50 protein-coding genes (1 of these 50 cut by a window edge) are annotated in these 56,973 nt (G+C 72.0%); 27 read left to right on the forward strand and 23 right to left on the reverse strand.

Translation table 11 applies throughout. The annotated features are described in order from the left end of the window. The first annotated feature begins 129 nt into the window (after positions 1-129). Positions 130-1,230 (forward strand): dual-specificity RNA methyltransferase RlmN, encoded by a 1,101-nt coding sequence (gene rlmN / locus ACZ6YG_RS23375; protein WP_466019169.1) that lies wholly within the window; start codon positions 130-132, stop codon positions 1,228-1,230. A gap of 1 nt (position 1,231) precedes the next feature. On the opposite strand, the gene ACZ6YG_RS23380 is transcribed toward rlmN, so the two are convergent. Beyond that, positions 1,232-1,831, reverse strand: a complete 600-nt coding sequence (locus tag ACZ6YG_RS23380; RefSeq protein ID WP_466019170.1) for a hypothetical protein — start codon at positions 1,829-1,831, stop codon at positions 1,232-1,234. A gap of 64 nt (positions 1,832-1,895) precedes the next feature. Beyond that, complete coding sequence (locus ACZ6YG_RS23385; protein ID WP_466019171.1) at positions 1,896-2,798, reverse strand: ABC transporter ATP-binding protein; 903 nt, start codon at positions 2,796-2,798, stop codon at positions 1,896-1,898. Between the two features lie 83 nt (positions 2,799-2,881). On the opposite strand from ACZ6YG_RS23385, the gene ACZ6YG_RS23390 reads away from it, so the two are divergent. Further along, entirely contained in the window at positions 2,882-3,436 is a 555-nt protein-coding gene (locus ACZ6YG_RS23390; protein ID WP_261808790.1) for a DivIVA domain-containing protein, read from the forward strand. Between the two features lie 17 nt (positions 3,437-3,453). Here the strand turns inward: ACZ6YG_RS23390 and ACZ6YG_RS23395 are convergent, their stop codons facing one another. Further along, positions 3,454-4,032: a TetR family transcriptional regulator gene (locus ACZ6YG_RS23395; RefSeq protein ID WP_219549323.1), complete on the reverse strand. Its 579-nt coding sequence runs from the start codon at positions 4,030-4,032 to the stop codon at positions 3,454-3,456. 79 nt (positions 4,033-4,111) lie between these two features. On the opposite strand from ACZ6YG_RS23395, the gene ACZ6YG_RS23400 reads away from it, so the two are divergent. Beyond that, positions 4,112-5,167: a VOC family protein gene (locus tag ACZ6YG_RS23400; protein WP_466019172.1), complete on the forward strand. Its 1,056-nt coding sequence runs from the start codon at positions 4,112-4,114 to the stop codon at positions 5,165-5,167. A 6-nt stretch (positions 5,168-5,173) separates the two neighbouring features. Here ACZ6YG_RS23400 and ACZ6YG_RS23405 read toward each other — a convergent pair whose 3' ends face one another. The 5 genes from ACZ6YG_RS23405 to iolC form a co-directional block, all read right to left on the reverse strand. After that, complete coding sequence (locus ACZ6YG_RS23405) at positions 5,174-6,175, reverse strand: AI-2E family transporter (RefSeq protein WP_219549319.1); 1,002 nt, start codon at positions 6,173-6,175, stop codon at positions 5,174-5,176. Positions 6,176-6,243: 68 nt separating this feature from the next. Next, positions 6,244-8,127, reverse strand: coding sequence for a 3D-(3,5/4)-trihydroxycyclohexane-1,2-dione acylhydrolase (decyclizing) (iolD, locus tag ACZ6YG_RS23410; protein WP_466019173.1), 1,884 nt, complete (start codon positions 8,125-8,127; stop codon positions 6,244-6,246). After that, complete coding sequence (gene iolB / locus ACZ6YG_RS23415) at positions 8,124-8,972, reverse strand: 5-deoxy-glucuronate isomerase (protein ID WP_148033751.1); 849 nt, start codon at positions 8,970-8,972, stop codon at positions 8,124-8,126. The genes iolD and iolB overlap by 4 nt, the downstream gene beginning before the upstream one ends. Continuing rightward, complete coding sequence (locus ACZ6YG_RS23420) at positions 8,969-9,874, reverse strand: Cgl0159 family (beta/alpha)8-fold protein (RefSeq protein ID WP_372452508.1); 906 nt, start codon at positions 9,872-9,874, stop codon at positions 8,969-8,971. Before ACZ6YG_RS23420 ends, iolB begins: the two co-directional genes overlap by 4 nt. Then, entirely contained in the window at positions 9,871-10,863 is a 993-nt protein-coding gene (gene iolC, locus ACZ6YG_RS23425) for a 5-dehydro-2-deoxygluconokinase (RefSeq protein ID WP_466019174.1), read from the reverse strand. Before iolC ends, ACZ6YG_RS23420 begins: the two co-directional genes overlap by 4 nt. A 213-nt stretch (positions 10,864-11,076) precedes the next feature. Between iolC and ACZ6YG_RS23430 the strand changes: the two genes are divergently transcribed. The 8 genes from ACZ6YG_RS23430 to ACZ6YG_RS23465 are packed head-to-tail and all read left to right on the forward strand — an operon-like array spanning position 11,077 to position 21,125. Then, the gene (locus ACZ6YG_RS23430) at positions 11,077-12,471 is read left to right on the forward strand and encodes an extracellular solute-binding protein (protein WP_261808787.1); all 1,395 of its coding nucleotides are present in this window, start codon (positions 11,077-11,079) and stop codon (positions 12,469-12,471) included. After that, entirely contained in the window at positions 12,446-13,378 is a 933-nt protein-coding gene (locus tag ACZ6YG_RS23435; protein ID WP_148033750.1) for a carbohydrate ABC transporter permease, read from the forward strand. Before ACZ6YG_RS23430 ends, ACZ6YG_RS23435 begins: the two co-directional genes overlap by 26 nt. Further along, positions 13,375-14,193, forward strand: a complete 819-nt coding sequence (locus ACZ6YG_RS23440) for a carbohydrate ABC transporter permease (protein WP_148033749.1) — start codon at positions 13,375-13,377, stop codon at positions 14,191-14,193. Before ACZ6YG_RS23435 ends, ACZ6YG_RS23440 begins: the two co-directional genes overlap by 4 nt. A 1-nt stretch (position 14,194) precedes the next feature. Further along, positions 14,195-15,265, forward strand: coding sequence for an ABC transporter ATP-binding protein (locus ACZ6YG_RS23445; protein ID WP_466019175.1), 1,071 nt, complete (start codon positions 14,195-14,197; stop codon positions 15,263-15,265). Next, positions 15,262-16,449 carry a CehA/McbA family metallohydrolase gene (locus tag ACZ6YG_RS23450; protein WP_466019176.1) on the forward strand — a complete coding sequence of 396 codons (1,188 nt, stop codon included), beginning with the start codon at positions 15,262-15,264 and terminating at the stop codon, positions 16,447-16,449. Before ACZ6YG_RS23445 ends, ACZ6YG_RS23450 begins: the two co-directional genes overlap by 4 nt. Further along, positions 16,440-17,333, forward strand: coding sequence for a TIM barrel protein (locus tag ACZ6YG_RS23455; RefSeq protein ID WP_466019177.1), 894 nt, complete (start codon positions 16,440-16,442; stop codon positions 17,331-17,333). Before ACZ6YG_RS23450 ends, ACZ6YG_RS23455 begins: the two co-directional genes overlap by 10 nt. A gap of 22 nt (positions 17,334-17,355) precedes the next feature. Further along, entirely contained in the window at positions 17,356-18,435 is a 1,080-nt protein-coding gene (locus tag ACZ6YG_RS23460; RefSeq protein WP_466019178.1) for a Gfo/Idh/MocA family protein, read from the forward strand. Next, complete coding sequence (locus tag ACZ6YG_RS23465) at positions 18,432-21,125, forward strand: glycoside hydrolase family 38 N-terminal domain-containing protein (RefSeq protein WP_466019179.1); 2,694 nt, start codon at positions 18,432-18,434, stop codon at positions 21,123-21,125. Before ACZ6YG_RS23460 ends, ACZ6YG_RS23465 begins: the two co-directional genes overlap by 4 nt. On the opposite strand, the gene ACZ6YG_RS23470 is transcribed toward ACZ6YG_RS23465, so the two are convergent. Together ACZ6YG_RS23470 and ACZ6YG_RS23475 are read right to left on the reverse strand one after the other, a co-directional pair. Beyond that, entirely contained in the window at positions 21,122-21,277 is a 156-nt protein-coding gene (locus ACZ6YG_RS23470; protein ID WP_466019203.1) for a helix-turn-helix domain-containing protein, read from the reverse strand. The two genes, ACZ6YG_RS23465 and ACZ6YG_RS23470, sit on opposite strands and share 4 nt — an antisense overlap. Further along, the gene (locus tag ACZ6YG_RS23475) at positions 21,223-22,548 is read right to left on the reverse strand and encodes a PucR family transcriptional regulator ligand-binding domain-containing protein (protein WP_466019180.1); all 1,326 of its coding nucleotides are present in this window, start codon (positions 22,546-22,548) and stop codon (positions 21,223-21,225) included. The genes ACZ6YG_RS23470 and ACZ6YG_RS23475 overlap by 55 nt, the downstream gene beginning before the upstream one ends. A 69-nt stretch (positions 22,549-22,617) precedes the next feature. Here ACZ6YG_RS23475 and speB point away from each other — a divergent pair, with 69 nt between their 5' ends. The 3 genes from speB to ACZ6YG_RS23490 are packed head-to-tail and all read left to right on the forward strand — an operon-like array spanning position 22,618 to position 25,741. Continuing rightward, the gene (gene speB / locus ACZ6YG_RS23480; RefSeq protein WP_466019181.1) at positions 22,618-23,550 is read left to right on the forward strand and encodes an agmatinase; all 933 of its coding nucleotides are present in this window, start codon (positions 22,618-22,620) and stop codon (positions 23,548-23,550) included. After that, positions 23,547-25,082: a purine-cytosine permease family protein gene (locus ACZ6YG_RS23485; RefSeq protein ID WP_466019182.1), complete on the forward strand. Its 1,536-nt coding sequence runs from the start codon at positions 23,547-23,549 to the stop codon at positions 25,080-25,082. The genes speB and ACZ6YG_RS23485 overlap by 4 nt, the downstream gene beginning before the upstream one ends. Positions 25,083-25,093: 11 nt before the next feature. Continuing rightward, positions 25,094-25,741 carry a cyclase family protein gene (locus ACZ6YG_RS23490; RefSeq protein ID WP_466019183.1) on the forward strand — a complete coding sequence of 216 codons (648 nt, stop codon included), beginning with the start codon at positions 25,094-25,096 and terminating at the stop codon, positions 25,739-25,741. Here ACZ6YG_RS23490 and ACZ6YG_RS23495 read toward each other — a convergent pair. After that, positions 25,724-26,218, reverse strand: coding sequence for an Lrp/AsnC family transcriptional regulator (locus ACZ6YG_RS23495; protein ID WP_148033742.1), 495 nt, complete (start codon positions 26,216-26,218; stop codon positions 25,724-25,726). The genes ACZ6YG_RS23490 and ACZ6YG_RS23495 overlap by 18 nt on opposite strands. Positions 26,219-26,441: 223 nt before the next feature. On the opposite strand from ACZ6YG_RS23495, the gene ACZ6YG_RS23500 reads away from it, so the two are divergent. The 7 genes from ACZ6YG_RS23500 to ACZ6YG_RS23530 all read left to right on the forward strand — a co-directional run bounded on the left by ACZ6YG_RS23500 (position 26,442) and on the right by ACZ6YG_RS23530 (position 34,373). Continuing rightward, the gene (locus ACZ6YG_RS23500) at positions 26,442-27,875 is read left to right on the forward strand and encodes a gamma-aminobutyraldehyde dehydrogenase (protein ID WP_148033741.1); all 1,434 of its coding nucleotides are present in this window, start codon (positions 26,442-26,444) and stop codon (positions 27,873-27,875) included. Between the two features lie 45 nt (positions 27,876-27,920). Continuing rightward, the gene (locus tag ACZ6YG_RS23505; RefSeq protein WP_148033740.1) at positions 27,921-29,012 is read left to right on the forward strand and encodes an ABC transporter ATP-binding protein; all 1,092 of its coding nucleotides are present in this window, start codon (positions 27,921-27,923) and stop codon (positions 29,010-29,012) included. Between the two features lie 9 nt (positions 29,013-29,021). Next, the gene (locus ACZ6YG_RS23510; protein WP_148033739.1) at positions 29,022-30,251 is read left to right on the forward strand and encodes an ABC transporter substrate-binding protein; all 1,230 of its coding nucleotides are present in this window, start codon (positions 29,022-29,024) and stop codon (positions 30,249-30,251) included. A 3-nt stretch (positions 30,252-30,254) separates the two neighbouring features. After that, a complete protein-coding gene (locus ACZ6YG_RS23515; protein ID WP_219549296.1) occupies positions 30,255-31,106 on the forward strand; it encodes an ABC transporter permease in 852 nt (283 codons plus the stop codon). Next, positions 31,103-31,894, forward strand: coding sequence for an ABC transporter permease (locus ACZ6YG_RS23520; protein WP_466019184.1), 792 nt, complete (start codon positions 31,103-31,105; stop codon positions 31,892-31,894). Before ACZ6YG_RS23515 ends, ACZ6YG_RS23520 begins: the two co-directional genes overlap by 4 nt. A gap of 158 nt (positions 31,895-32,052) precedes the next feature. Next, a complete protein-coding gene (locus tag ACZ6YG_RS23525; RefSeq protein WP_466019204.1) occupies positions 32,053-33,447 on the forward strand; it encodes an NAD(P)/FAD-dependent oxidoreductase in 1,395 nt (464 codons plus the stop codon). Between the two features lie 53 nt (positions 33,448-33,500). Then, positions 33,501-34,373, forward strand: a complete 873-nt coding sequence (locus ACZ6YG_RS23530) for an alpha/beta hydrolase (protein ID WP_466019185.1) — start codon at positions 33,501-33,503, stop codon at positions 34,371-34,373. Between the two features lie 20 nt (positions 34,374-34,393). On the opposite strand, the gene ACZ6YG_RS23535 is transcribed toward ACZ6YG_RS23530, so the two are convergent. The 8 genes from ACZ6YG_RS23535 to ACZ6YG_RS23570 are packed head-to-tail and all read right to left on the reverse strand — an operon-like array spanning position 34,394 to position 44,286. Beyond that, complete coding sequence (locus tag ACZ6YG_RS23535; protein ID WP_466019186.1) at positions 34,394-35,902, reverse strand: MFS transporter; 1,509 nt, start codon at positions 35,900-35,902, stop codon at positions 34,394-34,396. Between the two features lie 35 nt (positions 35,903-35,937). Further along, positions 35,938-39,336 (reverse strand): AfsR/SARP family transcriptional regulator, encoded by a 3,399-nt coding sequence (locus ACZ6YG_RS23540; RefSeq protein ID WP_466019187.1) that lies wholly within the window; start codon positions 39,334-39,336, stop codon positions 35,938-35,940. A gap of 8 nt (positions 39,337-39,344) precedes the next feature. Further along, positions 39,345-40,106 carry an isocitrate lyase/PEP mutase family protein gene (locus tag ACZ6YG_RS23545; RefSeq protein WP_466019188.1) on the reverse strand — a complete coding sequence of 254 codons (762 nt, stop codon included), beginning with the start codon at positions 40,104-40,106 and terminating at the stop codon, positions 39,345-39,347. Continuing rightward, complete coding sequence (locus tag ACZ6YG_RS23550; protein ID WP_466019189.1) at positions 40,103-40,840, reverse strand: cytochrome P450 family protein; 738 nt, start codon at positions 40,838-40,840, stop codon at positions 40,103-40,105. The genes ACZ6YG_RS23545 and ACZ6YG_RS23550 overlap by 4 nt, the downstream gene beginning before the upstream one ends. Positions 40,841-40,886: 46 nt before the next feature. After that, on the reverse strand, positions 40,887-41,540 hold the full coding sequence (locus tag ACZ6YG_RS23555) for a DUF998 domain-containing protein (protein WP_219549286.1): 654 nt from the start codon (positions 41,538-41,540) through the stop codon (positions 40,887-40,889). Beyond that, entirely contained in the window at positions 41,537-42,751 is a 1,215-nt protein-coding gene (locus ACZ6YG_RS23560; RefSeq protein WP_465263314.1) for a glycosyltransferase, read from the reverse strand. The genes ACZ6YG_RS23555 and ACZ6YG_RS23560 overlap by 4 nt, the downstream gene beginning before the upstream one ends. Positions 42,752-42,776: 25 nt before the next feature. Beyond that, on the reverse strand, positions 42,777-43,601 hold the full coding sequence (locus ACZ6YG_RS23565; protein ID WP_187281338.1) for a DMT family transporter: 825 nt from the start codon (positions 43,599-43,601) through the stop codon (positions 42,777-42,779). A 37-nt stretch (positions 43,602-43,638) separates the two neighbouring features. After that, the gene (locus ACZ6YG_RS23570; protein ID WP_261808784.1) at positions 43,639-44,286 is read right to left on the reverse strand and encodes a DedA family protein; all 648 of its coding nucleotides are present in this window, start codon (positions 44,284-44,286) and stop codon (positions 43,639-43,641) included. Positions 44,287-44,650: 364 nt separating this feature from the next. Between ACZ6YG_RS23570 and ACZ6YG_RS23575 the strand changes: the two genes are divergently transcribed. Next, positions 44,651-45,964: a sensor histidine kinase gene (locus ACZ6YG_RS23575; RefSeq protein WP_466019190.1), complete on the forward strand. Its 1,314-nt coding sequence runs from the start codon at positions 44,651-44,653 to the stop codon at positions 45,962-45,964. Positions 45,965-46,074: 110 nt separating this feature from the next. Continuing rightward, entirely contained in the window at positions 46,075-47,088 is a 1,014-nt protein-coding gene (locus ACZ6YG_RS23580; RefSeq protein WP_466019191.1) for a hypothetical protein, read from the forward strand. Here the strand turns inward: ACZ6YG_RS23580 and ACZ6YG_RS23585 are convergent. After that, positions 46,996-47,637, reverse strand: a complete 642-nt coding sequence (locus ACZ6YG_RS23585) for a VC0807 family protein (RefSeq protein WP_148033729.1) — start codon at positions 47,635-47,637, stop codon at positions 46,996-46,998. The genes ACZ6YG_RS23580 and ACZ6YG_RS23585 overlap by 93 nt on opposite strands. 218 nt (positions 47,638-47,855) lie before the next feature. Beyond that, complete coding sequence (leuE, locus tag ACZ6YG_RS23590; protein WP_148033728.1) at positions 47,856-48,515, reverse strand: leucine efflux protein LeuE; 660 nt, start codon at positions 48,513-48,515, stop codon at positions 47,856-47,858. A gap of 151 nt (positions 48,516-48,666) precedes the next feature. Here leuE and ACZ6YG_RS23595 point away from each other — a divergent pair, with 151 nt between their 5' ends. The 3 genes from ACZ6YG_RS23595 to ACZ6YG_RS23605 all read left to right on the forward strand — a co-directional run bounded on the left by ACZ6YG_RS23595 (position 48,667) and on the right by ACZ6YG_RS23605 (position 53,736). Continuing rightward, positions 48,667-50,496: a M14 family zinc carboxypeptidase gene (locus tag ACZ6YG_RS23595; protein WP_466019192.1), complete on the forward strand. Its 1,830-nt coding sequence runs from the start codon at positions 48,667-48,669 to the stop codon at positions 50,494-50,496. A 229-nt stretch (positions 50,497-50,725) separates the two neighbouring features. Continuing rightward, positions 50,726-52,300: a chitinase gene (locus ACZ6YG_RS23600; protein ID WP_466019193.1), complete on the forward strand. Its 1,575-nt coding sequence runs from the start codon at positions 50,726-50,728 to the stop codon at positions 52,298-52,300. Next, complete coding sequence (locus tag ACZ6YG_RS23605) at positions 52,297-53,736, forward strand: carbohydrate-binding protein (protein ID WP_466019194.1); 1,440 nt, start codon at positions 52,297-52,299, stop codon at positions 53,734-53,736. The genes ACZ6YG_RS23600 and ACZ6YG_RS23605 overlap by 4 nt, the downstream gene beginning before the upstream one ends. Before the next feature lie 37 nt (positions 53,737-53,773). On the opposite strand, the gene ACZ6YG_RS23610 is transcribed toward ACZ6YG_RS23605, so the two are convergent. After that, positions 53,774-55,366 (reverse strand): molybdopterin-dependent oxidoreductase, encoded by a 1,593-nt coding sequence (locus ACZ6YG_RS23610; RefSeq protein WP_466019195.1) that lies wholly within the window; start codon positions 55,364-55,366, stop codon positions 53,774-53,776. A 116-nt stretch (positions 55,367-55,482) separates the two neighbouring features. On the opposite strand from ACZ6YG_RS23610, the gene ACZ6YG_RS23615 reads away from it, so the two are divergent. Continuing rightward, positions 55,483-56,856 carry a hypothetical protein gene (locus tag ACZ6YG_RS23615; RefSeq protein WP_397198275.1) on the forward strand — a complete coding sequence of 458 codons (1,374 nt, stop codon included), beginning with the start codon at positions 55,483-55,485 and terminating at the stop codon, positions 56,854-56,856. Here ACZ6YG_RS23615 and erm read toward each other — a convergent pair. Continuing rightward, positions 56,845-56,973: the 3' portion of an ErmE/ErmH/ErmO/ErmR family 23S rRNA (adenine(2058)-N(6))-methyltransferase gene (gene erm / locus ACZ6YG_RS23620; protein ID WP_148033723.1), read on the reverse strand. 693 nt of this gene lie beyond the right edge of the window; 129 of the gene's 822 nt are visible here — the last part of the coding sequence; its start codon lies off the right edge, out of view — the gene reads right to left on this strand; the stop codon is at positions 56,845-56,847. The genes ACZ6YG_RS23615 and erm overlap by 12 nt on opposite strands.

Below are 56,973 nucleotides of genomic sequence, written 5' to 3' on the forward strand. Positions count from 1 at the left end.
ATCCGCGAGTCGCTCTCGTGCGAGCCTTACCCCGATCGGGAGCGCCGGGTGACGGCCATGGAATTCGCCCCGCCGGGCAAGCGTTCACTACCCTGGTCGGCAATCCCCGTGACAAGCAGAGGCAGGATCGTGTCCCAGCAGCCAGGCCAGCTCACCTTCGTCGCCCCGCGCAGGGCCAAGCCGGCTCGCCACCTCGCGGACCTGTCCATGGCCGACCGCCGCGCGGCCGTCACCGAGCTGGGGGAGAAGGCGTTCCGCGCCGACCAGCTCTCCCGCCACTACTTCGAGCGGCTGACCACCGACGTGCAAGCGATGACCGACCTGCCCGCGGCCTCCCGCGACAAGCTGTCGGCGCTGCTGCCGCCGCTGCTCACCTCGGTGCGCGAGCAGACCACCGACCGCGGCACGACCCGCAAGACGCTGTGGCGGCTGTTCGACGGCGCGCTGGTCGAGTCGGTGCTGATGCGCTACCCCGACCGCGTGACGATGTGCGTGTCGTCGCAGGCCGGCTGCGGCATGAACTGCCCGTTCTGCGCCACCGGCCAGGCCGGGCTGACCCGCAACATGTCCACCGCCGAGATCGTCGAGCAGGTGGTCGCGGGCGCCCGCGCGCTAGCGGCGGGCGAGGTGCCGGGCGGCCCCGGCCGGGTGAACAACGTGGTGTTCATGGGCATGGGCGAGCCGCTGGCCAACTACAAGCAGGTGATCCAGGCGGTCCGCCGCCTGGTCGAGCCCGCCCCCCACGGGCTGGGCATCTCCGCCCGCGGCGTCACCGTCTCCACGGTCGGGCTGGTGCCCGCGATCGGCAAGCTCGCCGACGAGGGCCTGCCGGTCACGCTCGCGCTGTCGCTGCACGCCCCCGACGACGAGCTGCGCGACACGCTGGTGCCGATCAACACCCGGTGGAAGGTGGCCGAGGTGCTCGACGCCGCCTGGGCGTACACGGCGAAGACGAAGCGGCGGGTGTCCATCGAGTACGCGCTGATCAAGGACATCAACGACCAGGAGTGGCGGGCCGACCTGCTCGGCAGGCTGGTCAAGAACAAACTCGTGCACGTCAACCTGATCCCGCTCAACCCGACCCCCGGCTCGAAGTGGACGGCGTCCCGGCCGGAGGACGAGCGCGCGTTCGTCAGGCGGCTGGAGCTCCACGGCGTCCCGGTGACGGTCCGCGACACCCGCGGGCGCGAGATCGACGGCGCCTGCGGCCAGCTCGCCGCCGCCGAGTGATCTACGGCCTGGTACGGCGGAGCCACGCGTACGCCGCCAGGCCGAGCAGACACCAGACCAGCGAGACGGCGGCCAGCTCGGGGAGCTGGGCGACCAGCCGTTCGGCGCTCGCGGCGCGCATCCACACCGTGAGCGGGACCGTGAGCCAGTGCAGCGGCGACGCGCTGATGAGCAGCATCGCGACGAACCCGGACACCAGCGCCATGATCGACAACGCCGGTGACGGCAGCAGGGCGCGGCTGGTGAGCGCCCCGAGCGTGAGGCCCGCCAGCGCGCTCAGCGCGTGCAGCACGATCCCGGCGGCCAGCACCGGCCCCGGGGGCGTGGCGCTCATCCCGAGCAGCACTCCCCAGACCAGGGCCAGGGCGGCGAACGCGGCGCACGCGGTCAGCGCGGCCAGCAGCCCGGCCGCCAGCTCCCTGCCGCGGCCGCCCGCCAGGGCCGCGGACATCTCCCGCTGCCGGTCCGGCTCGGTGTCGAGCAGGCTCCGGGCGGCCCAGGCCAGGAGCGGGAGGATCAGCACGGCCGAGTCCGCCAGGACGGCCGCCTCGTGGCCCGCCGGCGCCCGGGTGGCGTAGACGACGGCCAGCGCGGCCAGCAACGCCAGCAGCGCCTGATGGAATGCGACCGGACGTAGGCGGCCAGCCGGAACGCGCTCAGAGCGATCACCGGGACTCCTCCCCGCTCACCGGGCGGGCAGGGTATCCCTCACCGCGCATCCGCTCCAGAAAGGCCCCCAGATCCCCGACCGGCACGGTCACCTCCACAGCGACCCCACCTCCGTCCACGCCCACTCCGACATCAGCAGAACCTTCTACGGCCCTTCCGCCGGCCTCACCGGCGGGACTACCGACAGTCGTCGCGGTCGTGTCGGGCGTGACCGCGGGTTCTCCGGCGATGCCCCCGACGGCGTCTTCGGCGGGTCGTTGAGGGGTGGTTCCGGCGAGATTTCCCGCGAGTACGGGGGTGCGTGCCGGGGTCGTCTCCACGAGGCGTCCGTCCGTGATCGTCCAGTGGCGCAGGGACGGGAGGTCGCGCAGGCCGCCCTGGTGGTCGGCGGTCACCACGATGGCGCCGCGCGCCGACAGTTCGGCCACGATGGGCGGGAGTTCGTCGCGGGTGCCGGAGTCCAGCCCGGCGAACGGTTCGTCGAGGAGCAGCAGCCCCGGCTCCGCCATCAGCGCCTGTGCCAGACCGACCTTGTGCGCGCTGCCCTTGGACAGCTCGCGCAGCCGCACGCCCAGCAACTGCTCCATGTTCAGCCGCTCCGCCCACGGACGCCACCGCCCGCCGCACACGCGCGCCATGTGGTCGAGGTAGCCGGACACGGTGAACGGCTGCTCGCCGGGGAACCGGTCGGGGGCCAGCCCGACGGCGGCCGGGCGGCCGGTGATGGCGCCGCCGGTGGGCCTGAGCAGCCCGGCGAGCAGGCGCAGCAGCGTGGACTTGCCCGCGCCGTTGGCCCCGGTGAGCTCGACCACGTCGCCGGGGGACAGCTCGGCGGCGGCCTCACGGATGACGGATGGATCACGTCTTCGATAGCGGAAAGACACGTCGGTCAGGCGCATGGTGGTCTTTACCATAGACACCGGCCCGCAGGGCCGGGATAAAAGGACCCCAGAGGGCGACCCCCCGTCAGGACCCAGAAGGAGTGGGCTTGAACCGCTTTCCGCGCGTCATGGGTATGCGTTCAGGCTATGACCCCGCCGAGGTCGACGCTCTGATCGAGCGGATCGAGGCCACGCTGGGCAGAGGCTCACTCGACGCCGAGCCCGTGACCGCCGACGAGGTGCGCGCGGCCACCTTCCGCTCCCGGCGCCGCGGCTACCAGGAGACGGCGGTCGACTTCGCGCTGGAGGCGTTCGTGGTGGCGCTGGAGACCATGACCCAGCGGCCGGTGCGGCTGGCCCTGGCCGAACCCACGGGCGAGCTGCTGCGCGAGGAGTGGTTCGAGAGCCAGGCGGCCCGCGTGGAGAAGGTGATGTTCCGGTCGGCCCGCATGGCCACCGGCTATCACGAGGACGAGGTCGACGCCTTCCTCGACCGGATCGTGGCCACGCTGCGCGGCACCACCCAGTATCCGGTGACGGCGAAGGAGGTGCGCGAGGTGAAGTTCGGCACCGTCGTGCTGCGGCCCGGCTACCTGATCGCCGACGTCGACGCGTTCCTGGCGGGCATCGCCGACGTGCTGGAGCAGCGCGCCTGACCGTACGCGTCAGGCGTTCACAGACGCAGCCCCGACTCCAGGTGGGCCAGCGCCCTGTCGATCTCTTCGGGACCGTCCATGGCGGGGGTGTGCGCCCACTGCGTCCACACCATCGCCACCACCCCGAAGACGGCGCCGACGGCGTTGCGGACCCCGGGGTCGTCGGCGGCGCGGCCGGCCCGGTCGGCCACAGCCGCGCAGACCTCGCGGATCAGCCCCGGGCTCCTGCGCAGGTTGGCCACCACCAGTTCGGGCACGGTGGCCGCGAACACCTCCCGGGCGTGACCGGCGGCGATCTCCTCTTCGGACAGGGCGGCGAACGCCGCGCGGAACGCGCCGCGCAGCACGGGGACCGGCTGGCCGGGCGGCTGGACCGCCAGCGCCTCGACGAGCGGCGGGAACCGGTCGAGCGTGACCAGGTCCTCCTTCGACGGGAAGTAGCGGAAGAAGGTGGCGGGGGAGATCTCGGCCGCCTCGGCGATCTGCTCGACGGTGGTGGCGTGGTAGCCGCGCTCGCGGAAGAGCCGGAACGCCTCCCGCAGGATCGCCTCCCGGGTCTTCGCCTTCTTGCGCTCGCGCAGCCCGCCGTCAGCCATGCGAAAAATCTTACCGTACGTGCAAATGATGGTTTACTTTCAACTGAGAGGCTACCTTCATATTCGTCCGGGAGACGCCATGGGTGATGACATCAACGGCCTGCACCACGTCGGCCACATCGTGCGGGACCTGGGTGAGGCGACGGAGAGATACCGGCAGCTCGGTTTCGCCGTGGGGACGCCTGCCTACCCCGTCCTCCAGGGTCTGTCCGGCGGTGCGGCAGAGCCGGTCGGCGTGGCCAACGCGCACGTGTACTTCCCCGGTGACTTCGTCGAGCTCGTGGCCCTCGTCGACGCCGGCCGGATGCCGGGAGCGGCCCGGCCGATCCCGCTGCGGGTGCCCGACGACAAGCTGGCGGGACTGGCGGCCGCCGTCCGCGCCACCGCCGCGAACATCGTGACCTTCCTCGACCGGTTCCAGGGCGTCCACATCGTGATCGCGGACACCTCCGACATCGACGGCCTCGCGGCGCGGTTGACCGCCGCCGGCGTCGGTCACGGCGGAGTCCACGCCGTCCAGCGTCCCGTCGAGACCCCCGCGGGGATCACGATGGAGCCCGCGCGCTACGTCGAGATCTCCGCCCCCGGCCTGCCGGGCCGCGTGCCGGAGGGGCGCATCGGCTTCGCCCAGAACGCGCCGGTCGCCGTCCCCGACCGGCATCCCGCCCACCCCAACGGCGCGACCGGGCTGATCGGATGCGTCCTGTGCGTCGACGACCAGGCACTCCCCGACCTGACACACCGCTACAGCACCTACTTCGGCCGGCCCTGGGATGACTTCAGGCAAACGGCGGGTGCCCACGGCGGGACGCGCGGCGACCTCGGGCCAGTGGTGGGTGACCTCGGCGGGGCGTGTGATGACCTCGGCCGAGCGGTGGGTGGCCTGGTGGTGCGGTTCCGTCGGGCGGGTGTGACGGTTGTGGGGGCGTCGGCGCTGGATGGGCTGCTGCCGGGCGAGCGGCCGGCCGGGCTGCCTGGGTTCGTCGCCTACGCGGTGTCCGTGCGCGACCTCGACGCCACCGAAAGGCTTCTGCGTGGCAACGGCGTTCCCGTGGTCAGGAGCGGGCCCGGGGAGGTGTTCGTGCCCGCCGACGCCGCGCTGGGCGTCGCGGTCGTCTTCCGTCAGGACGGCTGACGACGGTCAGACCCGGGCGCGGCCCTCGCTGAAATCCTCACGGTTCAGGAGGGCCACGATCACCGAGGCCACTGGTGAGGCCAGGAAGGCGCCGGCGATGCCGAAGAGCAGGCTGCCGACCGCGATCGCGATGAGGATCACCGCCCCCGGCAGGTCCAGCGCCTTGCCGTAGATCTGGGGCGCCAGCACGTGCCCCTCGATCTGCTGCACCAGCACGGTGACCCCGACCACGATGAGCGCGATCAGCCAGCCCTTGGCCACGAACGCCACCACCGCCGCCAGCAGACCGGCCGTGAACGCCCCGACGATCGGCAGGAACGCGCCCACCCAGGTCAGCACCGCCAGCGGCACCGCGATCGGCACCCCGAGTATCCACAGCGCGGTCCCGATGAAGAGCGCGTCCACCGCCCCCACGATGGCGACCCCGCGGATGTAGCGGCCGATGACGCCGAACGCCACCGGCCCGGCCTCGCGCAGCCGCTGCCTGGCCCGGGCCGGGAACAGGCCGGTCAGCCAGTGGAACAGCCGGTCGCCGCCGTGCACGAAGTAGATGCCCAGGATGACCGCCAGCACGGCCCCCACGATGATCTCGGTCGCGGTGCGCACCCCGGCCACCGCGCCGGTGGTGATCTGCTGCTGGCGCTGCTCCACCCACCGCCTGCCCTGGGCGACGAGGTCCCCGAAGTCCAGGCCGAAGTTGGCGGCCAGCGCGTGCAACTGCTCCAGGACCGTGCCCACGCTGGCGCGCAGCTCGGCCAGGCCGCTGACGGTGGTCGGCACCAGCAGCGCGAACAGCCCTCCCGCCAGCAGCAGGCCGCCCACGAACGTGATCACGGTGGCGAGCGACCTGCCCAGGCCGCGCCGCATCAGCCAGCGCGCGGGCGGCGCCAGCAGCGCGGCGACGAACAGTCCCACGATGATCGACAGGACCACCGTGCCCACATGGGTCAGGCAGTAGAGCACCACGGCGGCGATGCCCACCCAGCCCAGCGCGCGCCAAGGGTCCATCGTCGCCTCCCCCGAGATCAGGCCCGGACAGTGGCCTTCCCTCGGGGCGGCTGCGGCAACCCTGCTGGTCAGCCCGCTGGCGGGGTCAGCCGGCGGTGCTGGTCGCGCTTCGCGGTCTCGTACGCGGTCCTGGCCTCGCGGCCCGTGCCGGTGCTGGAGACCTCCGCGACCGGGACGTCCCACCAGGCCTCGGACGACGGGCTGTCGATCGCCGGGTCGGCGCGCACGTACACGACGGTCACGCCGCGGGACGCGCGGGCCGTGTCGAGCGCCTTGCGCAGCTCGGCCAGGGAGCTTGGGCGCAGCACGGTCGCGCCCAGGCTGGCCGCGTTCGCCGCGAGGTCGACCGGGAGCGGCCCGCCGTCGTAGCGGCCCTCGCCCCGGTAGCGGTACGCGGTGCCGAGCCGTTCGGCGCCGACGCTCTCCGAGAGGCGGCCGATGGAGGCGAAGCCGGAGTTGTCGACCAGCACCACGGTCAGCTTGACGCCCTCCGCGACGGCCGTGACCAGCTCCTGGGCCATCATCAGGTACGAGCCGTCGCCGACCATGACGAAGACCTCGCGCTCCGGGGCGGCCAGCTTGACCCCGAGCCCGCCGGCGATCTCGTAGCCCATGCACGAGTAGCCGTACTCGACGTGGTAGCTTCCCGGCCCGCTGGGCCGCCAGAGCTTGTGCAGGTCGCCGGGCATGGACCCGGCAGCGCAGATGACCACGCCGTCGTCGCCCGCCGCCGCGTTCACCGCGCCGATGATGGCGGGCTGCGGCAGCGGGTCGCCGTCGAGCGCGTACGCCGCGTCGACGGCGGAGTCCCAGGCCCGCGACAGGCCGGCGGCGCGGGACCGGTAGTCCTCGCCGGTGGCCCAGCCCGAGCACGCCGCCGCCAGGTCCGCGAGTCCTTCGCGGGCGTCGGCGACGAGCTGCAGCCCGGACATCTTGGCGGCGTCGAAGCCGGTGATGTTCAGGTTGACGAACCGGGCCTCCGGCGCGAACAGCGAGTGGGAGGCCGTGGTGAAGTCGCTGTAGCGGGTGCCGACGCCGATGATCAGGTCGGCCTCGCGGGCCAGCGCGTTGGCGGCCGTGGTGCCGGTCGCGCCGATCGCGCCCATCGCCATCGGGTGGCCGTGCGGCAGCGCGCCCTTGCCCGCCTGGGTCTCGGCGACCGGGACGCCGAACGTCTCGGCGAAGGCCCGCAGCTCGCCGGTGGCCTCGCTGTAGATCACGCCGCCGCCGGCCACGATCAGCGGCCGGGACGCGGCCTTGACCAGCTCGGCGGCCCTGGCCAGCGCGGACCGTTCGGGGCGCGGCCTGGGGATGTGCCAGACGCGCCGGGCGAACAGCTCCTCCGGCCAGTCGGCGGCCTCGGCCTGCACGTCCTGCGGCAGCGACAGCGTCACCGCGCCCGTCTCGGCCGGGTCGGCGAGCACCCGCATGGCCGCCAGCAGCGCCGCCGGGAGCTGCTCGGGCCGGTTGACCCGGTCCCAGAAGCGGGAGACCGGCTTGAAGCAGTCGTTGACGGAGACGTCGTAGGAGCGCGGGTCCTCCAGCTCCTGCAGCACCGGGCTCGCCACCCGGGTGGCGAAGATGTCGCCGGGCAGCAGCAGCACGGGCAGCCGGTTGATGGTCGCGGCGGCCGCGCCGGTGACCATGTTGGTCGCGCCGGGGCCGATCGAGGTGGTGCAGGCCAGCGTCGACAGCCGGTTGGTGGCCCGCGCGTACGCGGCGGCGGTGTGCACCATGGCCTGCTCGTTGCGGCTCAGATAGTAGGGCAGGCCGGGGCCGGAGGTGGCCAGCGCCTGGCCGATGCCGGCCACGTTGCCGTGACCGAAGATGCCGAAGACGCCGCCGAACATCCGGTGCTCGACGCCGTCGCGCTCGGTGTGCTGGGCGGCGAGGAAGCGCACCACCGCCTGGGCCACCGTCAATCTCACCGTCAATGTCACCGGCAGCTTCACGAGGTCCTCCCGAAGGGCAGCCGGGGGTCGATGTCCTGGCCGTCCCAGGTGGCGCGGATCCAGGCGTGGCGGGGGTCGTCGCAGAACGCCATGGACCGCTCACCGGCGGGACCGGCCAGCACGTTCAGGTAGTAGAGGTCGTAGCCGGGCGCGGCCATGGACGGGCCGTGGTAGCCGTACGGCACCAGCACCACGTCGCCGGAGCCCACCTCGGCCAGGGTGTCGATCTGACCCCGCTCGGAGGAGTAGACGCGCTGGTAGCCGAGCCCCTGATCGGCCACCTCGAAGTAGTAGATCTCCTCCAGCACGGCCTCGCCGGGGTTCGCCGTGTCGTGCTTGTGCGGCGGGTAGGACGACCAGTTGCCGCCAGGGGTGAGCACCTCGACGGCGACGAGCTTGTCGCAGGCGAGGACGCCGGGCGCGGCGAAGTTGTTCACCTGGCGGCTGGCCTGGCCGGCGCCGCGCAGCTCCACCGGCACCGCGGAGGCGGGCACGTGGCGCGGCTCCAGGCGGCGGGTGGCACGCGCGGACGGCAATGCGATCCGGCCCGTACCGGTCAGCGTCACATGCTCAGAAATCGGGATATAGGCGAAATCGGAGGGCCCGGCGAACACCGAAGGCCGCCCGGCCAGCTCGAAGACCCGCGAGCCGTCCGCCCCGACCGTCACCGTGCAGGAGCCCGACAGCGGCAGGACGATCATCTCCTCCTCGCCGGTGTCGAACGACACGGGAGCCCCGGCCAGGTCCACCACCCGCAGGCCCGAATAGTCCCAACCGGCCAGCGACGGCGTGATCTCCACGGCCCACGGCCCGTTCGCGGCCTTGCCGTACGGAAGAAATGTCATGATCCAGCCTCTCGAACCAGTGCGGCGGCGCCGTCCACGGCGGTGGCGACGTCATCGTCCGGAGGGTAGAGCAGGGCGCGGCCGACGACGAGCCCCCGCACGCCCGGCAGGCGCAGCGCGCGCCCCCAGTCCGCGAAGGCGGCCGCCGCGTCCGGCGGGTCGCCGCCGAGCAGCAGCGCCGGCAGCGTGGTGGCGGCCATGACCCGCTCCATCTCGGCCACCGCCGGGATCTTCAGCCAGGTGTAGGCCGAGGTGACGCCGAGCGCCTGGGCCACGCTGATGGCGCGGATCACCGCGTCGGGGGACAGGTCGTTGCGGACCGCCCCGGTCTCGGTGCGCGTCGTCCAGAACGGCTCCACCATCGCCACGAGCCGCCTCCTGGCCAGATCGGTGACGGCGCGGGCGCACGACTCCAGGGTGGTGACGCTGGCGGGGTCGGACGGGTCGATGCGGCACAGCATCTTGCCGCCGTCGAGCCGCATCTCGTCGATGGCGGCGGCGTCGTAGCCGGTGAACCGGTCGTCCAGCTCGAACACCGAGCCCTGCAGGCCGCCCCTGTTCATCGAGCCGAAGGCCAGCTTGCCCTCCAGCGCGCCGAGCAGCAGCAGGTCCTCCAGCACGTCGGGGGAGGCCAGGATGCCGTCGACGCCGGGCCGGGCCAGCGCCACCCGCAGCCGGTCGAGCAGGTCGGTCCGGCTGGCCATGGCCAGCGGCCGGTCGCGCACGGCCAGCGCGCCGCGCGCCGGGTGGTCGGCCGCGACGATCAGCAGCCGCCCGCCCTCGCCCGGCAGCTCACGCCGCTGACGGCGGGCCGCGGCCTGCGCGATCGCCCCGGGCCTGGTGGCGCGGATGTGGGTGAGCTCCTCGTACCGCGTCGTTCTGGGCAGCGTGACGTCGCTCAAGGACGCACCTCGCTCCGCGGGCCGGGAGCGGCCTCTCCGGCGGTGGTCGCGGGCCGGCCCTCCAGCAGGGCCAGCACCTCGCCGGTGGTCGGCATGGCCTCCGCGCAGGCCAGCCGCGCCGCCACGTGGGCGCCCGCCGCGTTGGCGAAGCGCACCGTACGCTCCAGCGACCAGCCGCGCACCAGCCCGAGGCAGACCGCGCCGCCGAAGGCGTCGCCCGCGCCCAGTCCGTTGACCACCTCGACCTGGACCGGCTCGGCCACCACGTGCTCTTTCCCGCTGCGGGCCAGCACCCCGTCGGGGCCCATCTTCACGATCGCCACCTCCATCCCGGCGTCGAGCAGCGCCTGCGCCGCCGCCTCCGGGTCGCGGGTGCCGACGGCGATCTCGACCTCGTCGAGGTTGCCCACGGCCACGTTCGCGTGCGGCAGCGCGCGCCGGTATTCGCGCTCGGCCGCCTCGCGCGACTCCCACAGCATCGGGCGGTAGTCCAGGTCGAACACGGTCCACCCGGACGGCGCCGTCCGGGCCGCCAGCGCGGCGGCGTGCGCCGAGCGGCTGGGTTCCTGGCTCAGCCCGGTCCCGGTGAACCAGAAGACCGGCGTCCGGCGGATCGCGTCCAGGTCGAGCGACTCGGGGGTGATCCGCAGGTCAGGCGGATGCTCGCCCCGGTAGAAGTAGATCGGGAAGTGGTCGGGCGGGAAGATCTCGCAGAACGTGACCGGCGTGGGCGGCCCCTCGACCGTCCCCACGAAGACGTCGTCGACACCGAATCCGCGGATCGCCTGCCGTACCCACACCCCGAAGGGGTCGGCGCCCACGGCGGTCACCACGGCGGGGCGCAGGCCGTGACGCGCCGCGGCGACCGCGACGTTCGTCGGGCTGCCGCCGAGGAACTTGCCGAAGGACTCGACGTGAACCAAGCTCACGCCGGTCTGCAGCGGATAGATGTCGACGCCGCAGCGTCCCATCGTGATCAGGTCGAACAACGCACCTCCAGAGCTGGAGCTTCCGGCAGACACTATGGCATATTGTCATGACATACGGATGTCCGCTATGTTTCTCAACTGTGCCCCGTGCCGTATTCCGAAGGGCCCCGTGGGCACGCTCCCCGGAATCAGCCAGGACTTTTACGTCATATACATGTCATGACATATTGGCCCTGACTTCCTCCCTTATGGACGTGTCGGAGGGTTTGCAGAATGGTGCGGAACAGGTCGATGGGTGTGGTCGCGGTGCTCGCCGCGTCCGCGCTGGGACTGGCCGCGTGCGGCCAGTCGTCCGGTGATGGCGGCGAAGGCGGCGCCATCGAGTTGACGATCGCCCAGAACGCCATCGCCGGAGGCAAGAACGCGGCGGCGGCCGACCACATGGCCAACTGGGTGATCCCCAAGTTCGAGGAGGCCCAGAAGGCCAAGGGCAAGGACGTCACGGTCAAGTTCGTTCCCAGCGGCGTCGACGACGAGCAGTACAAGACCAAGCTCTCCCTCGACCTCAAGTCAGGCAAGGGCGCCGACGTGATCGACATCGACGGCATCTGGGCCGGGGAGTTCGCCGAGGCGGGCTACATCAAGCCGCTGGCGGAGGTCGCCGGGCCGGAGGCCGAGAGCTGGGAGGGCTGGCAGCAGATCCCGGAGGCCGTCCAGGGCCTGGCCACCTACAACGGCAAGAAGTACGCCCTGCCCGTCGGCACCGACGGCCGCGTGCTCTACTTCAACAAGACGCTCTTCCAGAAGGCCGGGCTGCCCGCCGACTGGCAGCCGGTGAGCTGGCAGGAGGTCCTCGACGCGGGCGAGAAGCTCAAGTCGTCCGGCGTCCCGGTGCCGATCCAGATCAACGCCGGCACCGCCATGGGCGAGGCCACCACGATGCAGGGTGTGCTCCCGCTGCTGGCGGGCGCCGGCGGTGAGGTGCAGGTGGACGGCAAGTGGACCGGCGCGGCGCAGCCGCTGAAGGACGTGCTCGGCCTCTACCAGAAGGTCTACGGCGGCAGCGGCCTCGGTGACCCGAAGCTCCAGCAGGAGGCCAAGGGCCGCGACAAGTCGTTCCAGCAGTTCGCCGAGGGCAAGGTCGGCATCCTCCTGGAGGGCGACTACTTCTGGCGCGGCGTGGTCAACCCCAAGACCGGCGTCGCCCCGATGGCCGACCGCGAGGAGGTCGTCGGCTACGCCAAGATCCCGGCGATCGAGCCCGGCAAGGGCATCCGCGGTCAGGACTTCGTGAGCATGTCCGGCGGCGCGCTGCGGACGCTCAACCCGAACAGCAAGCACCCGAAGGAAGCCTTCGAGCTGCTGGCCTTCACGCTGTCGGCGGACGCGCTGAAGGAGGAGACCAAGGACGGCAACGTGCGCATCACCCCGCGCACCGACGTCAACAAGGAGATCCTGGCCGGCGAGCCGCTGCTGACCTACATCTCCGACGAGGTGCTCCCGCTGACGGCCTACCGGCCGCCGGTGGCGGTCTACCCGCAGGTGTCGGTCGCCCTCCAGGAGGCCACGGCCGCGGTCGCCGGCGGCACGGCCGCCGACCAGGCGGCCGCCGACTACCAGAAGAAGCTCGAAGGAATCGTCGGTGGCGCAGCAAACGTCGCCTCCTGACACGAAGGCCCTCGACGAGTCGCCCGCCCGCGGCTACAGCTCCGACGCCGCGGGCCTGGGCAGGCTGCGGGCGGGGGCCTTCGTGGCGCCCGCCCTGGCGCTCATCGCGGTCTTCCTGGTCTTCCCGGCGCTCTGGGTCATCTACCTGGGGCTGATGAACTACCGGCTGACCGGGATCGCCGCGGCCGAGCCGCAGTTCGTCGGCCTGGACAACTACCTCAAGGCGCTGTCGGACCCGGGGTTCTGGAACTCCACCGTGCTGACCTTCCAGTTCGTGCTGGGGTCGGCCGTCATCGGGCAGGTGGTGCTCGGCTTCACCCTCGCCTGGCTGATGCGCAACCGCCGCGGCACGCTGAAGAGCGTCGTCGAGGGCGTGGTCATCCTGGCCTGGATCCTGCCGAGCGCGGTCGTGGCGTTCCTGTGGGTGGCGCTGCTCGACCGCGACAGCGGCACGCTCAACGCGCTGCTCGGCATCCCGGGCTTCGCCTGGCTGCTCGACTATCCGATGCTGTCGATCATCCTCTTCAACACCTGGCGCGGCACCGCGTTCTCGATGATGCTCTACGGCGCCGCGCTCGGGAACGTGCCGCCCTCCCACCTGGAGAGCGCCAGGCTGGCCGGGGCGTCCGGCTGGCAGCAGCTGCGTGACGTGGTCTTCCCGCACATCCGCGGGCACATCCTGACCAACCTGCTGCTGATCAGCCTGTGGACGTTCAACGACTTCGGGCCCTTCCTGCTCACCGCGGGCGGCCCGGAGAACAAGACGGAGATCCTGGCCGTGTACGTCTACAAGACCGCGCTCCAGGCCGGTGACCTGGGCTACGGCGCCGCGATCTCCACGATCATCCTGCTGATCAACCTGGTCGTGGCGATCTTCTACCTGCGGCTGCTCAGGAGGAAGGGATGACGCGGTTCGTCGCCGGCCGGATCGGCTTCTACACGCTGGTCGCGTTACTGCTGGCCTTCTTCACGATCCCCCTGCTGTGGCTCGCCTCGGCGCCGTTCACCTCGAACCCCACGTACGAGGTCCGGGTGCCGGACTTCACCTGGGAGAACTTCCAGATCATCCTGGATCACCCGTACGCGCTCGGCTCGCTGGTCAACTCGCTGATCCTGGCCATCGGCACGGCGGTCCTGGTGGTGGTGATGTCGGCGCTGGCCGCCTACGCGCTCAGCCGGGTGCGGCTGCCGGGCCGCGACGCGCTGCTCTACGCGCTGCTGCTGCTCTCGTCGATCATCACCGGCACGGCCGCGATGGTGCCGCTGTTCCAGCTCGCCATCGAGCTGGGCCTGATCGACTCGCACACGGGCCTGATCCTGATCATGACCGGGGGCCTGCTGCCCGCCGCGATCTTCATGATCAAGGACTTCATGGACACCACGCCGAAGTCGTACGAGGAGTCCGCGCGGGTCTTCGGCGCCTCGCCGCTGCAGATCGTCCGCCACGTGGTCGTCCCCGTCGTCCGGCCCGGCCTGGCCACGATCGCCGTGTGGACGATCGCGAACGTGTGGGGCAACTTCCTCATGCCGTACCTGCTGCTCAGCGACGTCGAGAAGCAGCCCGCCGCGGTGATCATGTACACCCTCTACACCGAGGGCGGCCAGGCCAACCTCAAGGTGCTGTCCACGTTCGGCCTGCTCTACTCGGTCCCCGTGGTGCTCATGTACCTGTTCGTCAGCAAGAAGTACGGCTTCCGCTTCCACGGAGGGATCAAGCGCTGAAATGGCCGCAATCGAACTTCGGGGCCTGACCAAGGTCTATCCCGGTGGAGTGAAGGCGCTCGACTCGCTGGACCTGACCATCCCCGACGGCGAGTTCTTCGCCCTGCTCGGCCCCTCGGGCTGCGGGAAGACGACGCTGCTGCGTACCATCGCCGGTCTGGAGACCGCGACCGGCGGCGCGGTCGTCATCGGCGGCCGCGACGTGACCAGGGTGCAGCCGGGCGGCCGCGACGTCGCCATGGTCTTCCAGGACTACGCGCTGTTCCCGCACATGGACGTCACCGACAACATCGCCTACCCGCTGCGGATCAAGAAGGTCGCCAAGGGCGAGCGCCGGGCCAAGGCGGAGGAGGTGGCCGCCCGGCTCGGCCTGGAGAAGCTGATGGACCGGCGGCCCGGCCAGCTCTCCGGCGGCCAGCAGCAGCGCGTCGCGCTGGCGCGGGTGATGGCCACGCAGGCGCAGGCGTTCCTGTTCGACGAGCCGCTGTCCAACCTCGACGCCAGGCTCCGCCTGGAGGCGCGCACGTTCCTCAAGAAGCTCCAGCGCGAGCTGGGCGTCACCACCGTGTTCGTCACCCACGACCAGGCCGAGGCGCTGGCCATGGCCGACCGGATGGCGATCATGGAGGCGGGGCTCATCCGCCAGATCGGCACTCCTTCCGAGGTGTTCCAGCGGCCCGCCAACACCTTCGTCGCCGGATTCATCGGCTCGACTCCGATGAACCTGCTGGACGCCGTCGCCCGGGGTGACACCCTTGAGGTGGCCGGGTGCAAGGTGCCCGTCCCCGCCTCGGCGGAAGGACTCGTGGTCGACGGGGAGAAGCTCGTGTACGGCGTGCGCCCTGAATACATGACCTACCAGGCCGGAACCGTCGAGGGCGGCCTGAGCGGCAGCGTGGTCATCCTGGAGAACCTCGGCGCGTCCCACTTGGTGACCCTGGACGTCGGCGGCGTCATGGTGCAGGGCGTGGTGGCCGAGGGTGAGGAGCCCGCGCTGGGCGAGCAGGGCGCCGTGATGCCCAGGAGCGACCGCGCTCTGGTCTACCGCGACGGTGAGCTGGTGGCCGCATGACCGTCATCAGGGGCCGCTGGAGCCTGGACGACCGGCTGGAGCGCATCCTGCGCGAGGTGCCGTTCGAGGTGCCGCCGGGCACCGCCGCCGTCACCGTCCGGCTGTCGTACGACCGTTCCCAGGGCGTGCTCGACCTGGGCTGCGCCGGGCCGGGCGGTTTCCGCGGCTGGTCCGGCGGGGCGCGCGACGAGTACACGATCACGCCAGGCTGGGCCACGCCCGGCTACCTGCCCGGCGAGCCCGAGACCGGCGAATGGCAGGTCTGGCTGCGCCTGCACCGGATCCCGCCGCAGGGTCTCGACTACACGCTGGAGATCCGTACCGAGACCACGCCGCCGCCGCCGGAGGAGGAGGCCGAGCCGGCGCACGGCGAGCGGCCGCCGCGGCGCGACGTCCCCGACCTCGACGGCCTGCGCTGGTTCGCCGGCGACTTCCACGCCCACACCGTCCACAGCGACGGCCAGCTCACCATCGCCGAGCTGGCCGAGCTGGCCCACGGGCGCGGCCTGGACTTCCTGGCCGTCACCGACCACAACACGGTCAGCCACCACCCCGGGCTGGCCAAGACCGACCGGGGCATCGCGCTGCTGCCCGGCCAGGAGGTCACCACCGACCGCGGGCACGCCAACGTGTTCGGCGACGTCGGCTGGGTCGACTTCCGCGATCCGGCCGACTCCTGGGTGGCGCACGCCGAGCGCGCGGGCGGGCTCATCTCCATCAACCACCCGCTCGGCGGCGACTGCGCCTGGCTGCAGCCGCTCACCCGGCGGCCCAGGATCGCCGAGGTCTGGCACTCCGGCTGGTGGGACCGGCGCTGGGGCGCCCCCCTGGCCTGGGCCGACGCCTGGCATCCCGACCTGGTGGCGATCGGCGCCAGCGACTTCCACCGGCCCGGGGCAGACGGCCTGCCCGGCTCGCCCACCACCTGGGTGCTCGCCGAGGACACCGGCGCGGTGTTCACCGCCGTCGCCGAGGGCCGCACCGCCATATCCGCGGGGCCCGACGCCCCCCTGCTGCTGCGCCTGGGCGACGAGCTGCTCGCCCTGGACGCCGACGGCCTCATCCTGGTACGCCCCGGCGGCGAGCGCCTGGTCATCCGCGGCGACAGGGTGCTGCTGCCCGCCGCGGAAGGACGGCACCGCCTGGAAACCTACGAGAACGAGGTGATGGCGCTATGCGCCTGATCAGTGTCGCCAACGCCCCCGTGAGCTTCGGCGTGTTCGAGCTGAGCGACGCGCCGCCGCCCCTGACCTCCGCCGAGATGGTCTCGGCCATCGCCGGCGCCGGCTACGAGGGCATCGACCTCGGCCCCATCGGCTATCTCGGCACCAAGGACGACCTGGCCGAGCGGCTGGGCGGGCTGCTGCTCGCCGGCGGCTGGGCCGACCTGCGCTACGGCGACGCCGGCGAGTTCGGCAAGGGGCTGGACGCCCTGGACGCCACCCTGGAGGTGTTCGCCGCAGCCCCGCCCGCCCCGGACCATCTCAAACCCCGGCCGACGCTCGGCTGCTCCGGCTCGCCCGCGCGCTTCGCCCGCCCCGGCGGGAACGCTCCAGGGCTGGAGCCGGGGGAGTGGGCCGGATACGCCTCCCGCGTCCAGGAGGCGGTCCAGCGCTGCCGCGACGCCGGCTTCGAGCCCGCCTTCCACCACCACCTCGGCACGTACGTCGAGACCCCCGAGGACGTGGAGCGGCTGCTGGAGCTGACCGACGTGCAGCTCTGCCTCGACACCGGCCACCTGCTGCTGGCCGGGGGAGACCCGGTGACCGCGCTGCGCGACTGGTCGGGCCGGATCGGCCACGTGCACGTCAAGGACGGTGACCGGGCGATCCTGGCCCGCGCCCTGGACAACGGCGTGGACCTGCGCGAGCTGATGGGCCGGGGCGGCTTCGCCCCGCTCGGCGAGGGCGAGCTGGACCTGCCCGGCGTGGTGCGGGCGCTGGAGGAGACCGGTTACACCGGCTGGGTGATCATCGAGCAGGACACCCTGCCCGGCAGGCGGTCAGTTGCCCAGAACATCACCGATCAAGCCGCCAACCGCGAGAAGCTACGGGAACTCGGACTTTGACGTCACGCTGGAGGATCCAGTCTTGAAGATCGCCCTTGTCGGGTGCGGCGCCGTCACGCAGGCGGTGTACGCGCCGCTGCTGTCGCGCCGTCGCGACCTGTTCGAGGTGACGGCCGTCTGCGACCTGTCGCGGACGCTCGCCGACGCCGCCGGTGACCGGCTGGGCGCGCCCGGCCGGTACACCTCCCTGGACGCGATGCTGGAGGCGGGCGGCTTCGAGGCCGTGCTCGTGCTCGCCTCCGGCTCCCACGGCGACACCGTGCGCCGGGCGCTCGCGGCGGGCCACGCGGTGCTCTGCGAGAAGCCGCTGGCGCTGACCCGCGCCGAGGTGGCAGAGCTGCCGGAAGGCCGGCTCATGGTCGGCTACATGAAGCAGTACGACCCGGCCGTGCGCCGGGCCGGGAAGCTGCTGGCCGAGCTGGGCGGGCCGGACGCCATCAGGTCCGTCGAGGTGACCGTGCTGCACCCCAGCGGGGAGTCGCAGCTCGCCTTCGCCAACCTCACCCAGGCCCGCGACGTGCCCGCCGACCTGCTCGCCACGCTGCGCGCCCGCGAGGAGTCGCTCGTGTCGCGGGCGCTCGGCGAGGAGGCGCCCGCGCAGGTCCGCGACCTGTACGCGATCGCGCTCGGCTCCGTCTGCCACGACCTGTCGCTGCTGCGCGGCTTCACCGGCTCGCCCGCGGAGATCGGGCACGTCGAGACGTGGGGGGACGCGCCCGGATCCGTGGAGATCTCCGGGCGGCTCCCGGCCGCCGGGCGGTTCTCCATCCGGTGGCACTACCTGGAGGACTATCCCGCGTACCGGGAGACCGTGGTCATCCACCACGACGCCGGCTCGCTGGAGCTGGTCTTCCCGTCGCCCTACCTGATGAACGCGCCCACCGTTCTCACCGTGGTGTCCGGCGGCGAGAGCCGCGCCGAGTGGCGCGAGGTGACCGAGGCGTTCGAGGTCCAGCTGGCCGCCTTCCACGCCTTCGTCACCGACGGCACGCCGCCGCTCACCGACCGGGCCGGCGCGCTGGAGGACATCGTCACCGCCCAGCGCATCGCGGCCCGCTACGCCGTACAGCATGACCTGCCGATCGGAGGGGAAGCAGCGTGACCGCAGAGTTCGCCGGGGAGATCGTCGTCGTCCCGCACACCCACTGGGACCGGGAGTGGTACGAGCCGTTCCAGCGTTTCCGGCTGCGGCTGGTCGCGCTGATGGACGAGGTGCTCGACACCATGGAGCGCGAGCCCGGCTACCACTTCACCCTCGACGGGCAGCTCGCCTGCGTGGACGACTACCTGGAGGTGCGGCCGGAGAACCGCGACCGGGTGGCCGCCCTGGTCGAGTCCGGCCGGCTCGCGGTCGGGCCGTGGCAGATCCTGCTCGACGAGTTCCTCTGCTCGGGCGAGAACATCGTGCGCAACCTGGAGCTGGGCATGGCCAGGGCCGACAAGCTCGGCGGCGCCATGCCGGTCGGCTACCTGCCCGACATGTTCGGCCACACCGCGCAGATGCCGCAGATCCTGAGGCGGGCCGGGCTTCCTTACGCCTGTGTGTACCGGGGCGTGCCGTCGTCGGTGACCACCGACGCGTTCGCCTGGGTCGCCCCCGACGGCACCGCGATCCGCACCCAGTACCTGCCCGCGGGCGGCTACGGCAACGGCGCCCACCTGTTCGAGGACCCCGATCGGCTGGTCGAGCGCGGCGCCGCCTTCGTCGGGACCATGCGCCGCTGGCACGGGCCCGACGGGCCGCTGCTGGCCATGTACGGCACCGACCACTCGGCCCCGGTGCGCGGCCTGCCCGAGATGGTGGCCGGGCTCGGCGCCCGCATGGACACCCTGTCCGGCTACGTCACCGCGCACCCGGCCGACGTGGAAGGGCTGCCCCGGGTGGCGGGTGAGCTGCGCTCGCACGCGCGGGCCAACATCCTGCCCGGCGTCATCTCCGTGCGGGCGCACGTGAAGCAGGCCATGGGCCGCGCTGAGCGGATGGTCGAACGGTACGCCGAGCCGCTGGCCGCGCTCTGGGGCGCGGAGTGGCCCGGCCGGTTCCTCGACATGGCCTGGTGGCGGCTGGTCGACGCCAGCGGCCACGACTCGGTGACCGGCTGCGGCGTCGACGAGACCGCCCAGCAGGTGGCCGCCCGCATCGCCGAGGCCGAGCACCTCGGCCAGGCCGTGCGCGACATGGTCACCGCCCGGCTGTCCGCGTCCGTGCCGTCCGGCGGCATGCTCGTCGTCAACCCCACGCCCGCCGCCCGGCGCGGCGTGGTGCTGCTCGACCTGGCGGGCGAGGACCCGGTCGTCGACCCGGCCGGCGCCAGGGTGCCGATCCAGCCGCTGGAGTACGCGCCGACGCTGCTGCTCGACGAGGAGATGGACCCCGTCACGGCGCTCACCTTCGTCCACGGCACCGAGCTGTACGGGCAGCAGATCACCGGCTGGTCCGCCGAGGACGGCGTGCTGACGTTCACCGTCGCCCGCGAGTCGCGGCTGCCGTTCGACGTCGGCCAGGTGCGCGGCGCGCTCGCCGGGATCACCCGGGTACGCATCCTCGCCGAGCCGCGCCGCACCGTGGCCGCGCTCGTCGAGGCGCCGCCCCTGGGCCACACGAGCGTGCGGCCGCAGCGCGGCGGCGGCCACGCCAGCGACCTGCCCGCGTCGACCCTGCCGGTCGGGGCCGACGAGCGGGTGCTCGACAACGGGCTGCTCCGCGTCGAGGTGGACCGCGACGGCACCCTGACCCTGACCGGCGCCGGCGGCGTCACGCTCAGCGGCGCCGGGCGCATCGTCGACGGCGGCGACGTGGGCGACAGCTACAACTACGCGCCGCCGGCCGAGGACCGGTTCGTCTTCGAGCCGGAGTCGGTGCACGTGGAGATGGTGTGCGCCGGTCCGCTGGTGGCCGCGTACGACGTGTGGCGCACCTACCGGTGGCCCGCCGCCGGCGACGGGATCGAGGGCACGCCGGAGATCCCCGCGCGGTCCCGCACCGAGGCGACCGAGGAGATCGCCGTCCGCACCCGCGTCGAGCTGCGCGCGGGCGAGCCGTTCGTCCGGCTCAGCGTCGACTTCGACAACCGGTGCGCCGACCACCGGGTGCGGCTGCACGTGCCGCTGCCCGAGCGGGCCGCCGAGTCGCACGCGGAAGGCCAGTTCGCGGTCGTCACCCGCGGCCTCAGAGCCGAGGCCGGCTGCGGCGAGGAGCCGCTGCCCACCTACCCGGCCTCCTCGTGGGTGGCCGCCGGGGGAGTGGCGGCGCTGCTGGAGCACGTCACCGAGTACGAACTGGTGGAGGACGGCGGGGAGTTGGCGCTCACGCTGCTGCGCTCCGTCGGCTACCTGTCACGCAACCGGCACGCGCTCCGGCCCGAGCCCGCGGGCCCCCAGCTGCCGACCCCGGCGGCGCAGTCGCGGGGGCTGCGGTCGGTGAGCCTCGCGCTCATGCCCTACAGCGGGACGTGGTCGGCGGTGCCCGGCGCGGCCGAGGTGTTCAGGCACGACCTGCTGACCGTGGCCGGCTCGGGCGACCCGTCCCTGCCGCTGCCCGCCCCCGCCGCGGGGCTGTCGGTCACGGGCGACGGCGTGGTCATGACCTCGCTGCGGGCCCGTGAGGAGTGGAAGGAGCTCCGCGTGGTGGCCCTGTCGGACGACCCCGCGGAGGCTCTGGTCACGGGTGACTTCACCCGCGCCCGCCGTGCCGACCTGCGCGGCCGTCCGGGTGACGAGCTGGAGGTCACGGACGGCACGCTCCGCCTTCCGCTGGGCGCCTGGGAGATCGCCACCGTGCAACTGTCCTAGGACCGGTCGTCCCGGTCGGTCAGGCCGAGCTGGCCGGCGGCCTGGAGGGCCAGCCAGACCTCGGTGAAGGCGGTCGTCGAGGTGAGGTCGCGCCCCGTCAGCGACGCGAAGCGGCGCAGCCGGTACGCCAGCGTGTTGGGGTGGATGTGCAGGAGCGCCGCCGTGTCCTCGAGCCGTGCGCGGCGTCGTACGCGATCACCTCGCCCAGGACGTGGTCCACCAGGGCGGCCAGGGTGGCGGCGTCGTCCGGCAGCCAGCGCCCGGTCGGGTCCCTGCCGTAGACGACCAGCGGCTGCCCGGACTCGGCCGCCCGGGTGGCCGCCCACTCGGCCTCGCGCCGAGCCACCCTGGTGGAGGCGCCGGGCGGGAACGGCCGGCTCATGCCCGCCCGGACGGCCGGCAGGCCGGTGACCGGCCCGGCCAGTGAGGGCGGGCCGAGCACGTACAGGTCGTCGCCCCGCCGCAGCATGAGGTGCGGGTGGTCGGCCAGCGCCCGCCGCAGGCCGACGTCATCGGCGCCGCGCACCACGACGAGCACCGCGTCGGTGTCGGTGGGCAGCCCCAGCCGGGCCAGGCGGCGGCGCGCGGTGGCCGGGTCGAGCAGGTCCTGCAGCAGCTCCGACAGCGTCTCGGCGCCCTCGCGGCGCAGCGTCTCCCGCTCGTGCCTGGCCATGGCCACCTGGAGCGCGGCCACGGTGGCGATGTGCTGGACCACGGCCAGCCCGGCCGGCCGGGCGCCCTCGCGCTCGAACGCCACCAGGAACCCCGCGGGCCCGCCGGGCGCCGGCACCGGCAGCACGAAACCGCCGGGGACGGTCGGCGGCGCCTCCGGCTCCGAAGGCAGCACGTCCAGCGACGGCGGCACCGGCACCCCGGGCAGCAACGGCCGCCCCTGCGGCGTGCACAGGAACACCTGGTAGCCGGAGAGCCGCTCCAGCCGCTGGAACAGCGTCGCCGTGTCGAGATCCTCGGACGCCAGCCAGCGCAGCGCCCCGAACACCTGGAGCTGCGCGCCCAGCCGGTGGCGGGCGTCCTCCTGCACCGCCGCGGCCACCTCCTGGGCGACGGCGATGAACGGCACCGCCAGCGGCACTTCCAGCACCGGCATGCCGCGCCGCTCCGCCGCCTCGAAGAACGCCCGGTGCAGCGGCGGCACGTGCAGCTGCGCCGACAGGGCCAGCGCCGACACGCCCGCGTCGTCCAGCCGCTCCAGGTATGCCCGCTGATCGGCGGCGGAACGGGGCACGCCGATGCCGGTCGTCATGATCACCTCGGCGCCGAGCAGCCACGGCGTCGGGTCGGCGAGCTCGCTCACGTGCGCCCACGACACCGACCGGCCGAGCCCCGCCTCGCCCGCGAGCAGCCGCAGCTGCAGGGCGGGGGAGCGCAACAGGTCGAGCACCGTCACCTTGTGGTCCGCCACAACACCCACTGTAGGACTTCGTGACGCGGCCAATTGCCGCAGGTCAGAAGCGTGACATTGACTGTGCCCATGAATAAAGGCCCCGTCGACTCCGCCAGGGTCCCGCGTTTCGCCGGGCCCGCCACCTTCGCCCGGCTGCCTCGCATCGACGAGGTCGGACGCGCGGACGTGGCGGTCGTGGGCGTGCCGTTCGACAGCGGCGTCTCGTACCGGCCTGGAGCGAGGTTCGGCCCCGCCGCGGTCCGCGAGGCGTCGCGGCTGCTGCGGCCCTACCACCCCGCGCTGGACGTCTCCCCGTTCGAACGCGCCCAGGTGGTGGACGCGGGAGACATCGTCGCCAACCCGTACCACATCGAGGAGGCGATCGAGAGCGTCGAGGCGGGGGCCGCCGCGCTGGACGCCCGGCTGGTGACGATCGGCGGCGACCACACGATCGCGCTGCCGCTGCTCCGCGACGCCGCCCGGCGCCACGGGCCGGTCGCTCTGCTGCACTTCGACGCCCACCTGGACACCTGGGACACCTACTTCGGCGCCGAGTACACGCACGGCACCCCGTTCCGGCGGGCCGTCGAGGAAGGGCTGCTCGACACCGAGGCGCTCAGCCACGTCGGCATCCGCGGCCCCCTGTACGGCAAGAAGGACCTCGACGAGGACCGGCGCCTCGGCTTCGGCATCGTCACCGCGGCCGACGTGCTGCGGCGCGGCGTCGACGAGGTGGTCGACGCGCTGCGCCAGCGCATCGGCGACCGCCCCCTGTACGTGTCGGTCGACATCGACGTGCTCGACCCGGCACACGCCCCCGGCACCGGCACCCCGGAGGCGGGCGGGCTCACCAGCCGCGAACTGCTGGAGATCCTGCGCGGCCTGGCCGGAGGGAACCTCATCGGCGCCGACGTCGTCGAGGTGGCGCCGGCCTACGACCACGCCGAGATCACCTCGGTGGCCGCCTCCCACGTCGCCTACGACCTCGTCAGCCTGCTGGCCCTCCAGGAGTACAAGTGAGCACCCCCATCACCGAGATCGAGACCCGCGGTGTCGACCGCATCCCCGACGCCGAACGCACCGCCCGCCCGCTGGACCTGTTCAGGGTCTCCTTCGGCGGCGCGAACACGTTCGCCACCTGCGTGCTCGGCGCCTTCCCCATCCTGTTCGGCCTGTCGTTCTGGCAGGGGTTCGCCGCGACCGTGCTCGGCCTGCTTGTCGGCGCGCTCATCCTGGCGCCGCTGTCGCTGTTCGGGCCGCTCAACGGCACCAACAACGCCGTCTCCTCCTCCGCCCATCTGGGCGTGCACGGCCGGATCGTCGGCTCGTTCCTGTCACTGCTGACGGCGATCGCGTTCTTCTCGATCTCCGTGTGGTCCTCGGGCGACGCGCTCGTGGGCGGCGCGCACCGGCTCGTCGGCCTGCCGCAGAACGACTTCATGTACGGGATCGCGTACGCGATCTTCGCGGGCCTGGTGCTCGTGGTGTGCGTGTACGGGTTCCGGTTCATGCTGTTCGTCAACAAGATCGCGGTCGTGGCGGCGTCGGCGCTGTTCGTGCTCGGCGTGTTCGCGTTCGCCGGCGACTTCGACCCGTCGTACGCGGGCATGCTGGCCCCCGGGGACCCGCTGTTCTGGCCGTCGTTCATCGGCGCGGCGCTGATCGTGCTGTCGAACCCGGTCTCGTTCGGCGCCTTCCTCGGCGACTGGTCGCGCTACATCCCGGCGGACACGCCGCGGCGGCGCGTGATGGCGGCCGCCTTCCTGGCGCAGGCGTCCACCATCCTGCCGTTCTTCTTCGGCCTTGCCACCGCGTCGATCATCGCCGCCAAGGCCGCCGAGTACATGGACCCGGCCGCGCCCAACTACGTCGGCGGCCTGCTGGCCATCGCGCCGACGTGGTACTTCGTGCCCGTCTGCCTGATCGCGCTGATCGGCGGCATGTCCACCGGCACCACCTCGATGTACGGCACGGGGCTGGACTTCGCCAGCGTGTTCGCCCGCTTCTCCCGGGTGCGGGCGACGCTGTTCATCGGCTCGCTGTCGATCGTGTTCGTCTTCGTCGGCCGCTTCGCGGCCAACCTCACGCAGAGCATCTCCACGTTCGCCACGCTGATCATCACGTGCACGGCGCCGTGGATGGTGATCATGATGCTCGGGTACGTGACGCGCCGCGGCTGGTACGACCCCGAGGCGCTGCAGGTGTTCACCCGGCGGCAGCGCGGCGGGCGCTACTGGTTCGACCACGGCTGGAACTGGCGCGGCATCACCGCCTGGCTCGCCTCGGCGCTGCTGGCGCTGGCCTTCGTCAACCTGCCCGGCCAGTTCGTCGGGCCGCTCGGCGACCTGGCCGGCGGGGTGGACGTGTCGCTGCCGCTGGGCCTGGGCACGGCCGCGGTGCTCTACCTGGCGCTGCTGTGGGCCTTCCCCGAGCCGCGCGAGGTGTACGGTCCGCTCGGCCCGCGCTGGGTGCGCGCGGCCGACACGCCCGTGCCGCCGATCGTGCCCATCGCCGCCCCGGCGCCCGAGCCCCAGAGGCTCACCGGCGTGTGAGGATGGCCGTCATGGAGCTGGTCGACCTGTCGGTGCCGATCGTCACCGGGATGCCCGTCTACCCGGGCGACCCCGAGGTGACGATCGAGCCGGCGCTCATCGCAGGCCGCGACGGGGTCAACGTCCTGGCCGTGCACCTGGGCTCGCAGTCCGGTACCCACGTGGACGCGCCGTTCCACCTGGACGACACCCTGCCGGACCTGGACGAGCTTCCTCTGGAGAGGTTCGTGGGGCCCGCCGTGACGGTCGACGCCCGGGGGCTCGCCCCGGGCGCGGCGATCGGGCCCGGCCTCTTCAGGGGGGAGCTGGGCCGGATCGTGCTCGTCGCCACCGGGTGGTCGGCCCACTGGGGGACTCCCGCGTACCTCGACCATCCGCACCTGACCGAGGAGGCGGCACGGCTGCTCGTGGAGCGGGGCGTGCGGACCGTGGGGATCGACGCGCTGAGCGTCGATCCCACCCCGGCGGAGGACTTTCCCGCGCACCGGGTGCTGTGCGGGGCGCACGCGGTGATCGCCGAGAACCTCACCGGGCTCGCCCGGCTGCTGGAGGCGCAGGCGGCCGGACGGGCCGTCGAGGTGTCGATGCTGCCGATCCGGCTGGCGGGCGCCGACGGGGCGCCGGTCAGGGCCGTGGCCCGGCTATCGGGTGCCCCATGAGTAGGTCTGCTTGCGCAGTTTCAGATAGACGAACGACTCCGTGGCCCGCACCGCCGGTATGGCACGGATCTTGCTGAGGATCTCCAGCAGGTGACGGTCGCCCTCGCACACCACCTCGACGATGACGTCGAAGGAGCCGGCGGTGAGCACCACGTAGTCGATCTCCTCTATCGCCGCCAGCTCGTCGGCCACGGACTCCAGGTCGCCCTCGCACGTGACGCCGATCATGGCCTGGCGCGGGAAGCCGAGCGTCAGCGGGTCGGTCACCGCGACGATCTGCATGACGCCCGCGTCCTGCAGGCGCTGGACGCGCTGGCGGACCGCCGCCTCCGACAGGCCGACGGCCTTGCCGATCGCGGCGTACGGTTTGCGCCCGTCGGACTGGAGCTGCTCGATGATCTGTTTGGACAGCTCGTCCAGCACGACCGGTCCGGATGCCGCGTCCTTGCTGCGGCGTACGCGCGGCGGCGTCGTCATGTCGAGGGATCCTCCAAGCGGTCCGGCATGTTACGGGGGCGTTCCCGCCGGGTTGCCGTCCTGGTGCGACATGCTTTCAGTTCTCGGCGGTCTGTCAAGCGAATTCGTAGCAATTTGATATCTTCACCACGAAATCCCTTGTTCAGATGCGGTTACTCTGTAAGAGTCGCGGCATCTCGCCCACCTGCGACATCAGTAAGCCATCTCACCAGGAGGTCATCCCTTGACCGTCCGTCTCCAGAACTTCGTCAACGGTGAGTTCGTGGACGCCAAGAGCGGCCGATTCTCCGACGTCATCGATCCTTGCACCGGCGAGGCCTACCTCCAGGCCCCGATCTCCGGCCCCGAGGACGTGGACGCCGCCTACGCGGCGGCCGCCGCCGCGTTCGAGTCGTGGGGCGCCACCACGCCGGGAGAGCGGTCGAACCTGCTGCTCAAGGTCGCCGACGCCATCGAGGCGCGGGCCGACGAGATCAACGAGGCGGAGTGCCGCAACACCGGCAAGCCGCGCGCCCGCATGGCCGAGGACGAGACGCCGGTGGCGGCCGACCACTTCCGCTTCTTCGCCGGCGCCGCCCGCACGCTTGAGGGTCCGACGGCCGGGGAGTTCCTCGCCGACCACACCAGCGTCATCAGGCACGAGCCGATCGGCGTGATCGGCCAGGTCACGCCGTGGAACTACCCGGTGATGATGGCGGTGTGGAAGATCGCCCCCGCGCTCGCGGCCGGCAACACCGTGGTGCTCAAGCCGTCCGACACCACCCCGGTCGCCACGCTCAAGCTCGCCGAGATCGTCGGCAGCGTGCTCCCGCCCGGCGTCTTCAACGTCATCACCGGCGACCGCGAGACCGGCGCCACCGTGGTGAGCCACCCGACCGCCGCGATGGTGGCGATCACCGGGTCGGTCGGCGCGGGCATGTCGGTGGCCAGGAGCGCCGCCGACGACCTGAAGCGGGTCCACCTGGAACTCGGCGGCAAGGCCCCTGTCGTGATCTTCGAGGACGTGAAGGACCTGCGCAAGGCGGCCGAGGACATCGCCGTGGCCGGCTTCTACAACGCGGGCCAGGACTGCACCGCCGCCTGCCGGGTGCTCGTCCACGAGAGCGTGCACGACGAGTTCGTGGCCGCGCTGGCCGAGGCCGCCGCCGCCACGGTGACCGGCGACCTGTCCAACGAGGACGCGCTGTACGGCCCCCTCAACAACGAGACCCAGCTCGCCCGGGTGCAGGGCTTCATCGACCGCGTCCCCGCGCACGCCAAGGTGCTCACCGGCGGGCAGCGGGTCGGCGACCGAGGCTACTTCTTCGCCCCCACCGTCGTCGACGGCCTCAAGCAGGACGACGAGATGGTGCAGAACGAGGTGTTCGGCCCGGTCATCACCGTCCAGACGTTCACCGACGAGGCCGACGCGCTGGCCAAGGCCAACGACGTCAGGTACGGCCTCAGCAGCTCCGTGTGGACCTCCGACCACGGCCGCGCGATGCGGATGTCGAACAAGCTCGACTTCGGCGTGGTCTGGGTCAACACCCACATCCCGTTCGTCTCGGAGATGCCGCACGGCGGCTTCAAGCACTCCGGGTACGGCAAGGACCTGTCGGTGTTCGGCCTGCATGACTACACCAGGGTCAAGCACGTCATGCACTTCATCGGCGAATAGCCCGAAAAATCACGGTAAAGCACGCACAAAGGGAATCCCCCCGACATGGCCGATCAGAGTCCGATCGACACTCCAACTGACCGTGCGATCGAGCTGGAGGACGTCCTCAAGGAGTACGTCTCGCATGGCGAGGTCGTCCAGGCGGTCAAAGGCGTGACGCTGGACATCGCCGAGGGGGAGTTCTTCTCCCTCCTCGGCCCGTCCGGTTGCGGCAAGACCACCACCATGCGCATGATCGCCGGGTTCGAGGAGCCGTCGAAGGGCGTGATCCGGCTGCACGGCCGGGACGTCACCGACGTCCCGCCGAACAAGCGCGACGTGAACATGGTCTTCCAGTCCTACGCCCTGTTCCCGCACATGAGCGTGTGGGACAACGTGGCCTTCGGGCTGAAGCAGAAGAAGACGTCGCGCGAGGAGATCAAGCGGCGGGTCGGCGAGATGCTGGAGATCGTCGACCTGACCGGCCGCGAGAAGCGCCGCCCGCGCGAGATGTCCGGCGGCCAGCAGCAGCGCGTCGCGCTGGCCCGCGCGCTGGTCAACCGGCCGCGCGCGCTCCTGCTCGACGAGCCGCTCGGCGCGCTCGACCTCAAGCTCAGGCAGGCCATGCAGCTGGAGCTCAAGCGCATCCAGCGCGAGGTCGGCATCACGTTCGTGTACGTGACGCACGACCAGAACGAGGCGCTGACCATGAGCGACAGGATCGCCGTCATGAAGGACGGGCTCATCGAGCAGCTCGCCGGGCCCCGCGAGATCTACGAGCGGCCGGCGACCACCTTCGTGGCCGGCTTCATCGGCACCTCCAACCTGCTGACGGGCACCGCCACCGGCGGCGTGCTGAAGGTCGGCGAGGGCCGGGTGCTGGTGCCCGGCAAGGAGGGCGAGGTGTCGGTGACCGTACGGCCCGAGAAGATCACCCTCGCCAAGCAGGAGCCCTCGGGTGACGTGAGCGCCCTGCCCGGAACCGTCTCCGAGGTCGTCTACCTCGGGACCTACAACAGCTACGCCGTGCGGATCGCCGACGGGGACGAGATCACGGTGTTCGAGCAGAACGCGCACGACGCGACGGTCACGGCGGAGCGGGGCGACTCCGTCTGGCTGTCGTGGCAGGCGCAGCACTCATATGTGATGGGAAGTTGATAGCACGTCATGAACCGCCTGCATTCCCCCGCCCTGTACCGGGGCATGACCCAGCCCCGCACCCGCCGTGACGTCTTCCGGCTGGCCGGCCTGTCCGCCGCCGGGCTGGCCCTGGCCGCCTGTGGCGTCCAGGGGCAGAAGGCCGCTCCGCCGAAGGCCGACGCCGTCGCCGACTACTGGGCGAGCCAGAAGAAGAACGGCAAGGTCGTCTTCGCCAACTGGCCCGAGTACATGCCCGAGGACCACGGCCCGCTGAAGAAGTTCCAGCAGGAAACCGGGATCTCCTACGAGTACAAGGAGGTCATCAACGAGAACACGGAGTTCTTCGGCAAGGCCGACCCCGTGCTCCGCGCCGGCCAGCCGCTCGGCTACGACATCGTCGTCATGACCAACGGCATCCAGCTCCAGCACATGTTCGAGCTGGGCTACGCGGTCACGCTGGACCAGTCGAAGATGACGAACTTCCAGGCCAACGCCGCCGAGGCGTACAAGAACCGCGCCTACGACCCGGGCAACAAGTACACGATGCCGTTCGCCTCCGGGTTCACCGGGATCGCGTACAACACCAAGTACGTCAAGGACGACATCACGAGCATCCAGGCGATGTTCGACGCCAAGTACGAGGGCCGGGTCGGCATGATGGCCGACGCCCAGGAGATCGCCAACTTCGGCATGATCGCCCTCGGCGTCGACCCGGAGAAGTCGACCGAGGACGACTGGAAGAAGGCCGGGGAGAAGCTCCAGGCGCAGCGTGACGCCGGGATCGTGCGCAAGTACTACAACCAGGACTACATCGACGCCCTGTCACGCGGTGACATCTGGGTGTCGATGGCCTGGTCCGGCGACGTCTTCCAGCGGCAGCTCGCGGGCGAGCCGGTCAAGTTCGTGATCCCCGAAGAGGGCGGCACGATCTGGACCGACAACATGCTCATCCCGAAGGGCGCGGCCAACCCGGTCGACGCCATGATGCTGATGGACTTCCTCTACAAGCCGGAGATCGCCGCCGAGCTGGACGAGTTCATCCAGTTCGTCACCCCGGTGCCGGCCGTCCAGGAGCTGCTGCGCGAGAAGGCCGCGAGCGCGTCGGGCGACGACAAGAAGGCCCTGCTCGACATGGCCGAGAGCCCGCTGATGTTCCCGACCGAGGCCGACTACGCCAAGCTCCACAGCTACACGCCGCTCACCACGGCCCAGGAGCAGGTGTTCAACCCGATCTTCCAGTCCGTCACCCAGGCGTAGGCCATGAGGCGTCTCACCCCCTACCTGCTCGCGCTGCCGAGCTGGATGTGGCTGGCGATCTTCCTGGTGGTGCCGCTGGCGGCGATGGCGTCGGTGTCGCTGCAGACCGGGAACGTGATCGACGGCTTCGTCATGACGTTCAGCTTCGGCAACTACGGCGACGCCCTCGGCACCTACAGCACCCAGCTGGTCCGCTCGCTGGGCTACGGCGCGACGGCGACGGCGGCCATGCTGGTGATCGGCTATCCGGTCGCCTACTGGATCGCCTTCAAGGGCGGCAGCCGCAAGTCGGTCTACCTGTTCCTGCTGCTGCTGCCGTTCTTCGTGTCGTTCGTGCTGCGGACGATCTCGTGGGGCTTCCTGCTGGCCGACGACGGCATCGTGCTCGGCACGCTGAAGAGCTGGGGGGTGCTGTCCGCCGACTTCCACGTGCTGGCCACCTCGTTCGCGGTGATCGCGGGCCTGACGTACAACTGGCTGCCGTTCATGATCCTGCCGATCTACGTGTCGCTGGAGCGGGTGGACCCGCGCCTGGTGGAGGCCGCGCAGGACCTGTACGCGACGCGCGGCACCGCCTTCCGCAAGGTGGTGCTGCCGCTGTCGCTGCCGGGCGTGTTCGCCGGGGTGCTGATGACGTTCGTGCCGGCCACGGCCGACCCGGTCAACGCCCAGGTGCTCGGCGGCACGGGCAACACCATGATCGGCAACATCATCCAGACCGAGTATCTGGTCAACAACGACTACCCGACGGCCTCGGCGCTGTCGTTCACGCTGATGGCGGTGCTGCTCGTGGGCATCTTCGTGTACGCCAGGGTGCTCGGCACCGAGAACGTCCTAGAGGCGGCGGCCCGATGAGGGGGGTGCGCGGGAGGTTCGGCGACCGGCTGCTGCACGCCTACACCTGGCTGATCATCCTGTGGCTGGTCGCGCCGATCGCCGTCATGATCGCGTTCGGCTTCAACGACAAGCAGAGCAAGTCGAACGCGACCTGGCAGGGCTTCACGCTCAAATGGTACGGGGAGCTCTTCGCGATCCCCGACCTGAGCGACGCGCTGGTCAACTCGCTGCTCATCGCGGTGGCCAGCACGATCGTCACCGTGGTCATCGGCACCATGCTCGGGCTGGCCCTGGGCCGCCACCGGTTCCGCGGCCAGGGCGCGACGAACTTCCTGGTGTTCGCCGCGATCTCCACGCCCGAGCTGGTCATGGGCGCCTCGCTGCTGTCGCTGTTCGTCTCGGCGAACGTGCCGAGGAACCAGATCACGATCACCATCGCGCACGTGCTGTTCTCGCTGGCGTTCGTGACCGTGACCGTGCGGGCCCGGGTGGTGAGCCTCGACCCGTCGCTCGAAGAGGCGGCCAAGGACCTCGGGGCGGGGCCGTGGGCCACGTTCCGGCAGGTCACGCTGCCGTCCATCATGCCCGGCGTGCTGGCCGGGGCGATGCTGGCCTTCGCGCTGTCCATCGACGACTATGTGGTGACGAGCTTCGTCAACGGCTCCGAGCTCACCTTCCCGCTGTGGATCATCGCCTCGGTGAAGACGGGCATCCCGCCGCAGGTGAACGTCATGGGTACGCTGATCTTCGGCGTGGGCGTACTGATCGCGATCGTCAACGCGGTCGCGGCCCGGCGCCGTACCTGAAAGACCTCAGCCCCCCGCGGACCGCGCGGGGGGTTTCGACGCTGCCGGCAAAGAACAGGGAGGCGAGATCGGATTCCGGCGGGGGGAACCCGCGCGTGATCACCGTTTTGGTCCCGCAATTTTCGACTTTTGACATACACCGTAGGGAAGTGGGATTTGTGGATCCGCTGAAGGCGCTGGCTGACGCGGAGCGCAAGCCGTACTGGCTGGACAGCCCGGCCAGACCCGAGCCGCGACCGCGGCTCTCCGGACACACCACCGCCGACCTGGTCGTCGTCGGCGGCGGTTTCTCGGGCCTGTGGACGGCCCTGATGGCCAAGGAACGCGACCCCTCGCTGGACGTGGTGCTGCTTGAGGGGCGCAGGATCGGCTGGGCGGCCTCCGGCCGCAACGGCGGGTTCTGCCTGGCGACCCTCACGCACGGACTGCCCAACGGGCTGGAGCGCTGGCCGGACGAGATCGAGCGGCTGGAACGCATGGGCGTGGAGAACCTCGACGAGATCGAGGCGACGCTGCGGCGCCACGACATCGACTGCTCCTTCGAGCGCACCGGCGAGCTGAACGTCGCCACCGAGCAGTGGCAGCTCGACGCCCTGTACGAGCACCTCGACCTGATCGAGGAGCTCCGGCTGGACTACGTGCCGCTGGACCGGGAGCAGATCCGCGCCGAGATCGACTCGCCCACCTACCTGGGCGGGCTCTGGGACCGCAGCGGCTGCGCCATGCTCGACCCCGCCCGGCTGGCGTGGGGGCTGCGCGAGGCGTGCGTGCGGCTCGGGGTGCGGGTGCACGAACGCAGCCCGGTGCGCTCACTGGACGACGACGGCGACTCGATCACCCTGCGCACCCCGCACGGCTCGGTCACCGCCGGCAGGGTCGCGCTCGGCACCGGGGTGTTCTCGCCGCTGCTGCGCCGGCTCAAGCACTTCGTGGTGCCGGTGTACGACTACGCGCTGATGACCGAGCCGCTCAGCGACGCCCAGCTCGGCGAGATCGGGTGGCGCAACCGGCAGGGCGTGGGCGACGGCGCCAACCAGTTCCACTACTACCGGCTCACCGACGACAACCGCATCCTGTGGGGCGGCTACGACGCCGTCTACTACAACGGCGGCCTGGTCAAGCCGGAGTACGAGCAGCGCGACGAGACCTTCGTCAAGCTGGCAGGCCACTTCTACGACACCTTCCCGCAGCTGTCCGACGTGCGCTTCACCCACCGGTGGGGCGGCGTGATCGACACCTGCAGCAGGTTCAGCGCGTTCTACGGGCAGGCGCACGGCGGGCGCCTGGCCTACGCGGTCGGCTACACCGGCATGGGCGTCGGCGCCACCCGGTTCGGCGCGAACGTCATGCTGGACCTGCTGTCGGGGCAGCGCACCGAGCGCACCGAGCTGCGCATGGTACGGGAGAAGCCGATGCCGTTCCCGCCCGAGCCGGTCCGCTCGGGCGTCATCCAGTTCACCCGCTGGTCGATCGCCAAGGCCGACGAGCACCAGGGCAAGCGCAACCTGTGGCTGCGCACGCTGGACCGGATGGGGCTGGGCTTCGACTCCTAGCGGCACGGGCCCGCGGCCGGCCGGCCGCGGGCCCGTGCCGCCACACTGGAGAGATGAGAATCGAATTCGCCGCCGACGGCGTGCCGCTGGTGGGAGAGCTGCGGGTGCCCGACAGTACGGAGCCGTGCCCGGCCCTGGTCCTGACCGGCCCGTTCACCGGCGTGCGCGACCAGGTGACCGGGCTGTACGCGGAGCGGCTGGCCGCCCGAGGATTCGTCACCCTGGCCTTCGACCACCGCAACTGGGGTGAGTCGGGCGGCGAGCCGCGCTGCCACGAGGACCCGCAGGGCAAGCTGCACGACCTGCGCGCGGCGGTGTCGTTCCTGCGCTCGCGGCCGGAGGTCGACGGGGAGCGGATCGGCGCCGTCGGCATCTGCCTGGGCGGCGGCTACGCGCTCAAGTTCGCCGCGTTCGACCCCCGGGTGAAGGCGTTCGCCGGGATCGCGGGCGCGTACAACAACCCGTACACGATGCGCGCGGGCATGGACTACCAGGCGGCCCTGGCCTCCTTCACCGCCGTGCTGGAGCGGCAGGACCAGGGCGGGCCGGTGGCGTACATCCCGGCGGTGGCCGAGGAGGGGGAGGCCGCCATGCCCGGCGCGGAGCCGTACGCCTACTACGGCACCGCCCGCTCGGCCTCCGCCCACTGGGCCAACCGGGTGACCAGCGCGAGCGTGCGCGAACTGATCACGATGGACAACATGATGGGCGCCGACTTCCTGTCGCCCAAACCGGCGCTCATCGTGCACGGCGTGGCCGACCGGTTCTGCTCGCCCGAAGGCGCCGAGGAGGCGTTCAAGCGGCTGGACGAGCCGAAGAAGCTGGTCTGGCTGGACGCCAGGGAGCACATCGACCTGTACGACCGCGAGCCGTACGTGACGCAGGCCGTCGAGGCGACGGCGGAGTTCCTGCACGCGCATCTCTAGCCGGCCCGGCGTCCGGGGGCTCAGTGCGCGCGTACGAGATCCTCCTCCGGGATGACCTTGGGCACGCCGCGGAGCCCCACCAGGGCGAGCGCCGCCACGACCACCAGCATCGCCGACGTGGCGAGCGCGGTGACGTTCACCGCCTGCACGAACGCCTCCCGCGCCGCCAGCACGAGCTGACCCGCCTGCGCGGCGGGCAGCGACTCGGCCGTGGCCAGCGCCCCGGCGATCGACTCGCGCGCCGCCTCGCCCGGCACCCCGGCGGGCACCTCCAGGCGGCTGGCATAGGTGCTGTTCAGCACCGTGCCCAGGATCGCGATGCCGAGCGCGCCGCCCAGCTCGAACGAGGTCTCCGAGACCGCCGCCGCGGCGCCCGCCCGCTCCCTCGGCGCGGTGGCCAGCACGTTGTCGTTGTTGACCGTGAACGCCAGCCCGATGCCCATGCCGCCCACCACCATGGCGCACGCCATGACCGGGTAGCTGACCTCCAGGCCGATCGTGGAGTAGTAGAAGAACGCCACCGCGTTCAACAGCAGGCCGAGCGCCACCACCCCGTTCCTGCCGATGCGGTTCACCAGCGGGGCGGCCACCACGCCGCCGATCGCGCCGCTCAGCCCGCCGGGCAGGCCCGCGAGCCCCGCCTGCAGCGGCGACCAGCCCAGCACGAGCTGGAAGTACCAGGCGAAGAACAGCGACATGGCCATCATCGTGAAGATCGCCAGCAGGTTGGTGCCGATCGACGCGGAGAACGCGCGCCGCCTGAACAGCCGCACGTCGATCAGCGGCTCGGCCAGCTTCGTCTGCCGCCAGACGAACACCAGCAGCCCGGCCACCCCGAGCACCCCGGTGACCTGCACGTCCACGTGCGCCAGGCCCTTGTCGGCCGCTTCCTTGACCGCGTAGACGACGGCCACGATGCCGGCGAACGACAGCGCCACGCTGATCAGGTCGATGCGCCCCGGCTCCGGGTTGCGCGACTCGGGCAGCACCCGTACGCCGACGACGACGATCAACGCCATGATCGGCAGGTTGATCAGGAACACCGAACCCCACCAGAAGTGGTTCAGCAGCAGCCCGCCGATCACCGGGCCGAGCGCGAACCCGGCCGCGCTCATCCCGCTCCAGACGCCGATGGCCGTGGTGCGCTCGGCCGGGTCGGTGAACACGTTCCTGATGATCGAGAGCGTGGACGGCATGATCGTCGCGCCCGCCACGCCCAGCAGGGCCCGCGCCACGATGAGCAGCTCGGGGTTCGGCGCGTACGCGGTCACGGCGGAGGCCGCGGCGAACGCGACCGCGCCGATCAGCAGCAGACGCTTGCGGCCGATCCGGTCGCCCACGTTGCCCATCGTGATGAGCAGGCCCGCCAGCGCGAACCCGTAGATGTCGCCGATCCACAGCAGCTGCGTGGAGGAGGCGCCGAGGTCGGCGACCAGCCGTGGCAGGGCGAGGTGCAGGACCGTGAGGTCCACGGACAGGAGGAGGGTGGCCAGGCAGCAGATCGCGAGTCCGGCCCATTTCTTCGTCATGCGGACCACGGTCGCGCCCGGCGCTGACCGCGTGCCTACCGACCGCTGACCGCCGCCAGCGCGGCGGCGATCCGCTCCCTCAGGTCGTTCACGCTGTACCAGCCCGCCGGGCACTCCTCGCGGGCCCGCTCCAGCCACGTGCGAGCGGCGGCCAGGTCGCCCACCGCCAGCGCCACCTCGCCCAGCCCGCAGTGCGCCCTGGCCAGGATGTCGGTCGAGCCGACGCGGCGGGACAGCTCCGCCGCCCTCTCGTAGTCGGTACGCGCCCGCTCCGGATCGCCGGTACGGGCCAGCGCGTCGGCGCACCGGCACAGGCTCTCCGCGACGTCGGCCAGCGCGCCCAGTTGCCGCGCGACCTCCATCGCCTCCTTCGCCCTGGCCAGCGTGGTCACGTGGTCCTCCTGCTCGGCGGCCAGGTCGGCGAGGCCGGACAGCGCCAGCATGGTGCCCCAGCGCTCACCCATGGCGCGGAAGGCGGCCAGCGACCGCTCGAACTCCGCTCCGGCCCTTTCCGGCTCGCCCGACTCCTGCAGCATGAACCCGTACCCGCACCCGGTGAGCGCGGTCGACCACGGCGACATCGGCACCGCCGCGGTCAGCGCGCGCAGTTGCGAAGGCGTGGCCACCCCTTCCGGCGGGCCGGTGAACATGGCCAGCAGCAAGGTCAGGAACTCCAGCTTCGCCGGCATGTAGTCCGTCGGCAGGGAAGGACGCAGCCCTTCGAGCCGCTCGGCCAGCCAGTCATCGCCCACGCCGGTCCAGGCCGCGACGAGCACGCACATGGCGTACTCCTCCTTCAGGCCCTCCGGCGCGGCGTCGCCGACGCGTTCCAGCAGCTCCGCGGCGAGGGTCGTGCTGACCGTCCGGTGGCCGCGCATCCACCAGTAGCAGGCGCAGTAGGCCAGCAGCCGCAGCGCCGTCTCCAGCCGGCCCGACTCGGTCGCCCAGCGCACGGCGGCGTTGAGGTCGTCGCTCTCCGCGTCCAGGCGGGCCAGCCACTCCAACTGCTCGGCGCGGCGCAGGTGGTCGTCGGCGGTGATCGCGAGATCCAGGTAGTAGGCGGCGTGCGCCTCCCGCATCGTCTCGGCCTCGCCCGCCTCCGCCAGCCGCTCGGCGCAGAACGCGCGGATGGTCTCCAGCATCCGGTAGCGACCGTCGACGGCCTCCACCAGCGACTTCTCCGCCAGCGAGAACAGCACCTCCTCGGGCAGCCCGCACACCCGCTCGGCCGCCTCCGCCGTCGCGCCGCCCGCGAACACCGTCAGCCGTCCGGCCATCCGCTGCTCGTCCTCGTCCAGCAGGTCCCAGCTCCACGCCACCACCGCGCGCAGGGTCTGGTGGCGCGGCAGCGCTGTCCTGCTGCCGCGCGCCAGCAGCCGGAACCGGTCGTCCAGCCGCGCCGCCACCTCCGCCACCGACAGCGTGCGCAGCCGGGCCGCCGCCAGCTCGATCGCCAGCGGCAGGCCGTCCAGGGCGTGGCAGATGCGGACCACCTGCTCGACGTTCTCGGGGGTGACCGCGAACGCGGGCCGCACCGCCGCCGCCCGGTCGGCGAACAGCCGCACCGCCGGGTAGCCGAGCGGGTCCCGCGCGTCGGGCGGCGGCAGCCGCAGCGGCGACACCGGCACCAGCGACTCGCCGGTGATGCCCAGCGCCTCCCTGCTCGTGGCCAGCACCCGCAGCCCCGGGCAGGACCCGAGCAGCGTGTCGGCCAGCCTCGCGGCCGCCTCGACCACGTGCTCGCTGTTGTCCAGGATGAGCAGCAGCTCCCGGCCGGCGAGCGCCGTCACCAGCCGCTCCACCGGGTCCGGCAGCTCCGGCCCGTGCCGGTCCCGGATCCCCAGCGCGGCCAGCACCGCCGGAGCCACCTCGGCATCCGCGGTCACCGGGGCGAGCTGCACCAGGCACACGTCCCCGTCGGCCCGCTCCGCCACCTCCAGCGCCAGCCTCGTCTTCCCCGCCCCACCGGCCCCCACCAACGTCACCAACCTGGACGCCGCCAGCTCCCTGCTGACCTGCCGCAGCTCCTCCCCCCGCCCCACAAAACTGCTCAGCTGCGCCCGCACCCCCACCTTGACCCCAGCCCCACCCGACCACGCCCCCCGCGAGGCGCCCCAGACGCTGCCACCATCGGAGCCCTCCAGGCTCTCCCACGGGCCGCCCCCACCGCGCCCGGCTCCGCGCCCGTCCAGCTGGGTGAAGCGGACGTCGTCTCCCCGGTCGGCTGCGGGACGCGCCGTATCGGGCCGGTGCTCGCGGTGAGTGCCACCGCTTCGGTCGTGCTGGGCGTCGGTGTGGGAGGTCTCCCACGGGCCGCTTCCGGCGTGCTGGGCTCCCCGCGCGTCCGCACTATCGTGCTCGCGGTGCCCGCCGCCGCTCGGAGCGTGATGGGTGCTGGTGCGGGGTGTTTCCCATGGCCTGTTCGCGGCGTGGTGGGCTCCGCGTGCGTCCGGCGGGGCGTTGTCTTGCTGGTAGGTGGTGGGATACGTCGTATCGCGGGGGCCGCTGCTCGGGTCGTGTTGGGTGCTGGCGTGGGAGGTCTCCCATGGGCCGCTTCCGGCGTGCTGGAGTTCCCGCGCGTCCGCCGTATCGTGATCGCCGCCGGTCTGGGGTCCGCGTGTGTCCGGTTGGGTGTCGTGTGAACGGGGGGTGATGGTTTGCGGACTTGTGGGGGTGAGGGGCGGTAGGGGGAGGGTGGCGAGGCCGAGGGCGGGGTCGGCGCGGAGGACCGCCAGGTGGGCCGCCGCGAGCTCGGGCCCCGGCTGGATGCCCAGCTGGTCGTCCAGGATGCGCCGGCCCTCGGCGTACGCGGTCAGGGCCTCCGCCTGACGGCCGCTCCCGTACAGGGCACGCATGAGCTGGGCGCGCAGCCGCTCGCGGAGTGGATGGTCGGCGACGAGCCGGCGCAGCTCGGCGGCCAGCTCGCGATGCCGGCCCAGCTCCAGATCCGCCTGCGCCCGATCCTCGATCGCCGTGAGGCGCAGCTCGGACAGCCGGGCCGCCGACGCGCCGGCGTGCGGCGCGTCGGCCAGGGGCGCGCCCCGCCACAGCTCCAGCCCTTCGCGCAGCAGCGCCGACGCCCGCCCCGCGTCGCCGGACCCCAGCGCCCGCCGCCCTTCGGCGGCCAGCCACTCGAACCGGCTCGCGTCCACGTCCATCGGATCGGCCACCAGCCGGTAGCCCGCCGGATGGAACTCGACCCGGTCCCGCCCCAGCGCCCTGCGCAGCCGTGACACCTGCGACTGCAGCGCGTTCGCCACCCCCTCGGGCGGCTCCTCCCCGTACAGCCCGTCGACGAGCTGGTCGGCCCCGACCACCCGCCCGGGCTCCAGCGCGAGCAGCGCGAGCAGCGCACGCACCCGGGGACCGCCGACCGGGATCCCGGTCCCGTCGTCACCCAGCACCTCGGTGGGGCCGAGGATCTCGAAGCGCATGCCTCTGATTATTGCGGTCCCGGCAGCATGGCGGTGATGTCCCCATAGCTGGGCATAACGGTCTCCTCCCGCGAACCTGACGGACGCACGGCGGCGAGCGCGGACAGGGCGCCCCACAGGCTCGCCCGGTACAGCAGAGACCCCGTGCTGACCCGCGCCACCCCGGCCCGCGCCAGCTCGTCCAGGCCCGGCCCGCCCGGCTGGTACAGAATGTTGACCGGCAGAGGAGTCAGCTCCACCAGCTCGGCGACGGCGCCCAGGTCGCTCAGCCCCGGCACGAAGATCCCGTCAGCGTGTCCGTACGCCCGCACCCGCTCCGACGGGTCGCCCGTCTTGAGCCAGCACGTGTCGGTACGGGCGTTCACGAACACCCCGTGGCCCTTCGCCGCCTCGATGATCTCCTGGTGCAGGCGGACCGGCCGCAGCGTGCCGTCGGCCCGGCCGTCCTCCAGGTTGACCCCCACGACCCCGGCCGCGGCGAGTCCGGCGACCAGTTCCGCCACCTCGGCGGGGTCGTCGCTGAACCCGCCTTCCACGTCCACGCTGACCATCACCCCGAGGCCGGTGATCGCCCCGGCCAGCGCCACGGTCTCCGCCTTAGTTGCCCCGGCGGCGTCGGGCCTGCCGTGCACGGCGGACACGCCGAGGCTCGTGGTGCCGATCGCGGCGAACCCCTCCTGGGCCAGCAGCGCCGCGGACCCGTAGTCCCACGCGTTGGGCAGCAGCAGCGGCTCGCCGCGCCGGTGCAGTGCCCGGAACTCCTCGCTCATCGTCCCAGCACCCCCGCCACGACACCTTCGGCCAGCGCCATCGCGTGCCGCCGGGCGGGACAGGGGCGCACTCCCGCGCCGAACGTGAGGTGGGCTCCGGCGTCCCGGTTGACCTGGACCAGATCGATCCGCACCTCTGCCCCGGTCTCCCGGTCCATCCGCCGCGTCACCTTGAGCGGCGGGTCGAGCCTGAGCGTGCGCTCCAGCACCCGCGCCACGGCATCGCCGGGTCCTGCCTGACGCAACGCGTTCCGTACCAGCCCTTCGGTCGCGTCGTGCGCCTGCAGCAGCAGCGTGATCAGCGCCACCGACGATCGGACGGGGCGGGCGTCGGCGGCGAGGGTGAGCAGGTCGCGGACGGCCGCGTCGGCCTCCGGGGTCTCCTCGCCGGACAGATAGCCGGGGGCGGCGGCGCGCACGGCTTCCACCAGCCGGCCGGTGTCCAGGACGCCGAGGGCGTGGCCGAGCACCGTCACGGGGACGCCCTCCCAGCGGCCGTCCCGCTCCAGCGTCAGCTTCCTGGCGGCGTCCCGGAGCGCGTCCGGGTCGAGGGCGTCGAGCGACTCCTCCAGCAGCCGCCGGCGCCGCGCGTGCACCTCCCCGGTGCTGAACCGGGAGGCGTGGGAGCGCAGCCAGGCGAGCGTGCCCTCCGGCGCGTCCTGCCTGACGGGAGGCGGGATGTAGCGGGTGTCGGCGAGCACCGCGAGGGCCTGGGCACGGTGGGTGATGACCATGAGTCCACGCTAGATCGGGAACGTTTCGGCCCCGGTCGAAGTGTCGTCAGGCGGCCAGGCGCTCCTGGGGTTCCCCGACGGTCTCGCGGGCGGGGACGGCCACCGCCGCGGGGCGCGCGCCGGCGGCCGCCATGACCACCAGGAGCGCCATGTCCGCGACCACCAGGGCGCGCTCCAGCAGCCCGTAGTAGCCCTCACCGCCGATCCAGCCGGAGGTGAACGAGGCCGGATGCGCCGCCAGGTACACGGCCAGCACCAGCCCGGCGGTCACCGCCAGCGCCCGGACCGCGCTCCACCGGGCGGCCCGTGCCCGCCCGCGCGCGAGCGTCCAGCCCGCCACCGGCAGGGTGGTGAAGACCACGGCCGCCGCCCACCGGTGGATCTCCCCGGTCAGAGACTTGATCTCGCCCGGGTCGGTCGGGAAGACCGCGCTGAGCATCAGCCCGGCGGCCGCGGCCAGCAGCAGCACGCGGGTCGCCGCCGTACGGCGAGGGTCGGACGTGGCGAGCCCGTACGCCAGGCTCAGGCACGCCGCCGCCAGCGCGAGCATCCCCAGTAACGTCGGCGCCATCCCGCCAGGCACCAGGGCGTAGTCGCTGAGCAGCGGCTGGGCGGGCAGCGTCAGCTCGGCGTAGCCGAGGGCGCCGGCGGACGCCAGCGCCGCCGTGACGGTGGCGGCGGTCGCGGCACGTGAGGTCATCGCGTCACCTCGTCATAGATCTGCTCGAACCGGGCGAGAGAGGTCTGGTGGTCGTGGGTGAGCGCGAGCTCGCGGCTGGCCAGGCCGAGCCGGTCGCGCAGGTCGCCGTCGGTCAGGACGGAGGTCAGGTGGCGGGCCAGCGCCAGCACGTCCCCGGGCGGGAACAGGTAGCCGTTGTCGCCGTTCACCAGGTGCGGCAGCGCCATCGCGTCGGCGACCACCACGGGCAGGCCGGTCGCCATCGCCTCCAGGGTGGCGATGCTCTGCAGCTCGGCCACGCTCGGCATGGCGAACACGTCGGCGGCCGCGTACGCCTGCGGCATGTTCTCGTCGGCCACGAACCCGAGGAACGACACGCGCTCCGCCACCCCGATCCGGGCGGCGAGCGTCTCCAGCGTCTCGCGCTGGTTGCCGCTCCCGACGAGCGCGAGCTGGGCGTCGGTCTCGTTCAGCACGTACGGCATCGCCCGGATGAGGTCGGAGAGCCGCTTCTCCTCGTCCAGCCGGCCGACGAACAGCACGGTCGGCCGGTCCGGCAGGCCGAACAGCTTGCGCGCCCACTCCTTCGGCTCGGCGTGCGGGTGGAAGCGGGTCAGGTCGATGCCGCAGGAGACGGCCTCGACGTCGCGGTCGAAGCCCTGCTCGGCCAGGAGCGCGGCGGCCAGCGGGGTGGGCGTGGTGACGTGGTCGGCCTTGCCGAACACCCGGCCGAAGTCGCGCCAGGCCAGCCGGCTCGCGCCCGCCCGCAGCCGGGCGGGGACGTGGCCGAACTGGAAGAGGTTGTCGGGCATGAAGTGGTTGGTGGCCACGACGGGGACGCCGCGGCGGCGGGCGGCGGCCAGGGCGGCCCTGCCGACCACGAAGTGGCCCTGGGTGTGCAGCACGTCGGGGTCGACGGCGGCCATCAGCCGGTCCAGCCGCGCGGGGACCGCGACCCGCATCGTCGGGTGGACGAGCAGCGGCGCCGAGCGCTGCCGGTGCACGATCACGCCGTCGATCACGTCGGCGCCGGCCGGGCCGAGGTCCGACTGGCACACCACGTGCACCTCGTTGCCGCGCGCGGCCAGGCCGGTGGCCAGCCGGTGGGCGAAGTAGGCCGTGCCGTTCACGTCAGGCGGGTACGTGTCGGTCGAGATCATGATGCGCCGGGGGCGTTCGGGTGCGGGGGAGAGACCGGCGTCCCGGTGGGTCCGGTGCAGGGGCATCGCCATGGTGGGTGACTCCTCAGGGTTTCTTCTAGGTGGGGGTTCCGGCCCGGGGAGGCCGGCTTTCCAGCGGGGTCGTACGGGCGAGGGCGACGGTTCCGGCGGCGGCCAGCGCCGCGGCCGCCACGGGCGCGAGGCCGGTGGGGAGCGGCTCGCCGAGCAGCAGCGCGCCGAACGCCACCGCGGTGAGCGGGTCGGCGATCTGCAGGGCGGCGAAGGAGACGCCGAAGTGGCCGACGGAGTAGGCGCGCTGCAGCATCACCAGGGCCAGCAGCGCCGGGACCGGCAGGGCCAGCAGGTAGGCCCAGTTCCAGCCGCCGTCCACCAGCACCCGCACGAGCGTGGCCGTGGCGCCGTACAGCACCCCGGACGCGGTGGCCAGCAGCGCGGCCCGCCACGCGGGGGCGGCCGCCCGCGCGCCCGCCCACAGCAGCACCGCCGCCGCGCCGGAGACGCCGAGCAGGGTGAACAGCTCCCGCGGCTCCAACCGCACCGGCACGTCCGACTCGGGCACCAGCAGGACGAGGCCGACCAGCCCCGCCGCGACCACGGCCGCCGCGCCCAGCTCGGACGTGGACGGCCTGCGGCCGTGCAGGGTCGCCGCGATCGGCAGCGCGAACAACAGGCTGGCCACCCCCATCGGCTGGACCACGGTGAGGGGGCCGAGGCCGAGCGCCACGATGTGCAGCCCGCCGCCGGCCAGGATGGCGGCCCCGCCCAGCAGCCAGCGTGGCCGCCGCAGCAGGGTCAGCATCCCGGGCTTGTCGGTGCCCACCGCCTCGAACTGCTGCAAAGCCGCTCCGAGTGCGAAGAACAGTGAGCCGATCAGGGCGATCACCGCGGCCGGCACCGTCATGCCCCACTCCTTTCAGCTGGATGGTCACCCGGCAGGGTCAAACCGACGTGTCCGAGGGAAGTCGCACGGGGGAAGCGTTGGTGGCGCGCCGCTTCCGCAGCCAGCGGACGGTCTCCACCACGGCCGTGACGGACACGGCGATGCCCAGCCCGAGCAGCAGCCCCTTGATCGGGTCGCGCTCGAACGCCATCCCGCCGAAGAACCCGATCAGCCCCGAGTACAGGCCCCACGAGGCCGCCGCGATCGCGTCGAAGATCGTGAACAGGCGAAGCGGATAGCGGACGGCGCCCATGGTGAGCGTGGTCGCGGTCCGCCCGCCGGGGATGTAACGGGCCACGACCAGCACCAGGCCGCCGCGCTCGGCGAGGGCGTCGCGCGCCCACACCATCGCCTTGCGCTTACGCAGCCGCCCCCCGCCCTTGAGACCGAGCAGGTAGGAGATGTGGTCGCCGGCGAACGCGCCGAGCGCCGCCACCAGGATCACCAGCGCGAGGTTCGGCTCGCCCGTGGCCGCGAACACCCCGGCGGTGATCACGGAGGTCTCCGCGGGCACGATCGGGAAGAACCCGTCGAGCAGGGAGAGCGTGAACAGCGCGAGGTAGAGCCAGGGCGAGGACATCACCTGCTGGAGGAACTCCAGGACGGCGTGCGACATCAGCGTGAACTCCGATCGATTGGCGCGCACTCTCACCCTGGCGGCGAGAGGTGCCGGCGGACATCGGGGATCTCCCGGGGACGAACGCGGGCTCTTCCCCTACCGGGGTCAGGGCCCGTACGCTCCGAACCTAGGAATCCCGCAGGCCACCGCGCATCGGACGATCGGTACGCGGTACCCCCGACTTTCGTCAGGGGCGGCGCTACGACCTCCGGTTGACACCCTTCGATCAAAGCGGCCGGACGGACCCGGCACATCAGTGCGGGCATCCGAGTTGATGGTGGTGCTAGCCCCACCGCCCGCGGGGGAGCGCGAGCCACCCGACTTTCGTCAGGGGCCGGCGCAGACCTTCGGGGGGAGCGGGTCCCGCCTGGTCGCGGATACCGTCGTGGGCGTGAACGGACTACGCCGCGACGACCGTCGCCAGGTGCTCAGAGACGTGGTCCTGTGGGTGCTGCTGGCGATCGTGATCAGCGCCATGGGGCCCGATCCGCTGAGAGACCTCGGCGCGTTCTGCGCGATCACGGTGCCGCGCCTGGCTCTTGGAGCGCTCGCCGTGCTGGTCGGCAGGCCGTGGCCGCTGGCGGCGGTGGTGCTGCTGCTGCCGCTCGGGCCGTGGGACTTCGCCGACAGCCTGGCCACCTCCGACATCACCTGGCTCATCCCCGGCGCCATCCAGGTCAAGATCTTCCCGTTCGCGCCGGTCTCGCCGTTCTCCATCTGGTACGCCTACCTCGCCGGACGCCGCCTGCCCCGGGCCCTGCCCTGGTCCATCCGGATACCGGGCGCCGGGCTGGTCGCCGTCCTGATCATCGCGATCGGCGTCGTCCTCGTCGTCGCCGGGGGCGGCGCGGCCGGTCTGTGGATCACCATGGTCACCGGCCTGATCGGCACCTACCTGGTCCCCTACCTCCTGGGCCTGCTCCGCAGGCGGCTTCTGCAGCAGCGGGACCAGGCGCGGCAGGCGGCCGAGGCGCAGGCACGGCTGCGCGAGCGGGCGCGCATCGCCCGCGACATGCACGACTCGCTCGGCCACGACCTGGCGCTCATCGCCGTCCGCGCCGCCGGCCTCGAACTGTCCCCCACCCTCGAACCCGCCCACGCCAGAGCGGCGAGCGAACTGCGCGCGGCGGCCGCGGACGCCACCGAGCGGCTCCGCCAGATCATCGGCGTACTCCGCGAAGACGCCGACGCCGCCCCCCTCGCCCCCACCACCGAAGCGGCGCGAGTCGCCATCACACCGCACCCCCCGGCACGCGAAACCGGCCCCGTCACTCCGTCCGTTCCGGCAGGTGAGGAGGATGTTGTCGCGGGGGCCGCTCGCGCGGGCGACGATGTCGCGTCGCCTCCTACGGCGGGCGATGACGCCGAGGTGCGGGAGGACGTGGTGGCGCTGGTGGAACGGGCCCGTGATTCCGGGATGGCGATCACGCTGCGGCTGGAGGGACCGGTTCCCGGCCTGGCGCACAGGGTGGTGCAGGAAGGGCTGACGAACGTCGCCAAGCACGCGCCGGGCGCCGTGATCGAGGTCGCGGTCACCCCGCACCTGGTCGCCGTCCGCAACGGCCCGCCCGCCCGCGCCCCCCAGGTCACCGCCACCGGCGGCTTCGGCCTGCCGGGGCTGAGGGAGCGGGTGCGCCTGGCGGGCGGCACCCTCCGGGCCGGCCCAGCGGACGGCGGCTACGAACTGGCCGCGGAACTGCCGTGAGTCCCCCGTACGGAAGCTCAGACGTACGGAGCTGCTCTCCCCCGTACGGGGGAGGGGGATCCCCTGCCCGCGTGAGGCCCGCGAGCGGCCGGAAGAGCAGCCTGGGAGGCATGAACGAGACACCGAGAGCCGGCGTGGGCCGGGTCACCGCGGCGATCGTGGCCATGGCCGCCATGCTTCCCTACCTCACGCTCAAGGTCCTCTGGCTGACGGGCAGCCCGGTCGGCGTCACCGACCCGGCGCTCATGGACGACTCGACGATGTACGGCATGAACGTGCTGACGTTCGGCATGGACGCCGTCGCGCTGGTCCTGGCGCTCGGGTTCACCATGCGGTGGGGGATGCGGCTGCCCGCCTGGCTGGTGCTGCTGCCGCTGTGGGTCGGCACCGGCCTGCTCGGCGTGATCGTGGTCACGACGCCGCTGGGGCTGCTGCTCGAAGGGGCGGCTCTGTTCGACGTCGGCGGCCCGATCGAGCCCTGGGTCTACGTCATGGTCTACGGCGGGTTCATCGGGCAGGGCATCGGACTCATGGCCGCTTTCGTGCTCTACGCCCGGGACCGCTGGCCCGCCGTCTTCACCACCACCGCCGAGGCCCCGTACCCGTCGCTGACGAGACCGTTCCAGCGGGTGGTGGCGTGGGGCTCGCTGCTGGTGGCGGCCGTCATCGGGGGCGTCCGCTTCTCGTGGGCGTTCGGCGGCGACGCCGGGCTGCCGCCGGAGGCCGCCGCGGCGATGACCTCGGCGGGCGCGTTCCAGCAGGGGATCAAGGGTTTGCTGGCCGTGGCGGCGGGCGTGGCGCTGGTGGCCCTGGTCAGGGCGAACGCCCGCCGGCCGTTCTGGCAGCCGCTGGTCGTGGCCTGGCTGGGGTCGGGGTCGCTGTTCGGCTGGGGCCTCTACGCGATGATCATCACGGCCACGGCCGCGCCGCTCAGCGGCGGAGCCACCGGGCTGACCGACCTGCTGGAGCTGTTCGGCATGCTGACCGGGATGGCCATGGGGATGTGTGGAGCGTTCCTGCTGGCCGAACGGTCAGCCGTGCGCCACGTGCAGCCGGCGCAGCAGCCGCTTGAAGCCGAAGACGGAGACGGTGATCGCCAGCCCGCTTATCACGGCCACCGCTGACGTGCGCAGCACGATGTACCCGCTGAGCGAGCCCGAGAGCGACTCGTATATCGCCAGCGCGATGCTCAGGCCCGAGTTCATCAGCAGGACGAACGCCCACAGCAGCGTGATCCGGGCGAAGAACCTGCGGACCCGCTCGTGCTTGAGCACCGCGTTCGGCAGGTGGATGTAGTCGAGGGTGAGCTTCTCCACGAGCGGCCTGTTCAGCCGCACGGACGCGAGGAAGGCGATGCCGATGCAGATGGTGCCGAGCTCGGGCTGGATGAAGTACCACATCCAGGTGCCGGTCCACAGCCCGATCACCGTGCGCAGCGTGATCGCCGCGGCGGCCAGATACATCGTGGCCGGCACCCGGATCCCCCTGATCAGCCGCCATGCCACGCCCACGTAGACCCACGAGCAGGTCAGGATGAGCGCCCACTGGAGGCCGAGCAGCATCATCGCGGCATAGAACACCACCAGGGGAGCGACCACAGCTTCCAGCAGCTGCGGGGCGGCCTGACGGGCCAGGGCGGTCAGACGAGGCAGGGTGACGGGAGGGTGGTTCAACGCTTGCTCCGCAGATTGGGCCGACGGGCTGGGACTACCCCGGCTTCGGGCCGGCAGGCTTGCCGGACGGACCGCTCGATGTCACCCAGCGGCCACCCTGGCATACTCCGACCTTCGCATCCGGGGGTTGCCGGGCGCTTTCCGGTGGCTTACCGTACCCGACCCCCTAAGGGGCGACTGCCTCTTTTGACACGTTGAGAATGGCCGCCCGGCGGCGATCAGCTCAGCGACGAGGCCGCGAGCGACGCCCCGAAAGCGACGAACACCGCACCGACACCCGAGGTCAGGCCCGCACTGAGCCGCCGCCGGGAACGGAACTGGGCGGCCAGGAAAGAGCCGCAGAAAATCAGCGCTGTGAGATAGAGCGCGCTGAACACCTGGATGATCGAGCCCAGGATGAGGAACGAGAGCGCGGGCGTGGCGTAACCCGGGTCGACGAACTGGACGAAGAACGACACGAAGAACAGGATCGCCTTGGGGTTGAGCAGGCTGATCGCCAGCGCCTTGCCGAACGGGCGCGGGGCACGCGACACCCGCTCGGGGCCGCTCGTCACGGCCGCGGCGACGTCCTTGTTGCGCCACGCGCGCCAGGCTCCCCGGATCATCTGGAGCCCCAACCAGGCCAGATAGACCGCACCCGCGTACTTCACGATGGTGAACACCAACGGCGTGGAGCGCAGCAGCGAGGCGGCGCCCGCGGCGGACAGCAGCATCAGCACGGTGTCGCCGACGAACACCCCGCCCGCCGCCCGGTATCCCTGCCGCACGCCGTGCTGCGCGGCCTGGGCGAGCACGAACAGCGAATTCGGTCCCGGCAACAGGATGATCAGAAAAGCGCCGATGACATATGTCCAGATATCTGTGATGCCGAAGAACATCCCGCCTCGCTCCAGGCCTGACATGGGGGTGACAATGCAGATTACCCCTACCGGGGAGGCGTAGATTGGGCCTTCCCCCGCACAGGGCGCCTCTTCACTCTCAGTTCAGGCGCGCGTCAACACCCGAGCCCGCGCGCTCTAGGAGGACGAGGTGCACCGCCGTTTGGTCATCCTGCTCGCCGCTCTGTCCCTGGTCTGCCTGACCGGCGCGACCGGGGCGGGGGCATCAGCCGAGCCACCCCCCAACAAGCAGTACCGCGTCCAGGGCCCGTCGAACGCGCAGGAACGCAGCGCGGTCGCGGCCACCGGCGCGGCCATCGACGAGGTGACGAAGGAGTCGGTCCTCATCACCGCCACGGAAGCCGAGGTCACCGCCATCAGGAACCTCGGTTACCGGGTCGCGGAGGTCCCGCGCCCGAGATCCACGTCCGATGCCGCGGCCGCTGACTTCCCGCCATCGGACTCCGCCTACCACAACTACGCCGAGATGATCGCGTACATCGACGACCTGGTCGCCGACCATCCGGGCATCGCGAGCAAGTTCTCGTACGGGACCTCGTACGAAGGCAGGCAGCTCGTCGGCGTAAAGATCAGCGACAACGTCGCGACGGACGAGGCGGAGACGGAGGTGCTGTTCACCGCCCACCAGCACGCCCGCGAGCACCTCACCGTCGAGATGGCGCTCTACATCATGGACCTGCTCACCGACGGGTACGGCAGCGACTCCAGGGTCACCTCCCTGGTGAACTCCCGCGAGATCTGGATCATGCCGGACCTCAACCCGGACGGCGGCGAGTACGACATCGCGACGGGCAGCTACCGGTCCTGGCGCAAGAACAGGCAGCCGAACAGCGGCACCTCCGCCGTCGGCACCGACCTCAACCGCAACTGGGGCTACCAATGGGGCTGCTGCGGCGGCTCCTCCGGCTCGCCGTCCAGCGACACCTACCGAGGCCCGTCGGCCGAGTCGGCGCCCGAGGTCCGTGCCGTCGCGAACTGGGTACGCGGCCGCGTCGTCGGCGGTGTGCAGCAGATCAAGGCGCACATCGACTGGCACACCTACAGCGAGCTGATCCTGTGGCCCTACGGCTACACCTTCAACGACACCGCGCCAGGTCTGACGCTGGACGACAGGAACGCGCACGCCACCCTCGGCCAGAGCATGGCCTCGACGAACAGCTACACCCCCGAGCAGGCCAGCGACCTCTACATCACCGACGGCACCATCAACGACTGGCTGTGGGGCGTCTACAAGATCTTCAGCTACACGTTCGAGATGTACCCGACCGGCTCCAGCCCCGGCTTCTACCCTCCAGACGAGCAGATCGTGCCGCAGACCACCCGCAACAAGGAGGCCACGCTGCGGTTCCTGGAGTACTCCGACTGCGTCTACCGGATCATCGGCAAGGAGTCCCAGTACTGCGGCACCGGCACTCCGCCGACGACCGTCTACTCGGACACCTTCGAGACCGCCACCGGCTGGACGGTCAACCCGAACGGCACCGACACGGCCACCCTCGGCCAGTGGGAGCGCGGTGACCCCGCCGACACCTCCTCCTCGGGCCCCAAGCAGCTCGGCACCACGGTCAGCGGCAGCAACGACCTGGTGACCGGCCGCCTGGCCGGTAGCTCGGCGGGCGCGTACGACATCGACGGCGGCGTCACCTCGATCCAGTCGCCGCCGATCACGCTGCCCGCCGGCGGGACCACCAGCCTGTCGCTGTCCTGGTACCTGGCGCACGGGTCGAACGCGACCAGCGCCGACTACTTCCGGGTCAGGGTCGTGGGCAACACCACGGCGACCGTCTTCCAGCAGGCGGGCGCCGCGTCCGACCGGGACGCCGCGTGGAGCGTGGCCACCGCGGACATCAGCTCGTTCGCCGGGCAGACGGTGCGCATCCTCATCGACGCCGCCGACCTGTCCAGCGCCTCGCTCGTCGAGGCGGCGGTCGACGACGTCCGGATCACGCGGCAGAACTGAACCGTCCGTGCCCCCGCCACCTGGCGTGGCGGGGGCATCGGAGGCGGTGACGCATTGGGTCTTGTAAGCCCGGGGTGTCAAGGCTACGATCACGTCAACTCTTAGGAAACTTTCCTAACAGATCGGACCTCTTGACGGCTCGCGTCTGCCTCCGCGGGCCGTGCCGTGCGGCTTGCGCTCTCACCCCCCGGCGCAAGCCGCGCGGTACGCCACCGACAAGGACGACAATGTGAAAGCACGCGTGATCCTGGTCGTGCTCGCGACCCTCGCACTCGGACTCACCGCATCCCCCGCCCAAGCCGCCTCGGCGACCGCCGCCTTCACCAAGATGTCCGACTGGGGCACCGGTTTCGAAGGCAAAATCACCGTCACCAACGGCACCTCCAGCCCGATGAACGGCTGGAACGTCCAGTTCGACCTCCCGTCAGGCTTCTCGATCGCGTCCGCCTGGGACGCCACGCAGTCCAGGAACGGGCAGCACTACACCTTCACCAACCCCTCCTGGGCGCTCGCGCTCGCCCCCGGCGCGAGCGCGAGCTTCGGCTTCACCGGCAGCCCCGGCAACTTCCCCGGCATCACCGGCTGCACGCTCAACGGCGCGTCCTGCGACGGCGGCACCGTCCCGGGCGTCCCCGGCAGGCCCGGCGGTCTCACCGCGACAGGCGGCGCCGGCGCCATCACCCTGACCTGGACCCCCGCGAGCGGCGCCGTCGACGGCTACCGCGTCTACGAAGGCTCCGCTGTCAAGGCCGCTGTCAGCTCGGCCACCGCGACCATCACCGGCCTCGGCGCCTGCGAGACCCGCACCTACACCGTCCGGGCGCACAACGGCGCGGGCGAGTCGGCGCCCAGCGACCCCGCCACCGCCACCACCGCCGGCTGCGACCCCGGCGAGCCGGGGGAGGGACTGCCCAAGCACTTCCTCACCGGCTACTGGCACAACTTCGTCAACCCCGCCACCGAACTGCGCCTGTCGGCCGTGCCCGACGAGTACGACCTGATCGCCATCGCGTTCGGCGAGGCCACCGCCACCCCCGGCGAGGTCGTCTTCGGCGTCGACCCGGGCCTGGCGAGCGCGCTCGGCGGCTACACCGACGCCCAGTTCAGGGCCGACGTCCGGACGCTCAAGCAGCGCGGCAAGAAGGTCATCCTCTCCGTCGGCGGCGAGGCCGGGCGGGTGCAGGTCGCCAGTGCCGCCGCCGCGACCAGGTTCGCCGACTCCGTGTACGGGATCATGACGTCGTACGGGTTCGACGGCGTGGACATCGACCTGGAGAACGGGCTCAACGCCACCTACATGGCCCAGGCGCTCCGGGCGCTGCACGCCAAGGCCGGCTCCGGACTGATCATCACGATGGCGCCGCAGACCATCGACATGCAGTCGACCGGGATGGAGTACTTCAAGCTCGCCCTGTCGATCAAGGACATCCTCACGGTCGTCCACATGCAGTACTACAACTCGGGCTCCATGCTCGGCTGCGACCAGGCGTGGGCGTACTCCCAGGGCTCGGTCGACTTCCTGACCGCGCTCGCCTGCATCCAGCTGGAGAACGGGCTGCGCCCCGACCAGGTGGCGCTGGGCCTGCCCGCCGGGCCGGGCGCCGCGGGCGGCGGCGTGGTCGCGCCCGCCGTCGTCAACCAGGCGCTCGACTGCCTGGCCACCCGCACCCGCTGCGGATCGTTCGTACCCCCGCGCGCCTACCCCGGGATCAGGGGCGCGATGACCTGGTCCATCAACTGGGACGCCACCCACAACTGGAACTTCTCGAAGACCGTCAAGCCGCACCTCCGAGGAATGTCATGAAATTTCGACGTGTGTTCCTTGCGTTACTCGCCTCCCTCGCCATGACCCTCTCCGGCCTCGCCACCGTCGCCGCCCCCGCCGCGTACGGCGCGACGGCCGCCGCCTACGCGGCCTGGACGGCCTGGACCCCCTACACCGCCGGCACCCGCGTCACCCACAACGGCGTCGACTACGAGTGCCTCCAGAGCCACACCTCCCAGCCGGGCTGGGAGCCCAACGTCGTGCCCGCCCTGTGGAAGCAGGTCGGCGGCGGCAGCGGCGGGGACACCCAGGCGCCGTCCGTGCCGGGCAACCTGCGCTCGACCGGCGTCACCTCCAGCAGCGTCTCGCTCGCCTGGAACGCCGCCACCGACAACGTCGGCGTCACCGGCTACGACGTCTACCGGGGCGGCAGCCTGGTGACGACCGTCGGCGGCACCTCGTACACCGACACCGGGCGCGCGGCGAACACCGGCTACACCTACACCGTCAGGGCCCGCGACGCCGCCGGCAACCAGTCCGGCCACAGCAACTCCGTCACCGCACGGACCTCCTCGGGCGGCGACGACCCCGGCCCGAACCCGAGCCGGATGCCCGGCGCCCCCTACCTCTGGATGGGCTGGGGCAACCCGCCCAACCCGGGCACCGTCATGGACGCGACCGGCGTCAAGTCGTTCACCATGGCGTTCATCCTGTCCAGCGGCGGCTGCAACCCGGCCTGGGACGGTCAGCGCCCCCTCACCGGCGGCGCCGACCAGCAGGCGATCAACACGATCAAGTCCAAGGGCGGCAGCGTCCAGATCTCCTTCGGCGGCTGGCAGGGCAACAAGCTCGGCCCGAATTGCGCCACCCCGCAAGCCTTCGCCGGCGCCGTGCAGCAGGTCATCAACGCGGTCGGCCCGGCCGTGGTCGACTTCGACATCGAGAACTACGACGAGTTCGAGAACTACACCGTGCAGGACCGCATCCTGAACGGCCTCAAGATCGTCAAGCAGAACAACCCGAACGTCAAGGTCGTCGTCACCTTCGGCACCAGCAGGACCGGCCCGAACGCGCACGGCGTCCGCCTGATCAACCAGGCCAGAGCGCTGAACGTGCCGATCGACAACTTCACGATCATGCCGTTCGACTTCGGCAGCTCCAACATCTACCAGGACACCGTCAACGCCTCGGAGGGCCTGAAGAACGCGCTCAAGAACGCCTACGGCTACACCGACGCGCAGGCGTACGCCCGCATGGGCATCTCCGGCATGAACGGCCTGTCCGACCAGCAGGAGCTGACCACCCCGCAGACGTGGACGCAGATCCGCGACTGGGCCAGGTCCAAGGGCCTGAACCGGCTCGCGTACTGGGGCGTCAACCGTGACCGCCCCTGCCCCGGCGGCGGCGTCGTCTCCAACTGCAGCGGCATCTCCCAGGCCGAGTGGGAGTTCACCCGCATCACCGCGGGCTTCTGACCAGACCCGAGCCCGGGGCGGCGCCCCCGCCCCGGGCTCACGGCAACCGCACGAGCTGGGTGGGCTTGAGCGGCACCCCCACCCCCGGCGGACGGTAGACCGGCAGCGCCTCCCCGTACTCGTACATCCAGGCGTGGTCCACCACCGTCCGCATCCCGGGCTCACCCGGCTCCGGCTCCTCCCGGGCCTGCTCCACCTGCCCGTCCGACAGCTTCGCCACCATGTCAGCGACCAGCCGCGAGTCCGGAGTGGCCAGATCGCACCGTTCGTCCGGCCCGATCAGCAGGTCCACCTGCGGCGGCAGCGGGTAGATCCACCGCGGCAGCGCCAGCACCCGCGGCGGCGGCGCCATCGGCAGCCCGCCGCGCACCGCGTCCAGCAGCACCGTCCGCGACGTCCGCCGGTCGAACATCCCGTCGGCCAGCGCCCAGCTCAACGCCCCCAGGTCCGCCCGGTCCTCGCCGCACGCGTGCAGCACCAGGTACGGCACGAGCGGCACGCCCGCCCCGCCCGACGCCTGCGCCCACCCCCGGCGGCAGCCGGTGAGCACGAGCAGCGCCAGCATCGCCCGGTAGGCGGTGTCGGCGTGCGGCGTGTCGAGCCAGCCGGGCACCACGATGCACCGCCCGCCCGTCTTCTCGGCCGTGACGCCCAGCTCCCTGGCCAGCTTCAGCGCCCGCGAGGCCGCCACCCCGGTGTGCGCCTCCTGCCAGCCGGGCGTGTACGGGGAGGTCTTGTCGTCGTAGCCGTCCGGCCAGCTCCCCGGCAGACCCGGCCGGGCCAGCCCGTACACCGCCAGCAGCAGGTCGAACACGGTCGTCACCAGGCCCTCGCCGTCGCGCACCGCCGGCACCCCGCGGCGCAGCACGCCCGGCCCCACGTCGAAGCGCGGCAGCAGCACCTCCGTCGCCGCCGCCCCGTCGCCCCCGTACAGGCTGAGCCGCCCGGCGTCGCGGCCGAGCAGCCCGCCGGGCACCAGCCCGTCCTCCAGCTCGCGCAGCCGCACCAGGGCCGGCAGGTCGGTGCGCGCCATCGCGTGCGCGGCGAACGCCGGCCGGTCCAGGAAGAACTCCTTGAGCAGCACGTGCCCGACCGCCATGGCCAGCGCCCCGTCCGTGCCCGGCCGCACCACGAGCGTCTCGTCCGACAGCCGCGTCGGGTGCGGGCCGATGGCCACCACCTTCTGCCCCTTGTACCGGCCGGCGATCACCCACGGCGACCCGGGCGCGCGCACGTTTCTGTTGTTCTCACCCCAGAGCAGTACGTACGCGGCATTCGCCCAGTCCTCCGCCCGCGGCCCTTCGAAACGCGGGCCGAGCAGCTGCTCGGGCGCGCTCGACTGCTCGGTGAGCACCGCGCCGCCCATCCCGCGTACGAGCCCGGCCAGCGGCGAGGTCGCCAGCGCCGCCACCTGGTCGGCGCCGTGCTCGGACGCGGTGTGCACGATGGCCGCCGCGGCCAGCTCGGCGGCCGTCGCGTCGTCCAGGGGGACCCGGCGGCCACCCCGCGCCTGCCGGTAAACCTCAGAGTTCGCTGTGAGTTTCGCCCAGGCGGCGACCGGGTCATGCAGCGCTTCGCGCACCTCGAAATAGAGCCTGACCAGTGTCTGGTTGACTTCGGATCCCCCCATGCGAAAAGTTCAGCACAGACGGTCATGTTCTGACGCGTTACGACCCCGCATGTCGGAGATCCGGAAACAAAGCCGTGTGGCAGCGCGGAGGGGCGTAGGGCAGTCTAGGTCCCGCCATGGAAACTGCACTCCCTATCGCGATCATCCTCGTCACCGGCCTCGCGCTCGCCCTCGTCGCCCAGTGGCGCGACTGGCGACCGCCGCTCTGGGCCGCCCTGGCCGTCGGTGTGGTGGTCCGCGTCGTGCTGATGTTCTTCGCGGCGGGCGACGCCCACCAGCCGGTCGACTTCGTCAACAGCTTCAAACCGGCGGGCGAGGCCGTGCTCAACGGCCAGGACCCGGTCCTGGCCAGCAAGGGCGGCTGGCACTTCCTGCCGACGATCCCGTACGTGTACGGCATCCTGCTGTGGCTCGGCATCCCGTGGGAGTGGTCCGGCCGGATCGTCACCGTGGTGGCCGACATCGTGCTCATCCCGCTGGTGGCCAAGCTCGCCGGTGGGCCGAAGGCCTCGCTGCGCGCCTTCCAGTACGCGCTCAACCCGCTCGCGCTGATGGTCGCCTGCCTCCATGGCCAGGTAGAGCCGGTGGCGCTGGTGTTCGGGGTGGCCGCGTTCGTGGTCGCCCGCGGCCCGGGCGCCCCCACCCCCCGGATGGACGTCATCGCCGTGACCAGGCGGGCGCCGGCCGACCACGGCTGGTCCGGTCTCCCCGGATGGGCGCTGCGCACGCTCGGGCAGGCGCTGAGGCCGGGCCCCGGCGACCGGGCGGGCCTCAAACGGGGCGCCTACGCCGGTCTGCTCATGGGCCTGGCGCTGTGCGCCAAGAGCTGGCCGATCTGGCTGGTCCCCGGCATGGTGCTGTTGCTGCCGCAGCTCCGGTCCCGGATCGTGGCGCTGTTCTGCACGGGGGCGGTGCCGCTCTTCTTCCTGGTGACGCTGCCCGTCTTCGCCGGCACCTCGATCAGCCAGATCCCCCAGGTCATCGACACCATCCGGGCCATCCGCCCGATCGTCGGCGAGTGGGGCTGGACCCCCCACTTCACCGGCGGCGACTGGGCGCTGCGCGCGGACCTGGCGACCTTCGGCACCTACCTGATCTACGCGTGCGTCGTGGCCGCGATCATCATCTGGTGGCGGGCCGACCCGATCGACATGACGCTGGCCATCCTGCTGATCTTCATGGTGGTCACGCCCAGGCTGGGCGCGCAGTACCTGCTCTGGTTCATGCCGTTCCTGGTCGCCCGGCCCACCCGGTTCGCCTGGCCGGCGATCATCGGGGTGTCGCTCTGGGCGGGCTACGGCTACCTCTACATGACCCAGTACGAGGACACCGCCTGGTGGCTCCTGCACCAGGACTGGTCGCGGGCGTCGATCGTGCTGCTGCCGGTCCTGCTGGCCGCGATGCCGTGGGGCCGGCGCAACCCGCCCGAGCACGAGACGGCCGGGCCCGCCGCTCCGACGGGCCCGGCACGCCTCACCTCACAGGTCTAGCCGGTCGTACACCGTGAGCCACTGGTCCGGGTGCACGTGGCCGACGACGGCGTCGCGGGCCACCCCGGCGGCGGCGAGGGCGGCGTCCACCCCGTCGTAGCGGGTCCTCAGCGAGGC

It is taken from the genome of Nonomuraea sp. NPDC054003 (assembly GCF_055585125.1).

What these genes read in the sequence shown, in the direction of transcription:
- ACZ6YG_RS23385 (WP_466019171.1), bottom strand. Translation starts at nt 2,798, where the DNA reads ATGCGCCTGACCGACGTGTCTTTCCGCTATCGAAGACGTGATCCATCC.
- ACZ6YG_RS23395 (WP_219549323.1), bottom strand. Translation starts at nt 4,032, where the DNA reads ATGGCTGACGGCGGGCTGCGCGAGCGCAAGAAGGCGAAGACCCGGGAG.
- ACZ6YG_RS23400 (WP_466019172.1), top strand. Translation starts at nt 4,112, where the DNA reads ATGGGTGATGACATCAACGGCCTGCACCACGTCGGCCACATCGTGCGG.
- ACZ6YG_RS23405 (WP_219549319.1), bottom strand. Translation starts at nt 6,175, where the DNA reads ATGGACCCTTGGCGCGCGCTGGGCTGGGTGGGCATCGCCGCCGTGGTG.
- iolB (WP_148033751.1), bottom strand. Translation starts at nt 8,972, where the DNA reads ATGACATTTCTTCCGTACGGCAAGGCCGCGAACGGGCCGTGGGCCGTG.
- ACZ6YG_RS23430 (WP_261808787.1), top strand. Translation starts at nt 11,077, where the DNA reads ATGGTGCGGAACAGGTCGATGGGTGTGGTCGCGGTGCTCGCCGCGTCC.
- ACZ6YG_RS23440 (WP_148033749.1), top strand. Translation starts at nt 13,375, where the DNA reads ATGACGCGGTTCGTCGCCGGCCGGATCGGCTTCTACACGCTGGTCGCG.
- ACZ6YG_RS23445 (WP_466019175.1), top strand. Translation starts at nt 14,195, where the DNA reads ATGGCCGCAATCGAACTTCGGGGCCTGACCAAGGTCTATCCCGGTGGA.
- ACZ6YG_RS23450 (WP_466019176.1), top strand. Translation starts at nt 15,262, where the DNA reads ATGACCGTCATCAGGGGCCGCTGGAGCCTGGACGACCGGCTGGAGCGC.
- ACZ6YG_RS23455 (WP_466019177.1), top strand. Translation starts at nt 16,440, where the DNA reads ATGCGCCTGATCAGTGTCGCCAACGCCCCCGTGAGCTTCGGCGTGTTC.
- speB (WP_466019181.1), top strand. Translation starts at nt 22,618, where the DNA reads ATGAATAAAGGCCCCGTCGACTCCGCCAGGGTCCCGCGTTTCGCCGGG.
- ACZ6YG_RS23490 (WP_466019183.1), top strand. Translation starts at nt 25,094, where the DNA reads ATGGAGCTGGTCGACCTGTCGGTGCCGATCGTCACCGGGATGCCCGTC.
- ACZ6YG_RS23495 (WP_148033742.1), bottom strand. Translation starts at nt 26,218, where the DNA reads ATGACGACGCCGCCGCGCGTACGCCGCAGCAAGGACGCGGCATCCGGA.
- ACZ6YG_RS23505 (WP_148033740.1), top strand. Translation starts at nt 27,921, where the DNA reads ATGGCCGATCAGAGTCCGATCGACACTCCAACTGACCGTGCGATCGAG.
- ACZ6YG_RS23510 (WP_148033739.1), top strand. Translation starts at nt 29,022, where the DNA reads ATGAACCGCCTGCATTCCCCCGCCCTGTACCGGGGCATGACCCAGCCC.
- ACZ6YG_RS23515 (WP_219549296.1), top strand. Translation starts at nt 30,255, where the DNA reads ATGAGGCGTCTCACCCCCTACCTGCTCGCGCTGCCGAGCTGGATGTGG.
- ACZ6YG_RS23520 (WP_466019184.1), top strand. Translation starts at nt 31,103, where the DNA reads ATGAGGGGGGTGCGCGGGAGGTTCGGCGACCGGCTGCTGCACGCCTAC.
- ACZ6YG_RS23530 (WP_466019185.1), top strand. Translation starts at nt 33,501, where the DNA reads ATGAGAATCGAATTCGCCGCCGACGGCGTGCCGCTGGTGGGAGAGCTG.
- ACZ6YG_RS23535 (WP_466019186.1), bottom strand. Translation starts at nt 35,902, where the DNA reads ATGACGAAGAAATGGGCCGGACTCGCGATCTGCTGCCTGGCCACCCTC.
- ACZ6YG_RS23540 (WP_466019187.1), bottom strand. Translation starts at nt 39,336, where the DNA reads ATGCGCTTCGAGATCCTCGGCCCCACCGAGGTGCTGGGTGACGACGGG.
- ACZ6YG_RS23545 (WP_466019188.1), bottom strand. Translation starts at nt 40,106, where the DNA reads ATGAGCGAGGAGTTCCGGGCACTGCACCGGCGCGGCGAGCCGCTGCTG.
- ACZ6YG_RS23550 (WP_466019189.1), bottom strand. Translation starts at nt 40,840, where the DNA reads ATGGTCATCACCCACCGTGCCCAGGCCCTCGCGGTGCTCGCCGACACC.
- ACZ6YG_RS23555 (WP_219549286.1), bottom strand. Translation starts at nt 41,540, where the DNA reads ATGACCTCACGTGCCGCGACCGCCGCCACCGTCACGGCGGCGCTGGCG.
- ACZ6YG_RS23560 (WP_465263314.1), bottom strand. Translation starts at nt 42,751, where the DNA reads ATGGCGATGCCCCTGCACCGGACCCACCGGGACGCCGGTCTCTCCCCC.
- ACZ6YG_RS23565 (WP_187281338.1), bottom strand. Translation starts at nt 43,601, where the DNA reads ATGACGGTGCCGGCCGCGGTGATCGCCCTGATCGGCTCACTGTTCTTC.
- ACZ6YG_RS23580 (WP_466019191.1), top strand. Translation starts at nt 46,075, where the DNA reads ATGAACGAGACACCGAGAGCCGGCGTGGGCCGGGTCACCGCGGCGATC.
- leuE (WP_148033728.1), bottom strand. Translation starts at nt 48,515, where the DNA reads ATGTTCTTCGGCATCACAGATATCTGGACATATGTCATCGGCGCTTTT.
- ACZ6YG_RS23605 (WP_466019194.1), top strand. Translation starts at nt 52,297, where the DNA reads ATGAAATTTCGACGTGTGTTCCTTGCGTTACTCGCCTCCCTCGCCATG.
- ACZ6YG_RS23610 (WP_466019195.1), bottom strand. Translation starts at nt 55,366, where the DNA reads ATGGGGGGATCCGAAGTCAACCAGACACTGGTCAGGCTCTATTTCGAG.
- ACZ6YG_RS23615 (WP_397198275.1), top strand. Translation starts at nt 55,483, where the DNA reads ATGGAAACTGCACTCCCTATCGCGATCATCCTCGTCACCGGCCTCGCG.